Annotated in this window: 37 protein-coding genes, 2 pseudogenes and 1 riboswitch; of the genes and pseudogenes, 22 read left to right on the top strand and 17 right to left on the bottom strand. The window is 47.3% G+C overall.

Annotation, left to right across the window (positions count from 1 at the left end):
* Positions 1-206: pseudogene (locus tag Q0R17_RS12510) on the top strand (hypothetical protein); the annotation flags it as partial.
* The gene (locus Q0R17_RS12505; protein WP_293935633.1) at positions 185-838 is read left to right on the top strand and encodes a hypothetical protein; all 654 of its coding nucleotides are present in this window, start codon (positions 185-187) and stop codon (positions 836-838) included. The pseudogene Q0R17_RS12510 and the gene Q0R17_RS12505, both read left to right, overlap by 22 nt.
* A 71-nt stretch (positions 839-909) precedes the next feature.
* Here the strand turns inward: Q0R17_RS12505 and Q0R17_RS12500 are convergent, their stop codons facing one another.
* Positions 910-2,106 (bottom strand): DDE-type integrase/transposase/recombinase, encoded by a 1,197-nt coding sequence (locus tag Q0R17_RS12500; protein WP_293935632.1) that lies wholly within the window; start codon positions 2,104-2,106, stop codon positions 910-912.
* Between the two features lie 122 nt (positions 2,107-2,228).
* A complete protein-coding gene (locus tag Q0R17_RS12495; protein WP_293935631.1) occupies positions 2,229-2,447 on the bottom strand; it encodes a DUF1653 domain-containing protein in 219 nt (72 codons plus the stop codon).
* A gap of 232 nt (positions 2,448-2,679) precedes the next feature.
* On the opposite strand from Q0R17_RS12495, the gene leuB reads away from it, so the two are divergent.
* From leuB to Q0R17_RS12475, 4 genes are all read left to right on the top strand, one after another.
* Positions 2,680-3,744: a 3-isopropylmalate dehydrogenase gene (gene leuB / locus Q0R17_RS12490; protein ID WP_293935630.1), complete on the top strand. Its 1,065-nt coding sequence runs from the start codon at positions 2,680-2,682 to the stop codon at positions 3,742-3,744.
* Between the two features lie 114 nt (positions 3,745-3,858).
* On the top strand, positions 3,859-4,821 hold the full coding sequence (locus tag Q0R17_RS12485; protein WP_293935629.1) for an Asd/ArgC dimerization domain-containing protein: 963 nt from the start codon (positions 3,859-3,861) through the stop codon (positions 4,819-4,821).
* Between the two features lie 489 nt (positions 4,822-5,310).
* Entirely contained in the window at positions 5,311-5,973 is a 663-nt protein-coding gene (locus tag Q0R17_RS12480) for a DUF1345 domain-containing protein (RefSeq protein ID WP_293935628.1), read from the top strand.
* A 322-nt stretch (positions 5,974-6,295) separates the two neighbouring features.
* Complete coding sequence (locus tag Q0R17_RS12475; RefSeq protein ID WP_293935627.1) at positions 6,296-7,342, top strand: phospholipase A; 1,047 nt, start codon at positions 6,296-6,298, stop codon at positions 7,340-7,342.
* 130 nt (positions 7,343-7,472) lie between these two features.
* Here the strand turns inward: Q0R17_RS12475 and Q0R17_RS12470 are convergent, their stop codons facing one another.
* From Q0R17_RS12470 to Q0R17_RS12460, 3 genes are all read right to left on the bottom strand, one after another.
* Complete coding sequence (locus Q0R17_RS12470) at positions 7,473-7,967, bottom strand: hypothetical protein (RefSeq protein WP_293935626.1); 495 nt, start codon at positions 7,965-7,967, stop codon at positions 7,473-7,475.
* A 279-nt stretch (positions 7,968-8,246) separates the two neighbouring features.
* Positions 8,247-8,789: an NADPH-dependent FMN reductase gene (locus Q0R17_RS12465; RefSeq protein ID WP_293935625.1), complete on the bottom strand. Its 543-nt coding sequence runs from the start codon at positions 8,787-8,789 to the stop codon at positions 8,247-8,249.
* A gap of 184 nt (positions 8,790-8,973) precedes the next feature.
* On the bottom strand, positions 8,974-9,966 hold the full coding sequence (locus Q0R17_RS12460; protein WP_293935624.1) for a sodium:calcium antiporter: 993 nt from the start codon (positions 9,964-9,966) through the stop codon (positions 8,974-8,976).
* A gap of 2 nt (positions 9,967-9,968) precedes the next feature.
* A riboswitch (yybP-ykoY riboswitch) is annotated at positions 9,969-10,173 on the bottom strand.
* Positions 10,174-10,211: 38 nt separating this feature from the next.
* On the opposite strand from Q0R17_RS12460, the gene Q0R17_RS12455 reads away from it, so the two are divergent.
* The 8 genes from Q0R17_RS12455 (at position 10,212) to malG (ending at position 21,299) form a co-directional block, all read left to right on the top strand.
* Positions 10,212-10,736: an ATP-binding protein gene (locus tag Q0R17_RS12455; protein ID WP_293935623.1), complete on the top strand. Its 525-nt coding sequence runs from the start codon at positions 10,212-10,214 to the stop codon at positions 10,734-10,736.
* Between the two features lie 408 nt (positions 10,737-11,144).
* Positions 11,145-12,158, top strand: coding sequence for a substrate-binding domain-containing protein (locus tag Q0R17_RS12450; protein ID WP_293935622.1), 1,014 nt, complete (start codon positions 11,145-11,147; stop codon positions 12,156-12,158).
* Between the two features lie 493 nt (positions 12,159-12,651).
* The gene (locus Q0R17_RS12445) at positions 12,652-13,950 is read left to right on the top strand and encodes a carbohydrate porin (protein WP_293935621.1); all 1,299 of its coding nucleotides are present in this window, start codon (positions 12,652-12,654) and stop codon (positions 13,948-13,950) included.
* A 415-nt stretch (positions 13,951-14,365) separates the two neighbouring features.
* Positions 14,366-15,982, top strand: a complete 1,617-nt coding sequence (locus Q0R17_RS12440; protein ID WP_293935620.1) for an alpha-glucosidase family protein — start codon at positions 14,366-14,368, stop codon at positions 15,980-15,982.
* Positions 15,983-15,985: 3 nt separating this feature from the next.
* Positions 15,986-17,095, top strand: coding sequence for an ABC transporter ATP-binding protein (locus Q0R17_RS12435; RefSeq protein ID WP_293935619.1), 1,110 nt, complete (start codon positions 15,986-15,988; stop codon positions 17,093-17,095).
* Between the two features lie 267 nt (positions 17,096-17,362).
* Positions 17,363-18,562 (top strand): maltose/maltodextrin ABC transporter substrate-binding protein MalE, encoded by a 1,200-nt coding sequence (gene malE, locus Q0R17_RS12430; protein WP_293935618.1) that lies wholly within the window; start codon positions 17,363-17,365, stop codon positions 18,560-18,562.
* A 320-nt stretch (positions 18,563-18,882) separates the two neighbouring features.
* Positions 18,883-20,409, top strand: a complete 1,527-nt coding sequence (gene malF / locus Q0R17_RS12425; RefSeq protein ID WP_293935617.1) for a maltose ABC transporter permease MalF — start codon at positions 18,883-18,885, stop codon at positions 20,407-20,409.
* Positions 20,409-21,299, top strand: a complete 891-nt coding sequence (malG, locus tag Q0R17_RS12420) for a maltose ABC transporter permease MalG (RefSeq protein ID WP_293935616.1) — start codon at positions 20,409-20,411, stop codon at positions 21,297-21,299. The genes malF and malG overlap by 1 nt, the downstream gene beginning before the upstream one ends.
* A 186-nt stretch (positions 21,300-21,485) precedes the next feature.
* Here the strand turns inward: malG and Q0R17_RS12415 are convergent, their stop codons facing one another.
* Complete coding sequence (locus Q0R17_RS12415) at positions 21,486-22,043, bottom strand: hypothetical protein (protein WP_293935615.1); 558 nt, start codon at positions 22,041-22,043, stop codon at positions 21,486-21,488.
* Positions 22,044-22,475: 432 nt separating this feature from the next.
* On the opposite strand from Q0R17_RS12415, the gene Q0R17_RS12410 reads away from it, so the two are divergent.
* Positions 22,476-25,154, top strand: a complete 2,679-nt coding sequence (locus Q0R17_RS12410) for a hypothetical protein (protein WP_293935614.1) — start codon at positions 22,476-22,478, stop codon at positions 25,152-25,154.
* A 37-nt stretch (positions 25,155-25,191) separates the two neighbouring features.
* On the opposite strand, the gene Q0R17_RS12405 is transcribed toward Q0R17_RS12410, so the two are convergent.
* Positions 25,192-25,575, bottom strand: a complete 384-nt coding sequence (locus Q0R17_RS12405; protein ID WP_293935613.1) for a DUF2809 domain-containing protein — start codon at positions 25,573-25,575, stop codon at positions 25,192-25,194.
* 431 nt (positions 25,576-26,006) lie between these two features.
* Between Q0R17_RS12405 and Q0R17_RS12400 the strand changes: the two genes are divergently transcribed.
* Positions 26,007-26,924 carry a hypothetical protein gene (locus Q0R17_RS12400; protein WP_293935612.1) on the top strand — a complete coding sequence of 306 codons (918 nt, stop codon included), beginning with the start codon at positions 26,007-26,009 and terminating at the stop codon, positions 26,922-26,924.
* A 101-nt stretch (positions 26,925-27,025) separates the two neighbouring features.
* Here the strand turns inward: Q0R17_RS12400 and Q0R17_RS12395 are convergent, their stop codons facing one another.
* The 6 genes and pseudogenes from Q0R17_RS12395 to Q0R17_RS20100 form a co-directional block, all read right to left on the bottom strand.
* Positions 27,026-27,313 carry a hypothetical protein gene (locus Q0R17_RS12395; RefSeq protein ID WP_293935611.1) on the bottom strand — a complete coding sequence of 96 codons (288 nt, stop codon included), beginning with the start codon at positions 27,311-27,313 and terminating at the stop codon, positions 27,026-27,028.
* A gap of 341 nt (positions 27,314-27,654) precedes the next feature.
* Complete coding sequence (locus Q0R17_RS12390; protein WP_293935610.1) at positions 27,655-28,044, bottom strand: hypothetical protein; 390 nt, start codon at positions 28,042-28,044, stop codon at positions 27,655-27,657.
* A 359-nt stretch (positions 28,045-28,403) separates the two neighbouring features.
* A complete protein-coding gene (locus Q0R17_RS12385; RefSeq protein ID WP_293935609.1) occupies positions 28,404-29,756 on the bottom strand; it encodes a sigma 54-interacting transcriptional regulator in 1,353 nt (450 codons plus the stop codon).
* Positions 29,753-30,235 (bottom strand): hypothetical protein, encoded by a 483-nt coding sequence (locus Q0R17_RS12380; protein WP_293935608.1) that lies wholly within the window; start codon positions 30,233-30,235, stop codon positions 29,753-29,755. The genes Q0R17_RS12385 and Q0R17_RS12380 overlap by 4 nt, the downstream gene beginning before the upstream one ends.
* The gene (locus Q0R17_RS12375; protein WP_293935607.1) at positions 30,232-31,632 is read right to left on the bottom strand and encodes a sensor histidine kinase KdpD; all 1,401 of its coding nucleotides are present in this window, start codon (positions 31,630-31,632) and stop codon (positions 30,232-30,234) included. The genes Q0R17_RS12380 and Q0R17_RS12375 overlap by 4 nt, the downstream gene beginning before the upstream one ends.
* Positions 31,633-31,911: 279 nt before the next feature.
* Positions 31,912-32,136, bottom strand: a pseudogene (locus Q0R17_RS20100) (HD domain-containing protein); the annotation flags it as partial.
* 83 nt (positions 32,137-32,219) lie between these two features.
* Here Q0R17_RS20100 and Q0R17_RS12370 point away from each other — a divergent pair.
* Complete coding sequence (locus Q0R17_RS12370) at positions 32,220-33,512, top strand: glycosyltransferase family 4 protein (protein ID WP_293935606.1); 1,293 nt, start codon at positions 32,220-32,222, stop codon at positions 33,510-33,512.
* A gap of 246 nt (positions 33,513-33,758) precedes the next feature.
* Here Q0R17_RS12370 and Q0R17_RS12365 read toward each other — a convergent pair whose 3' ends face one another.
* Entirely contained in the window at positions 33,759-35,180 is a 1,422-nt protein-coding gene (locus Q0R17_RS12365; RefSeq protein WP_293935605.1) for an alpha/beta fold hydrolase, read from the bottom strand.
* A 627-nt stretch (positions 35,181-35,807) separates the two neighbouring features.
* Here Q0R17_RS12365 and Q0R17_RS12360 point away from each other — a divergent pair.
* Positions 35,808-36,260 (top strand): hypothetical protein, encoded by a 453-nt coding sequence (locus Q0R17_RS12360; protein WP_293935604.1) that lies wholly within the window; start codon positions 35,808-35,810, stop codon positions 36,258-36,260.
* A gap of 3 nt (positions 36,261-36,263) precedes the next feature.
* Positions 36,264-36,617, top strand: coding sequence for a hypothetical protein (locus Q0R17_RS12355; protein WP_293935603.1), 354 nt, complete (start codon positions 36,264-36,266; stop codon positions 36,615-36,617).
* A 211-nt stretch (positions 36,618-36,828) separates the two neighbouring features.
* Here Q0R17_RS12355 and Q0R17_RS12350 read toward each other — a convergent pair whose 3' ends face one another.
* Positions 36,829-38,241, bottom strand: a complete 1,413-nt coding sequence (locus Q0R17_RS12350; RefSeq protein WP_293935602.1) for a PLP-dependent aminotransferase family protein — start codon at positions 38,239-38,241, stop codon at positions 36,829-36,831.
* Between the two features lie 210 nt (positions 38,242-38,451).
* Between Q0R17_RS12350 and Q0R17_RS12345 the strand changes: the two genes are divergently transcribed.
* Genes Q0R17_RS12345 through Q0R17_RS12335 form a run of 3 tightly spaced genes read left to right on the top strand, consistent with a single transcriptional unit; the run spans position 38,452 to position 40,176 of the window.
* Positions 38,452-38,616 carry a rubredoxin gene (locus tag Q0R17_RS12345; RefSeq protein ID WP_293935601.1) on the top strand — a complete coding sequence of 55 codons (165 nt, stop codon included), beginning with the start codon at positions 38,452-38,454 and terminating at the stop codon, positions 38,614-38,616.
* A 19-nt stretch (positions 38,617-38,635) separates the two neighbouring features.
* Complete coding sequence (locus Q0R17_RS12340) at positions 38,636-39,493, top strand: sugar phosphate isomerase/epimerase family protein (protein ID WP_293935600.1); 858 nt, start codon at positions 38,636-38,638, stop codon at positions 39,491-39,493.
* A gap of 17 nt (positions 39,494-39,510) precedes the next feature.
* Complete coding sequence (locus Q0R17_RS12335; RefSeq protein WP_293935599.1) at positions 39,511-40,176, top strand: LysE family translocator; 666 nt, start codon at positions 39,511-39,513, stop codon at positions 40,174-40,176.
* 259 nt (positions 40,177-40,435) lie between these two features.
* Here Q0R17_RS12335 and Q0R17_RS20095 read toward each other — a convergent pair whose 3' ends face one another.
* Both Q0R17_RS20095 and Q0R17_RS12330 read right to left on the bottom strand, forming a co-directional pair.
* Entirely contained in the window at positions 40,436-40,690 is a 255-nt protein-coding gene (locus tag Q0R17_RS20095; protein WP_374759873.1) for a hypothetical protein, read from the bottom strand.
* A partial coding sequence (locus Q0R17_RS12330) for a transposase (RefSeq protein WP_293935598.1) occupies positions 40,687-40,971 on the bottom strand: 285 nt, incomplete at its 5' end. The genes Q0R17_RS12330 and Q0R17_RS20095, both read right to left, overlap by 4 nt.

Below are 40,971 nucleotides of genomic sequence, written 5' to 3'. Positions count from 1 at the left end.
TTGATATGCAGAAAATTGGCACGGCAGATAATAAATTTGTAGATGGCAATCCCGTTACCGGCACGCTGGGTACCGTGCTGCCTGCAGCATGGCTGAATTCTGTGCAAGATGAGATTGCGAATGCTATTACCGGCGAAGGGGGGGGGTACTGGATGCTGGGGATTCAGGCCAACTGGCCAAACGGTTGGGGCGACTGGCCCCGTTAAAAAGCCCTAACTTTACGGATAAGCCTACATTTCCAACCGCTTCGCGGGGTGATTCTTCTTTTTTGGGAGCAAATACCGCATTTGTGCAAGATGCCATAAACCAAAAGATCAGTAGTTTACCGTTTGCAACAACGATTATTGTTGGTGGGGATGTGAATACCTATTACCCCGTTCCTGTCCTCTTTTCACCAGAGCATAAATTGACGCGATTGATTGTGTATCGCTATTACAATTCGGCTCACCCTGCATCATTAGGAGCAGATCATGTAGCAGGTTTATTGCTAGAACTATGGGTGCGTGGTGTTGCATGGAGCGACTTTACTCTAACCAGATTGATGTATTACGGTTTTGCATATCACCAATCCGTCGCTGCCATTGAAAGTTCACTGATTGGACGAATTATTTACCTGCGTGGCGGGGGGATGGAATATACCATCAGTAGTGATTCTGATATGGGGGTAGGATCTATTCTTTTCGGTACTGAATTATTAAAGCCAATTATAGCTGCGAACACTTCCATTTGTCCCTTGCACCCTGCTTCTCCATATGCAGGAGGAGGGGTAAAAGTATCGCCTCGAACCACAACTGATCCAATGTGGAGCGCTGCCATTACCAACCCGGTAAATTTTTAAAAGGAGCTGGCTATGCTGCTGCAATCCGTTGAAACCCCACGTGTGTAAAGGTCAAGGACATAGGTAACACTTTAGTCCACAGACATAGGTGACACTTTTCGCGTTAAAGTTAAGTAATCATTTTTTGCACCTGTTACCTGTCGCTCATCAAACGAACCTAGTCGAATCGGCCCAAAGTAAACGTCCCACATCGCTTCACCCACCTGCTCCAAACCCACCCATTCACCACGCAATACATAGCCGATATAGATGCGCAAACTATGCCAATAAATCAGCCCGTTTTGACAGACACGTCCTCGCTCAAAATAGCTGGGGTAAACCAACTCAGGCAGCATTTCAGGGTAGCTGCGCGTCGAGGCTTGATAGACCGATTTCGGTACCTGTTGCCCTAATCCTTCGTGTAGACGATCGTCGTTATAGTGACGCTGAAATTCATCTAAAATCACCTGTTGCCGCGGTAAATCCTCTACACCAAGCGAGCCGATCCGTAGCTTTAACGTCCGATGCATCCGTTCATGCCGACCATTCTGCTGCGGCTTTCCGGGGGTAATTCGTTCCGGAATAATCCCTAAGCGAATCCACCAAATCGATAGCTTGGATAGCCCACCGACTCCCGTGCTGGCAAACGGTGCGCCGTTATCACTGCGAATTCGCTCCGGCAAGCCATATTGGCGAAACAATCGTTCAAACACGGCCTTGGCATCTGCGACTGAGGTGCTACTGAATCCTTGGCAACCCAGCAAGTAACGGCTGGCATGATCCATGATCGTCAAGGGATAACACCACTGGCCATTGGCGAGCTTGAATTGCCCTTTGTAGTCGACACTCCACAGTTGGTTCGCGCTTGTAGCCGCCTTGAGCGGTTGAATCGAGCGGGGTGTACGCTGAGCTCGACGACGTGTTTTGACGCAGCCCGCTATTTTCAAAATATTGTTAATCGTCGTCTTTGATGGAAGCAGTGATTCGTCGAAACGCGTCGCCAACAGCGGATGGATTTTCTTTGCACCAAGGATATCGCCCTTGTAATTGCGATACTCCAGCACCGCTTGACGCACCACATAGGGGGTGACAGCCGAGTGATGCGGGCGACGACTTTGCCATTGCAAGCCATTAATGCCTAAAGCGTGATAGCGCTGCACCCATTTGTAGCCCGTTTTACGACTGATCCCATACAGCAAACACAAGGCTTTAAAGGTTAAATCGGCCCGTAAATATTCGGCGATAAATTTCACTTTTTCATCCATCGGTTTCACCTCATTCCACGGCATAACGTGCTCCAGTTGTGCGTATCACAAACCAGAGAAGTGTTACCTATGTCCTTGGACGAATGTGTTACCTATGAGTGTGAACCTTACCGAAGGGGTGTTTGAAGCGGCTTAAGTCTTTGTATTTATTTAGAATGCCAGCGAAAGCGGGGAATACTTTCGCCATCAATTATCAGTATTTCAGTAAACATGGTTAAAGGCCGCACCCAAAGATCAAAGTCGCCATAAAGGCAGCGGTAAACCACCATTTCTTCCTCGGTTTCACTGTGTTTTGCAAGGCCAATCACTTGATAAAGTGGGCCTTTGTGGTGCTGGTAAATGCCGTTTTTTATGCTACTCATCATCTCTACTTTTGTATTGTGCATGTAAGGTGGCACGGCATGACTTCTTGGCGTGTCAGGGGATAGCAGGTAAGATCCAAGGCGAATCTTTACGCGTATTGTATTTCGCTTTGTTGCATTTGTAATTGGGCTTTATTTGCAGGATGCAGCAGTGGGGCAGGCGCTGGCCAGAAAATTGACGCGAATATTGGGTAGCGTTGATCATCCATTTAAATGATTAGCAGAGGTTGATTGTATGAAGATTGCAGTATTGCCAGGCGATGGCATTGGCCCAGAAATTGTTGCTCAGGCGAGAAAAGTGCTGAATGTTTTGCAGCAAGAAGGCCTTGTGATGGAGCTGACCGAAGCGCCACTGGGTGGTGCTGCTTACGATCAATACGGCTCGCCCTATCCTGAAGTCACCCAAAAGCTAGCGCGGGAAGCAGATGCGGTGTTGCTGGGTGCGGTGGGTGGCCCTGCTTACGATAATCTGGATCGGCCTTTGCGCCCAGAGCGCGGCCTGTTGGCGATTCGTAAAGACTTGCAATTATTCGCCAATTTACGCCCGGCTATTTTGTACCCAGAGCTGGCGAATGCCTCTACGCTTAAGCCTGAAGTGGTGAGCGGCCTAGATATTATGATTGTGCGCGAGCTGACTGGCGACATTTACTTTGGTCAGCCCCGTGGTATTCGCATTAATGAAGCCGGTGAGCGTGAGGGCTTTAATACCATGCTTTACGCCGAATCCGAAGTACGCCGTATCGCGCATGTGGCCTTTAATATTGCCATGAAGCGCAATAAAAAATTGTGTTCGGTGGATAAAGCCAACGTGCTGGAAACCACCGAATTCTGGAAAGAAATCATGATTGATGTGGCTAAGGAATACCCTGAGGTCACGTTGACGCATATGTATGTTGATAACGCCGCTATGCAGCTGGTGCGTAACCCTAAGCAGTTTGATGTGATGGTCACTGGCAATATCTTTGGCGATATCTTAAGTGATGAAGCCTCTATGCTGACTGGCTCGATTGGCATGCTGCCTTCGGCGTCGCTTGATAAAAATCACAAAGGCTTGTACGAACCTAGCCATGGCTCTGCACCGGATATCGCGGGTAAAAATATTGCTAATCCGCTGGCGACTATTTTATCGGTGGCCATGATGATGCGTTACAGCTTTAATCTGGAAGCAGTTGCGCTACGTATTGAAAACGCCGTGAAAAAAGTATTGGCCGATGGCCTACGCACGGCCGATATTTATGAAGAAGGCACTCGCAAAGTAAGCTGCTCAGAAATGGGCGATGCCGTGGTGGCGGCGCTTTAAGTATTTAGCACGCAGACGCGGCGGTATAAGGCTTGTAAAATAGACCGCTGGACGCATTTATAAGCAGGGCGCATATTGCGCCCTGTTTGTTTTAGTAAATTAAAGGACTGGATCATGGCAACAAAACCACTTTCTCTGGCGGTAATCGGCGCTAATAGCACTTCGGGCGAAACATTATTGGAGGTGTTGGGAGCAACGTCCCAGTCATTCTCTACTTTTTTCCCTTTAGCGCTTGAAGATGAAGGCGAGATGGTGGAGTTTCGCGGCCAAGATTTCCCAATTCTTGCCCTGGATGAATTTAACTGGCAAGTGCCCGATTTGGTGGTGTTTTGTGGCGAAGATACTGCCGCGGCAGCGCAATATGCCACGATAGCGGCTGAATCAGGTGCGGCAGTGGTAGATTTAAGCGGCGGTGCGGATGCGCCATTGGCAGAAGCAGATGCTCGGCTAAAGAAAGGTGGCGTGGCACGTTTGCCGCATCAAGTCACCACCATTTTGTTGCCTGTGCTCAAGGCCTTGGCTAAAGCAGCACCCTTCTCTGGCTTAACCGTTACGGCTATGTTGTCGGTATCGCAAGACGGTAAGGCGGCGATTGATGAGCTATCTGAGCAGACCCGCGCCCTGTTTGCCCAAAGTGAAGTACAAAGCCATGTTTATCCAAAGCGCATGGCGTTTAATTTGCACCCGGTGGCAGGCGCTGTGGATGAGTACGGTGCAAGCGTGGAAGAGCAGCGCATCATTGGCGAAGTGGCCAGCATATTTACTGACGTGCCAATGTCCTTAACGTGTGCCCGCGTGCCGATGTTTTTTGGCCACGGCATCAGCTTAAATGTGCGCTTTGCCGAAGATATCAGCTTAAACACATTAAAAGCGGCATTGAGCGATGCAGAAGGCGTGTACTTCTTAGAGGCGCAGGGTAGCGCTGGCTTAGCTACACCACAGGACGTAATTGGTGGCGATAAAGTTTGGGTAAGCCGCGTGCGTGCCAGTGGTCAAGGTGTATCTATGTGGTTGGCAGGAGATAACACCCGTCTTGGCGCTATGGCTGTATTGCGTTTATTAGGCGCAGCGGCCTGATAAAGGTAAAAGCTGTGTTTTATAGGTCACAGGCTTAGCTATTTTAATTGCAATTTAATTTAATCGTAGCGTCATAAATAGGACGCTACGATTTTTTGCGTGTTATTTAATATTGGCAAATATGCTTTGATATGTAGAATGTCAATTTAGCTAAATTAATGGCGCTCATGCACTTAACGCGTTTTAAATCTACTCTGCTTTGGTGTAAAAATAACGCCCTATTTAAGACCGGTATGTTGCTATTGATGGGGCATCAGTTCAGTAGAGGAAACCTCGGAAAATCCATCTTTGCTCATAATACTGCGTTGCACATTAAAAAATATTCTTACATATAATATATATGTGGCGTCTAGTTGTTAATACGCGTCTTGTCTTATTTAGGAGTATAGGTTTTTTGATACTTCCTAAAGTATATTTAAAAATGAGTAGATCAATGCACTTTTAAATATACTGATGTGTGTTGGTAGTTTAAGTGGGGTACTACTTTTTATGAATTTTAAAAATAATTTATTTGTGTTTACACAAACAAGGCCACGGCTTATTTTAGCTGTTCTGGCTGGGCTGATTTGTTTTGTTTTTTTGCCCAAAGAGTTGTCTGCATTGAGTCGGGGAATTGTCAGTTGGAATGTATTAGCGTGGTTTTATTTGATGACACTTTGGTGGCTTATGCTGCGGGCAGACCCTCAACATATTCGTAAAATTGCTCGACTTCAGGATGAAAGCGCTTTTTTGGTGCTGATTTTGGTTTGTGTCGGGAGTATAGTAAGCCTGTTGGCTATTTTATTAGAAATAAGCTCAGTTAATCAATTACGGGGCTTAGAGAAAACATTTAGCATTGCGCTGACTTTTTTTACCTTGGCGGCATCTTGGCTATTATTGCCCACCGCTTTTGCTCTGCATTATGCGCATATATTTTATTTGTCTGGGGTGGGGGCTAAGCCACTGTTGTTTCCTGATCATCCACCAGAGCCCTCTTATTGGGATTTCCTCTATTTTTCATTTACTATTGCGGTTGCTTCGCAAACGGCAGATGTTGCCATTGCTAGCCCTAAAGTGCGGCAAATTGCTTTGCTGCAGTCAGTATTATCTTTTTTGTTTAATATGAGTATATTGGGCTTGTCTATTAACGTTGGGGCAGGGTTATTAGGCTGATGCTAATTTTTAGTATGAGAAGAGCGATATTGAATGTACTGCCTATTGATGTATAAGTAGAGAATAACAAGTTTTTATGAATTTCAAGCAGATTAAAAAAGCGCCATCCCCGAGTGTTTTTGTCGGGAATCCAACTGCGTAGCTGGCTTCCGCTCCCGACTAAAGTATTCGAGGACAGGCTCTACGCGGGAATGGCGACACTGATTTTAGTTATTTTCGGAGTCTTATGAGCCGTGATCAGTGTGGGCGCTTACTGTGTTATTGATCTCTTGGTATTTAACGCAAGCTTGATTTTTAAATTGATTAATAAACTGGATTAAACATGAAATTGTCTCAGAATAGACTTTGCCTTAGTGCACTTTTTTTTACTATGGCGGCTTGTAGTAGCTTTGCTCAGGTTGAACCAACCACGGCAGTGGATTGCAGAAAGATCACTGCTAGAGTAGAGCGCTTGGCTTGCTACGATTTATTAGCCGAGCGTTTTGATAAGCCAGAGGCTACGGTAGCGGCTAGCCCAGTACCTGCCTTAAATGTGGCTGAAGCGCCGAAAGTTGAATCTGTGCGCGCGGATCCAAGCATTGTTTCAGTGATTGATGCTGCTTGGGGCTTTGATCCTTTATCTGACCCATACAAAATATCATTTTTTAGAGAAAATTACTTTTTGCTTGGGCGTTATTCAAATAATCCTAATAATGCCCCTTATCGCACCTCTGCTGATGAAAAATATAATTTAAATAAGGTTGAGGCAAAATTTCAACTGAGTTTTAAAAACCGTCTTTGGACGACGGATGATAGGCGCTGGGGTATATGGGCTGCGTATACTCAGCAAAGCCATTGGCAATTGTATAATAGTGAAGTTTCACGGCCATTTCGTGATAGCAATTATATGCCCGAATTAATTGTGAGCTATCGCCCAAATCTAGATTTAGGAGCTGGCGTTAAGTGGATGCTATTAAATGGAGGATTTATCCATGAATCTAATGGGCGTTCAGATTCTATTTCACGCAGTTGGAATCGGTTTTATTCTGAAGTGGGTGTAGAAAAAGGTAATCTTGCATTGTTTGGTACAGTTTGGTATCGGGTCAAAGAAAATGCCGATACAGATGATAACCCAGATATTGTTGATTATTTAGGGCATGGAAAACTAAGTGCGGTCTATCGCTGGCAAGGCAATAGCTTTACGGGTGAGCTGCGCGGTAACCTAAGTACCGGTAGGGGGGCAATCAAGGCGGGGTGGTTTACGCCGCCTGTGCTTGGGCCATTACGTGGTTACGTGCAGGTTTTTAGTGGCTATGGTGAAAGTATGATTGATTATAATTGGAAGCAAACCACGATTGGCGTTGGACTTGCCATTAATGATGGCTTTTAATTGTTAAATTAGCGTTATTTAAAGTAAATTAAATGAGATTTAGCCAAAAAACTAAAAATACATCAATAATTTTTTGATTAAATAGCGCCGCAAATAATGACTTATTTGCGGCGCTATTTTTTTGCCAAAATTAGTGATTGGCACAACTTGCTGTGGCAGCAAGGCCAAGGGCTTGGCAAAGCGCCATAAAACGCTCGAGCTTATTACTGCGCACCAGCAGAATTTGCATTTCGTTTGCAACGTTCTTGCTGAAATTAATCAGTGTAAAGGCAGGGGCAAGTTCGTTTTGAATGCGGCTAAGCGCACCGGCTGTGGTCAGTGCCGTAAGTGCATCGGCGCTGAGTTCTAGCTCGCCTTCGCCAAAGGCATCTTCAATTTGCTTGTATAGCTCTTCTGCTTGGGATGATTTAAAAATCAGGCCATCTTCAAGTTGCTCAAGCAATACCCATTCCCAGAGTGGAATAGCAAACTCTTCTTTGTAGCTACTTGCTGGATCATTGGCGAGGTAGGTCTGAGCATCGGCATGTGCTTTGATCACTTCAGCGCTCATTGCAGCGATGTCGTTTTCTTCTAGGCCGCCGTCGGCGATGATTTCGAATAATTCGGTGATTAGAGCGTGATTCATTGGGTAATCCTGATAAAAAAATGCGGTCAAACGCTAGCTTTAGTTGATGCTTACAACAGCTGCTTGAAATTAAGCCTAGGCACTGATTGGCCTTGGCGCTTTGTAGCCAAGAAAAGCAAGGCTGCTATATGCGCTGGTGGCAGATGATAAAGGGATTTACCCGCTAGCGTTATCACTTATGTGTTTATTAATGCCGCTTAACTGAGTTTTGTGGTGCTTTAATCGGCGCTAAAGGCGTTTGATCTGCCTCCTGAGCTATCTGCTTGACCATTTCACGGCTCAGTTCTTTAATCTTTCAATCTCATTTGTAAAGCATATTAGGGCCGAGCTAATTGCGCTATGGCATACCTTATTCGCCACAATATCTGCTGCCGTTTCAATTGCTCCAATAATGGGGAGGGTAATAGAGGCATCAGCTATCCAGTGTGCCGACATCATTTTGAGTATTTCTTGTAGTGAGTCAAAGGCGTGATGGGCGCGTGGCGCTGCGTTGAAGGTGACTACGGGTTTATTGACCAAAGCTGGTGTGCTCACTAGCCAATCTAAGGCGTTTTTGAGCACGCCGCTCACTCCGTGAGCATACTCTGGGCTAGCGACAATTAAGCCATCGGCTTGGATGATTTGATCTCTTAAATCGGCAATAACAGGAAAATCGTCGATATCTAAATCAGGGTTGAATGGGGGAATCAGCGCGAGCTGCTGATATAGCGTGATATTGATACTTGCGGGGGCAAGCTGCTGCATGGCTCTTAGCAAGGCAGTATTGCGCGAAGTGGCTCGCAGGCTGCCGGATAGGGCAAGAAGTTGTATTTTTTTGCACATTTATAATCCGAGTATCGAGGCTGTAAATTATGCCTAAGCAGTGGCTTTGCTTGTGTACTTTAATGCGCCAGTAGCAGGTGTAAACACAAATAAATAAGAGTGTGCGCTGTGATGGGCACACCCTCTTATCGTTGAATCCACTAACTGGCAAGGGGCTCTAAGCCTTTGATAAAGACCATTCCATCTATAAATATAGCCCCAAGCCAAGCGCAAATACGCCATAGAGTAGCCCTATGGCGCTGAGTTGTTTGCAGTTTACGTGCCCGCACCTAAACATCTGCCATAGCAGCACAATAGCAATTGTGGTGACAATACCAGAAGCCAGTAATGGGCCATCAAAGCGCCAAGGGGTGAAGAAAATACCCAGTGCGCTTGGAATAGTGGCCTGAATCATCATGGCGCCAGAGATATTAGCCAGTGCTAGCCGCTCCTTCCCTTGGCGTACCCAAATTAGGGTGTTCATGATTTCTGGTAGCTCGGTGGCAACGGGGCTGAGTAAGAGCGCTACTAAATGTGGGGACAAACCAAGTAGTGCGCCTAAACTTTCTAATTGGGCGACAAAAACATGCGAGGCAAAAGCGATAACGGCCAGCGCTAGCGTGACTTGTAAAGCGGCCCAGCGCCAGTTATTACTATTGGGGCGTAGCTTGAGCGGTTCTAGCTCTTCTTCCTCCGCTGCGGTTTCGGCGCTATTAATCTCTCGCCATACATACACGGCGTAGGCGAGTAAAAAGATCAGCCCTAGATAAGGTTTATAGGCAAACGCCACTAAACCAAGGGCTACTTTAAATATAAAAATAGCTAAAAAAGCCAGTTGATCTTGACTAAGGCGTACTTGATCAACTTGAACTAAATAATCTTTGCGCGCTAATCGCTGACGATTACGCCATAGCGCTAAGCCAACTACCGCATAGGCAATGGTTGCCAAAACCAAGGGACCACCCATGGCGGCACCAACCCCGATGTCTTTTTGTTCGGGTGTGCTACCCAATACTACGGCGGTAAAAGTGACGGCGCTTTCTGGTAAGGCGGTGCCAAAAGCAGCTAAGACCGAGCCCACGGCAGTTGCGCCTAACTTCATATGTCGCCCACACCATTCAATGGCGTTAACGAAATAATCACAGGCTAAATAGATGGCAATGGCGGAGCAAAAAAACAGCAGTAGGGTAAGTAACATGCAAAATCACAATGCCGGGCAAGCAAATAAACCAATGGCGCAACGATACGGCTTGCCCGGCAGGCAAACGCATCGAGGCCAAAGGTCTCGCTGGGTAATCCGCTATTCGCCGATTACTAATGACGCCATGCAGCAAGAGACTGCAAGTTTGTTGACGTCACCTCCCTCGCTTTGCGCGAAAGATAGCTACTCCCCAATGACAGGATGGCAAATTTTGGCAGAGATGGTGAGGCTGAGCAAGGTGCTTGTTTACACTTTATAGCCTTGTGTATTTTTACTATCGTGCAGAATCTGGCACTGTCACCGTAGAGGCTTATGAAAGCCGCCGCGAAAAAGACCACGCCATGCTGATGTTTAAAGTCTATGACTCGGGTATTGGCATTAGCCCAGAGCAGCAATTAGCGCTATTTCTGCCTTTTTCTCAGATTGATAATAACAATACACGTAAATATGGTGGCAGCGGGCTGGGGCTATCTATTGTGCGTGAATTGGCTAGGTTAATGGAGGGTGAGGTAGGGCTGGAAAGCGAGCTTGGCAAGGGCTCCTGCTTTTGGTTTTGTATCCGTATAGAGTTGGATTTTTCCGCGCCTAGCTACGTGCCCGCTAAGGCACTGTATGCAAGCCCCGCTGCAAAGTGTGCACTGCCTATTTTGGTGGTCGACGATAACCCGCTTAATTTAACCGTTATCAAAACAATTTTATCTAAGTTGGGCTTTGCGCTGAAGCTGGCAGAGGATGGGCGCGAAGCGATTGCGCTAAGCTTGCCCTGATTTTTGTGGATTGCCAGATGCCGGATATTGATGGTTTTGAAGCCACGCGGCAGATTCGCCAGCTAGGAATCACCATGCTGCGTCAAGGCACTGTTGGCGATCTTGCTCAAATACACCCGCGCTTAAGGCAATAATGGGAGTGCGGGGGCGCAGGTATGGATGATTTTCTCGCTAAACCCATTAATATCGAGGCACTGCAAGCCATGCTAAAAAAATGGTTGGCGGCATAATATCGCGCTATTTAAGGCCTGCATTGGTCTATGAATCCATTTTTGAATCAGTGCGGGCTAATTCAGTTTGCTTTTTTTAGGTGATATTCGCATTTGCACTCTTCAGAATTTTGAATTCTGGTGTAATCGACTGGCAGCGTGGTATAAGCTCAATGATCAAAATCTTACAGTACACATAATGAACTTGCGGGAATTGGCTCTGCTACTGAATTTATCGCCAACGACGGTAAGCCGCGCTTTAAATGGCTTTTCTGATGTCAGTGAAAAAACGCGGCTAAAAGTAGCTGCGGCGGCTGAGCGGCATGGGTATCGCCCCAATAGTACCGCCAGAAAACTGGCGCTGGGCCGCACCGATTGCGTTGGAATGATTTATCCACTGCAACCCAATGATTTAAATGACCCCGTTTTTCATGCCATTGTTGGCGGGATGACCGATCAGTTTAATGATGCGGGCATCGATCTGATGCTGATCTCAGCCGATAATCATAATGAGCTACAGACTTACCAGCGCATTACGGCAGGCCATAGGGTGGATGGGCTGATTGTGGCCCGCACTTGTGTATTTGATGAGCGATTACGCTATTTACAATCGTGCCAGTTTCCTTTTGTGGCGCATGGCCGTTCACAAATGGATACGCCTTATCCTTGGTTTGATTACGATAATGATGCGGGCACACGTGCTGCAGTAGCGCGCTTGCTGGCTCTGGGGCATAAGCGAATCGCCCTGATTTCTGCGCCCTTGGCGCTTAATTTTGCCATGCAGCGTAAGCAGGGATTTGTGGCTGCGATGCAGGCCGCGAATGTGACGATTGATCCGGCCTTACTACAAGAAGGCGCACTGACGGCGCAAATGGGTGAGGCACTAATGCATCGTCTACTTAAGCAAAGCCTGCGGCCAACTGCGGTGGTGGTGGATAATAATCTGGCGGCGATGGGGGTGTTAACGGCCTTGCGCCAAGCTGAATTAAGGGCTGGAACGGATATTTCATTGATTGTCTTTGGTGGCGTAGCTCCTGAGCTGGCTATGGGGCAAAACATTACCGCCATCCGCCAGCCTGAACCGCGTGAAGCGGGTGTAACGCTGGCAACGCTGATGTTGGCACGGCTAAGAGGGGAAGACCCTGCATCCCTGCAAGTGCTTTGGCCAACCGTATTGCAGCCAGGCACCAGTGATCAGGCTTGTTTGATTTAATTGAGCGGGGTGTTGGTTGGTCATATTGCTTGTTAATGAGAGTGATGCCGTCCATGGCCCGTTATGATAAAACGGGAATATCGCTGTGGTTTTTTGGTGAGTACTCGATTATTTACCCGTAGTTTTTAATGTAAATCGCATTTGATGGCTTGCCCGCTTCCCTTGTAAGGAAGCGGGCATTTTTATTGCCTTTTACAGTGGTATTGCTTAGAAAAAACGGCCACCTAAATGACATTAAAATAATGTAAATAGGGTTAATAATGTAGTTTACATCATGTAGTGCGCTGGATTAACTTACGAAAAATAAAATCCAAACCGCTTTGGAAATTGTGGTTGGGTTTGTTTTTATCGCTTTCAAACCGTTTAAAACAAATAAAACAATGGATTGAAAGCGCTTTTGATTAGGCTTGGCAATATGATTTGCTGTTTTGTAGCTATTTATTGATTTACTACAAGGTGGCTTAGTCGTTTGTCTATTCAGGGAAGAGATGAGATGAAGTTCAAATCAGTAAATCATTTATTTATACCGGCCCAGTTAGCGCTGGCCGTTTGTGGCTTAGGCTTGGCGAGCAGTGCCATGGCGATGCCGGTGGATTTTCATGGCTATGCACGCAGCGGTATTGGCTCTAATGCCACGGGTGGCGGATCGCAATCTTGTTTTCAGCTCGATGGTGCGGGCTCTAAGTATCGCTTGGGTAATGAATGTGAGACTTACGCTGAATTTGCAGTTGGCGGTAATGTGTTTGAGAAAAAAGAAACCGGCACGCGCTTTAGAGTTGAATCGCGCCTCGCTGTTTCTGCCAAGCAGTTTCAGGATTGGGAAAGTGATTCAGGTAAATCTGCCGAGTTTGCTTTCCGTGAAATGTATGTCACGGCCGAAGGCGTCGGTTTGGGCGACAGCAAACTGTGGGTAGGTAAGCGCTTTTATGATCGCCAAGATGTGCATATCAATGATTTTTACTTCTGGGATAACTCCGGCCCTGGCGCTGGGATTGAAAATGTAGACGTGGGTCTTGCTAAATTTGCCTACGCATGGCGTCAGAACACAGTTACTACATCTGACACCAGCATTGAAAATATAGATCGAAAAATTGGCGTATCCGGCCATGATTTCCGTTTGTCTGGCATTAAAGTTAATCCTAATGGCGAGCTAACGCTGGGTCTTGATTTGCGCTTTGCCAATAAAGCCGATAAAGACCAAGGTAAGGCCACTAATGGCTTTGGCTTGAATGTGATGCACACTCAAAACGGTGTATTCGGTGGCTTTAATAAGATTGCTCTGCAATACGCCAAGGGCAATATTTCTAGCTTTGCTGCGGGTTATCCCAATGTAAACGCGGATTCGGGCGATAAAGCTTACCGCGTGGTTGAGCAGCTAATGTGGCAGCCAGAAAACAGCCGCTACTCCGGCATGATGGCGGCGATTTGGCAAAAAACAGATCCGGTGGCGGCAGGCAAGGGCCAGACTTGGATGTCGTTCGGCGTGCGCCCAACCTATATGTTTACCGATAATCTGGGCGCGGCTATTGAAGTGGGTTACGACCGTGTGAAGCCAGAAGAAGGCGATGCTCGTAATCTGCTCAAAACCACGGCAGCATTTTTAGTGCAGCCGGAAAAAGGCTTTTGGAGCCGTCCGCAATTACGCTTTTTTGCTACCTACGCCAAGTGGGATCAAGCCGCACAAGATGCCGCTGGCCTAAAAGCGGTGAACAACCCGCTATCGGCCAATGGCCCGTTTGGCAATGATAAAAGCGGCTTCACCTTTGGCGCTCAGGCCGAAGTGTGGTGGTAAGTTGGGCTGGCTCAGTCTTAACTGATATTTAGACAACCCAAATCTTGAAACACGGAGGCCACAGAGAACACGGAGTTTCATGGAGAAAAGCGTTTATAAATCTGGCTATTTACTTTGAGTTTTTTCAATTTAAAAATATAGATTTTTACCGCTGTCTAATATTAGACAAGGCCTGCGTGTTCGGTCTCGAAATAACTTCCTGAAATGGCTCACATAGCATCATTCCCGAGTGCTTTTGTCGGGAATCCAGTGGCTCTACTGGATCCCAGATAAAACCATTCTGGGATGATGGGTGTGCTGTGGCAGGAAATGAACTAAGAGCTAAGTTGGCCCAAGTTGTTTAGATGATATTTAGGCTGATTTAGCGTGTTTAACCCCTTTGGGCCATGCCCAGAATTTTAAAATGGATTGAGTCATGCTCAAGACAGATCGTGAATGGTGGCGTGGTGCAGTCATCTATCAAGTTTATCCACGCAGCTTTGCAGATGCCAATGCCGATGGCGTGGGTGATTTGCAAGGCTTGCTCGGCAAATTGCCCTATATTGCCGCGCTGGGGGTGGATGCGGTCTGGATCAGTCCGTTTTTTAAATCGCCGATGAAAGATTTTGGCTACGATGTCAGCGATTATTGCCAGGTTGATCCGCTGTTTGGCACATTGGCCGATTTTGATGCCGTGCTAGCAAAAGCCCATGAGCTGGGCTTAAAAGTGATGATCGATCAGGTGCTCTCGCATACCTCGGATCAAAACACATGGTTTGCCAATAGCCGCTTAAGCCGCAAGGGCGACAAAGCCGATTGGTATGTGTGGGCCGATGCCAAGGCTGATGGCTCTGCGCCTAATAATTGGCTATCTGTATTTGGGGGCCCCGCGTGGACATGGGATACCCGCCGTTGCCAATATTATTTGCATAATTTTTTAAGTAGCCAGCCAGATTTAAATTTCCATTGCCCTGCCGTGCAGGATGCCATTTTAGATGCGATTCGTTTCTGGCTGGCGCGTGGCGTGGATGGTTTCCGTTTTGATGCGTGTAATTTCCATTTTCATGATCGCCAGCTGCGTAATAATCCGCCCGCTAAAAGTAAAGATACCAAAACGGTTAGTCCGGATAATCCTTACGGCTTTCAAGCGCATGTATATGATAAATCCCAGCCAGAAAACATCGCTTTCCTAAAGCGCGTGCGGCTCTTACTGGATGAGTACTGCGCAATGAGCGTGGGTGAAGTGGGGGATGACGATAGCCTGAAAGTGATGGCCGAGTACACCACCGGCGGCGATAAGCTGAATATGGCGTATAGCTTTAATTTGCTGACTAAAGACTTTAGCGCGGCGTATATCCGCAAGCAAATTGAAGACCTTGAAAAACGCATTGGCGATGGCTGGGGCTGCTGGTCTATCGGTAATCATGATGTGATGCGTGTGCTGAGCCGCTGGGGTAAGAACAGCCATAATCCACGCTTTTCGCGCAGCATGCTGGCGATGCTGCTGTGTTTCAGAGGCTCGGCCTGCCTGTGGCAAGGTGACGAGCTGGGCTTGCCCGAGGCCGATATTCCCTTTGAGCTATTGCAAGATCCTTATGGTATTGCCATGTGGCCAGAGTTTAAAGGCCGCGATGGTTGCCGCACCCCGATGCCTTGGCAGCATGATGCCGCCGCTGCTGGCTTTAGTACTGGCGCACCTTGGTTGCCGGTGCCTGAATCACATCAGCAGCTAGCCGTCAGCACGCAAGAGGGTGATCCTGAATCTACCTTAAACTTTTATCGCCATTTTATTACTTGGCGTAAGGCGCAGGCCGTGCTTTGGCAGGGTGACATTCAGTTTGTGGATGCACCTGAGCCGCTACTGGCTTTTAGCCGCAGCCTCAATGGTGAGCGCTGGCTGTGCGTGTTTAATTTATCTGAAAGTCATCAATCGCTGCCTTGTAAAGACAAGCTCACACTACTGGCCGATGCGGGCCTGAGTGGCGCAAGTATTAAATCAGGTGTGATTGAGTTTGATCATTGGGGCGCGCTGATTGCCCGTATAGAGGCGTAAGCAATGGCAACCGTTTCATTAAAAGGCATTAAAAAAGCGTTTTCATCGGTATACACCCTGCATGGCATTGATTTAGAAATCAAAGATGGCGAGTTTATTGTGTTTGTTGGCCCATCGGGCTGCGGCAAATCGACCTTGCTGCGCACTATTGCAGGCTTAGAAGACATCACCGATGGCGAAATGTGTATCGATGGCCTGCGCGTAAACGAGCTGCCGCCGGTAAAACGCGGCATTTCTATGGTGTTTCAAAGCTATGCGCTGTACCCGCATATGGATGTGTTTGAAAACCTCGCCTTTGGCCTGAAGCTGGCAGGCATGAAAAAAGCCGAATACACGCCGCTGGTAGAGCGGGTGGCCAAAGTGTTGCAAATCGAGCCTTTATTACACCGTAAGCCGCGCGATATGTCCGGCGGGCAGCGGCAGCGGGTGGCGATTGGCCGCGCCATTGTGCAAAAGCCCAAGGTGTTTTTGTTTGACGAGCCGCTGTCTAATCTGGATGCGTCGCTACGGGTGCAGATGCGGATCGAAATTGCCCGTTTGCACCGCGAGCTGGGTAGTACCATGATTTATGTTACCCACGATCAGACCGAAGCGATGACGCTGGCTGATCGCATTGTGGTGCTGCGTGCTGGGCAGGTAGAGCAGGTGGGTACGCCGATTGAGCTGTATTACCAGCCAGATAATCTGTTTGTAGCGGGTTTTATTGGCTCGCCAAAAATGAATACTTTAAGCGCCAAGATCGTCGCTATTGATGAAGGCCGCGTGACGGTCGCTTTAGCAGATGGCAGCCAGCTTGCGGTGACGGTGGATGCGGCAGGCGCAAACATTGGTGACGAAGTCACACTGGGTGTGCGCCCCGAGCATTTAAAAATCTCAGCGGCGGCAGGCAGTAATGCGTTGAGCGGCACCACGCTGGCGCTGGAGCAGCTGGGTGAAGCATCGATGTTGTATTTAGAAGTACCCGGTATGCGGGATACCTTTGTGGCCCGTATGCCTGCGCTATTTAGCTCAAAACAGGGTGAGCGCAGCGTGCTGCACTTTAAGCCAGAGCACGGGTTTTTGTTTAAAGCCGATGGCAGCGCAATGCGCCGTCTTCACCCACTGGCCGAATAATCATTCCTGATTAGCTGGATCGCTCAGCAGACATCATCTCAAATATTAAATACAAGAAAATCGTCATCCCCGAGTGTTTTTATCGGGGATCCAGAGAGGTTGAGCACGGCAGAGCTGGATTCCCGCCTTCGCGGGAATGACGATTCAACAAGCTGAGCTAAGTCGCTAATCAGGTAATCACTTGGCTGTTTTAACAATTGCAGGTTCTTTTCGCCTTCGCACGGTGTGATTGCGGCGGGGGCTTTGCTCGGTTTTTTTGGAGGGTTTATGAATACAACACGCCGTCAATTTGGCAAGTTTGCCGTTTCTTCCATCGCAGTAGCGATTGCGATTTCCTTTGCTGGCCCCGCGTTTGCTGCGGATAAGCTGGTGATTTGGGTGAATGGCGATAAAGGCTATAAGGGTATCGAGCAGGTGGGTGCAGCGTTTACCAAGGCCACTGGGGTAGAGGTGGTGGTGGAGCATCCGGAAGATGCACCTTCTAAATTTCAGCAAGCGGCCGCTGCAGGCAAAGGCCCGGATATCTGGATCTGGCCGCATGATCGCCTGGGGGAATGGATGACGGCAGGCTTGCTTAGCCCGATTACGCCATCCAAAAAAGTGCAGGCCGAGATCGATCCGCTGGCTTGGAAAGCCTTTACCGTAAATGGTAAGCAATGGGGCTATCCGATCGCGATTGAAGCGCTGGCGCTGATTTACAACAAAGACCTCGTGCCTGTGCCGCCTAAGAGTTTTGATGATGTGATGGCGCTGGATAAAAAACTGGCCGCGCAGGGCAAAAAAGCCATTCTGTGGGATTACGGCGAGCCTTATTTTAGCTGGCCCTTGCTGGCAGCAGGCGGTGCGTATGCCTTTAAGCCTAAGGGCGATGGGTCTTACGATGCGAAAGATGTGGGCGTCAACAATGCCGGTGCGATTGCGGGCTTAGAAACCATTAATAAAATGATTAAAACCGGCGTGATGCCAAAAAGCGCTACCTATGCCGATATGGAAGCCGGTGTGAATCAGGGCAAAATCGCCATGATGATCAATGGCCCATGGGCTTGGGATAATCTGAAAAAGAGCAAAATCAATTGGGCGGTTGCACCCATCCCCACCATTAACGGCAAGCCAGGCGCGCCATTTGTGGGCGTATTGGGCGCGATGTTGAATCGCTCATCCAAGAATAAAGAGCTGGCGGTAGAGTTTTTAGAAAACCATATGCTGTCCGTGCAAGGCCTTAAAACCATTAATGCCGATGTGCCCTTGGGTGTGCCTGCCAATAAAGTGTTCTTTAACGAGCTGAAATCTGATCCGGCCATTAAAGCCTCGATGGAATCCGCCAAAGCGGGCCAGCCTATGCCGAATATCCCAGAGATGGGCCGCTTCTGGGCTTCATTAAAATCAGCATTGCAAAATGTAACCCAAGGCCGCCAAACCCCTAAGCAGGGCTTGGATGCTGCGGCGGCACGGATTAGCAGTAAGTAGGGCAGTCGCAAGACGTTTTCCTTAGCTTTGATGAACCACAGAGGAGGACACAGAGCTCCACAGAGGAAACCTAAGACATGCCTTTGGATTTTTTCTGTGAAACTCTGTGCTCTCTGTGGTTCGAGATTTTGCGCTCTTGGTCGTTAATCCGATGGCATGAACTGCCTCTTGTGTAAGGTGGCTAAAACCCACCAGATTTTGGTATGCACCAGCATCTAGCAAAACGATAAAACACGGCGGGTATTACTCGCCCTAAGATGATTCGATGTTTGAAATGTTTAATAGCAAGGGCGTAGCGGGGTTTTGCGCCGAAGGAAGAAATGATGGGCGGATTGAATATGCGCTGGCTGTTGGCTTCGCTAGGTGCGGTGCTGTTTTTGGCGGGTTTGTGGCTGCTATTGGGCGTTTATCAAGCTGGCCATCCGCTCAGTGCCGTGGGTGGATTGGTGGTGATGGCAGCGAGCGCTTGGGTGTTTTTGTCGCCCAAAGCTTACGCTTACCGTTATCTCTATCCGGGCGTGGCGGCCGTGCTGGTGTTTATTGTTTTCCCCGCTGTGTATACCGCGGGCATTGGCTTTACTAATTACAGCTCGACCAATCTGCTGAGTTTTGATCGCGTAACGGCTTATATGCTGAGCGAAACCACTACCGCAGATGGCGCTGGTATGGCGTTTTCCCTGCATCAGGCTGGCGGGCAATACCAGATTAAATTGAGCGATGAAGCAGGGCAGAGCTGGGTTTCTCCACCCGTTAAGTTAGAAGACAACAAGCCACAGCAGCTGCAATTGCAAGCGGTTGGCAATGAAGTTTTGCCGGAGAAAGAGTCCTTAAAAACGGTGATTGCCAAGCAGCCAGCATTAAAAGCGTTGCGTGTTTCATTGCCCGCAGAGACCAAACAATGGCGCTTAAGCAGCCTCAGCCAGTTTTCGCCCACTCAGCTTTTATATCAAAAAAATGCCGATGGCAGTTTGCGTAATACCCAAGATAACTCCTTGATTAAGCCTAACTTTAAAACCGGCTTTTACGAAACAGCCTCAGGTGAAAGTCTTGCCCCGGGCTTTAAAGTGAATGTGGGTTTTAGTAATTTCACGCGGATTTTTGCCAGCGACGATTTCCAGGGGCCAATGTTTAAAATCTTTGGCTGGACGGTGTTGTTTGCCTTTTTAACCGTGGTGTTTACCTTTGTGGTGGGCATGGCTTTGGCGGTGGTGCTGAATTGGGAAGCGCTGCGTTTTCGCGGGGTGTACCGCACCTTACTGTTTTTGCCTTACGCCGTGCCGGGGTTTATTTCTATTTTGGTATTTCGTGGCTTATTTAATGAGAGCTTTGGTGAAATCAATATGGTGCTTAACGGTCTGTTTGGCTTGCGGCCCGCTTGGTTTTCCAACCCGTTTAATGCCAAGGCAATGATTTTAATTGTAAACACTTGGCTGGGTTATCCTTACATTATGCTGCTGTGCTCTGGGCTGATTAAATCCATCCCCAGCGATTTATACGAAGCATCGGCCATCAATGGTGCAGGTCCGCTGACTAATCTATTTAAAATTACCCTGCCGCTGATTTTAAAACCCATGATGCCGCTGTTGATTGCTTCTTTTGCGTTTAACTTTAATAACTTTGTGCTGATTAGCTTGCTCACCGATGGCCGCCCAGATTTTATCGATAGCAAAGTGCCCGCTGGCACTACGGATATCTTGGTTTCTTATACCTATCGCTTGGCATTTCAGGATTCGGGGCAGAATTTTGGCCTAGCTGCGGCCATTTCTACGGTGATTTTTGCGCTGGTGGCGGTGTTGTCCTTGATTAACTTAAAGCTGACCCGTGTTAATCAAGAGGAGAAACGATAATGGCTATGGTGCTGGATCGTTCACATAAATGGCGAGTACTGGGCGCGCATCTTGCGCTGATCGCCTTTTTACTGCTGATTTTATTTCCGTTTTTTATGATTATTTCTATCTCGCTGCGGCCAGGAAATTTTGCGGCCGGTAGCTTAATCCCAGACGCCATTAGCTTAGAGCACTGGAAGCTGGCGCTGGGCTTTAGCTATTTAGATGGCGATGGTGTGCTGGTTAAGCCGCAATTTCCTGTGCTGCTGTGGTTGTTTAACTCGGTGAAGGTGGCGTTTATTAGCGCGGGGGTGATCTTGCTGCTGTCTACCAGCTGCGCCTATGCTTTTGCTCGGCTTAAATTCCGTGGCCGCGTATTTGGCATGAATGCCTTGCTGCTCTTACAGATGTTCCCCGCCGTGCTGTCGTTGGTGGCGATTTATGCCATCTTTGATCAAATTGGCAATTATGTGCCGTGGCTGGGGATTGATACTCACGGCAGCTTAGTGCTGGCTTATGCGGGGGGTATTGCCCTGCATATTTGGACGATTAAAGGCTATTTCGACACCATTCCGGTAGAGATTGAAGAAGCCGCCAGAGTGGATGGTGCTACTGCGTTTCAATCCTTCCGCTACGTGCTGTTGCCGATGGCCGTGCCGATTTTATTTGTGGTGTTTTTGCTGGCCTTTATCAGCGGCATTATCGAATACCCCGTGGCATCTGTGCTGCTGCACGAGCAAAACAATATGACGCTGGCGGTTGGCTCCAAACTCTATCTCTACACCCAGAATTACTTATGGGGCGATTTTGCCGCCGCCGCCATTTTATCTGGCCTGCCGATCAGCCTGCTTTTTCTCTTTGCTCAACGCTGGATGGTGTCTGGTTTGACTTCGGGTGGGGTAAAAGGGTAGCGGTGGTGCGCGCCAGCTTTTCTTGCTGCGGCTTTGTTGCCAGCTCAACAATGGCACTAAGCTGAGCCCAAGGCGCGCTTGAGGCGGAAAATCTTTGCTGGCAATCAGCATGTCGGTGCTTATAGATGGCTCTGGGTATAGTTTGGAGTGGATGGGTGAAATAGAGTTACTTCACCCCTCTATTGCTTAGGCTTGGCTTACGGCATTGCCCGATACTTTCATCTGCACCGTTGCTCCGCCTTTGCGGCTGGCAACTTTAATGCTTTCGGTGCGAATTGCCGGTTTCATCTGGCCATCCATATGGCCATTAACAACGCCAAGGATGGTGGCGCTGGCTAAATCAAAGAGCAAATTAAGCTGTGCATTGCCGCCTACATGGATATGGTTAATGCCGCTTGTGCCTGGGGCCGAGCGGCCATCTGCTGTTTTATTAAAAACCATGCGAACAGCTTGGGCCATTTGAGCGTCGCTGCCTTCAATTTCGGCCACCGCTTGCTGATGCACCTGCCCTAAATATTGCTCAATGGGGCGATGCGGACTTCCCCAGGGTGTATCTACTTTTTGGGCTACCCAGCGGATATTGTCTTCGGTGGCGCGATCTGGGTAGGCAGATCGAATGGCCTCTTCAATTTTTGCTCTGATGGTGTTCTGATGAATTGCACGGCTGGATGCGGCATTTCGACGTAGCCATTCCAGATTGGGGTGATCCTTAAATCTATTATATTGAATCGAAGTAAATGCCATATGGGTAGCTCCAGTAGGTATTTCAATTAAATATAGGGGCAAGCAAGAATGTATTGTTATAAAAGCATATTACTGGAGTGTCTGTCAGGTAATTTATTTATTTATTTTGAAAATAAGGAGGGATTGGCCAGGTGATTTAATTGGCATATTTTTAGTTAACTAAAATAGAGTAGAAAAAAAACAACATTATTGAGTGTATTCATATTTATTAGGATATGCCGCCTTGCTATTTTAAAAACTTACAAATTGGATTGAATCACTGCGTAATTTATCTCCTGAAAGGCGAAGCCTGAATTTATAGAGATCTAAAGGGGTAAGGGCTTTAAGTTATTTAAGTGGGCTGATGTTTTTATGCCATATTGTGTAAATTTCTCTCCATTCATCTTTATTATTGCCTAGGCTGGATGCTATAGCCTGATTGGGATTTATTGCATGGATCAGCTTCACTTTTCGCACGCTAAAGCTTGTCAGCTTTTATATCTGCACCATTTGCAAACTCGGCGTGAGGCTTGGCATGCATTTAGTCAATCGGGAATCGCTTGGTTTATGTATAGGTACGATGGCGAAGGGGTGATTCTTAATCCGCAAACCGGCTTAATTTGGCAAGAACTACACACGCCAAGTGCGTTAGATTTAACACGGGCGCATAGCAAGGTGCGCCAGCTAGAGTGGGCTGGTCTGGCCAATTGGCGCTTACCTACACGCACGGAGCTGATCGATATTGTCTACGCGCCAGGCTTTCCGCTACGCGAAGAATACAATTGGTTTGATTGTCCGCTTTGGTTGCACGATAAGGGCTGCTTGTATCTGGATCAGCCTGATGAATTTATGGGCCCAGATGGCGTGGCCAATATGATTGCCGTGGACGATACGCTTTGCGCTGATTGGCCGAGCAGCTATCCGCAAGGCTTGTTTGAGCTGGGCTGGAGCTGGCTGGGGGCGTGGACCAGCAATGCGCGCTTTCCTAAATCTAGCAAGTTTGATGCGGCGCTTACGGCGTGGAAAAGATGGCGCTCGCTTGCCTCGGCAGAAAACGATGGTTTTCATGCCCTAGATATTAATGCGACAGATTGGCCAGCGTTATTGCGCAAGCTAGATTACATCAGCACCCGCTTGCCTGATATTGATAGCAGCACTTTTTCTGACGCGGCCAAAGGCTTGTGGGAGCTATGGCCCGTGCCCAATATGGCCAGTCATAAAAAAATTGCCCTGATCAATGATGGGCTGATCCGCTCGCGTAACCCAGAGCTGGATATTCGCGACGCCAATGTGGCGATTGATTTTGGTACCAGCAGCACCGTGGTGGCGTTTCGGGAAGGGGCGCAAGACCGTTTGCTACGCATTGGCGAAAGCAATTTATGGGAGCAGCCGCAGGCCAGTGATTATGAAAACCCCACGGTGTTAGAAATCATGGATTGGCAGGCGCTGATGGCGGCGTGGACCTCCGAGGTGTACCGCCCTTTGGTGGATTGGCGAGATATTCATTGCGCCCATGAAGCCCGTGATCATCTGCGCGAAAACCATAGCGATCCTAAACGTATCGCCAGTATTTTTAGCCGTATGAAGCAATGGGCACTGGATGATTTTCCTACGCGGATTAGCGATCAAATCCACCAAGAAGAGCGTATTTTGCCGCCTTTTAATCGCTATCCAGCCAAAAAAGTGGAGGATGTTTATGCGGATTTTAATCCAATAGAGCTGTACGCTTGGTTTTTGGGTATGTTTATTAATTGGCGACAACGTGGGGTTTTTCTGCGCTATTACATGACTTTTCCGGTGAGTTTTCCGCATAGCACTAAGGAAAACATCTTAAATGCCTTCCGGCATGGTTTGCAGCGCAGCCTACCAGAGTGTCTGGTGCATGGCCCGCATATGGCGCAATTTAGAGTAGAAGAGCGTGGCTCCGAGCCCGCCGCCTACGCCGCCTGTGCTCTGAAAGCACTGCAATTGTCACCAGTTGCGCATGGAATGGGGCGGGCGTTTGCGGTATTTGATTTTGGTGGAGGCACCACCGATTTTGATTTTGGCTATTACCGCCTGCCGGATGCCAGCGAGCAGGAAGCAGGTTGGGAAGAGGTGATCGAGCACTTTGGCGCATCGGGGGATAGGATGTTGGGGGGTGAGCAATTGCTGGAAAACCTTGCCTACCTTACTTTTCGGCATAATCTGCCGCAGTGCCGTGCGCATAAAATTGCTTTTTTATTGCCGCAGGATGCAGAAGACTTTGCCGGATCGGATATGTTTTTGGAGAAAACCCGCTCTGCGCTGACCAATAGCATTGTACTGATGGGGCGTTTGCGCTCTTTTTGCGAAACGGGCAATTTAGAAGGCTTGGAGCAGGGCGATGTATGCAAAATGCCGCTGCTGGATCGGGATGGGCAAAAAGTAGAGGTGGCGTTTCAGATTCCGCAGCATGCATTACGGGATTATCTACGTAGCCGGATTGAGCGCGGTGCGATTGCTTTTTTTGCCGCCATGCAAGACGCATTTAAAAGCCACGGCGGCTTGCCCAAGGCGGTGGATGTGTTATTAGCGGGCAATGCCTGCCGCTCGCCTTGGGTGCTAGAGTTGTTTGGCTTGGAGGGCTCACTGATTGGCGCGATTATGGCGTTTGAGCAGCTAGAAATCTCCGTTCACCCGCCATTACTGGCCGACCCAAGCAACCCATGGCGGCCTACCGCCAAAACAGGCGTGGCATTGGGGTTGCTGCGGCTATGCCCTGGAGAAACCCTAAAGGTGATTAATCGTTCTTTATTAAAAGACGACGCGCCATTTTTATTCTCTGTAGGCAAGCTACTGAATGGTGAGTTCGATCCCTGCCTGCCCGCGCATGGCCCTTATGGCCGGTGGCACGAAGTAGGGCGGCCACTAGATGGGGTCTTTAATTTGGCCTATACCCATTCCCCCCGTGCTCGCACCGATCAGCGCATGGACAGGAGCGACCCCGATTTACGCTATAAACGTATCGATTTTCCTGAAAGCAGTGAAGGGCAAAAAGTCTACTCCCGCGCCATTGCCCCCAACCTCATCGAAATTTGCCTCGCGCATGATTTAAGCCATGCTGGCGAGCCAGAGCCAGCTTGTCATTTTTTACAGCTGGCCTTGGCTTAGGATGATTGAGTTGATGCGCAACTTACTCTGTTGTGCATTAGCTAGGTTGAACGCGTGAAATAATCAGTCCTTGATCAAGACTAAAAGCCAGTATTCCGCCAATACAATACATCAGCAAATCACTTGGGCTAAAAGTATTGCCAATCGCAATAGCGAGTACGCTGCCTTTTTGTAGGCCAAGTAAATCCACTAAATGAATATATTGCAGGCTTTCTACAATAAAGCCGATCAAGCACGCTAATACCATGCTAATTTTAGGCTGGATGCTATTGGCACGCATTAGGGCATAAATCAGCACAATCACCAACATATCCCCCACGCTGCCACGGATAAACGTATTGCCAACGATGCCTTTGGCGATAGCTATTTCTGTGAATAAAATAAGTAGGGCAATCAAGTAATAGAGCGGGCGGCTGCGCATGGATTTCTCTTGTTTATGCAATAGCGGGAGGCCGCCAGTATTCATTAATTGTTTGGGCTTGTCTGCCTTTTAGCGTTGTGGATTGCCTTAAATACGCATATTTTATTCTTGACTGTGAATTAAATGTTAATAGCCGGTGCAAGTACGGGCATTTCAGGTGCTTAGACTTTCTCTCTGATGAAAAGCTTGCTATTTGCCTGCCGCAGTTACTGGCCGCTATCTCGTCAATCACGATATAACTGGCGGTGGCGATGAGGCTTAAGAATGTCTCTAAAGCTTCAAAGGAGCTGGCCTTATAGGGTGGCTCATTATTTATACAAAGCTGTTGTTTTTTGAAGTGTATTTACCTTCGTGGCATGGGTATTTAACTTGTTTATTACTTTTTATAACTAAGATGAGCGCAATTAAGTTTTATTCTGCGGGGTTTGAATATGGCTGTTTTTGCTCATGTAGTGACGTTTATGCAATTTGTACGCGCTGTAAACACCAGCTATTCACGGTTTCGCACTAGCTCGCTTGCGCCCTTGGTGGCTGTGTTAAATGATCCGGCAGGCACTACCTTACAGGTGGTAGCCGAAATCGTACGCATCAGAGGTCTACCCGATGCTGTGTATGTTAATAAAGCGAATAAGTATAAAAAAGCCCTGCATTACTTACAGCGAATGTACCCAGTGCCACGGGCCCAATGGGTGCCGCTGTATGCGCAAAGAGCAAGAGCGGTGCGTTATACCCAAGCGGCCATGCCTGTGGCATTTAATCCATTAGGGCCAGGGATGTATAACCAGACCCATCGCATCCACCCAGTGTGCCAGTGGGAAGGGGCGCCCAATCCTTTGAGTGTTGAGGATTTTATTTACACCACGGCAGGGGCTGTGGGCGTGGTGATGATTCATTTAACCGGTACGCCAAATGGTATTTATGAGCGAGTAGATGGAATGCGGGTGGTCGATCATATGAAATCAGTTTTGACGGCTATCGAGTATCGCAATGGGGGCGTTTGTGCGCTGAATATTGGTGCTGCGCCGCTGTGCCCAGATTTACAGGCAGAATTTAATCTTTGCGCCAATATGCTGGTAATTGAGCTTGGGGCTAGGCATATGGGGGGTGTGCATGCGGCGTTTAATACCTTTGTTACGGGCTTTGCCACCATTGTGGTGATGGGCTTTGATGCAGATATTTGTGTGCGGGCTAATTTATTTGGTACGGCGGAGCATGTTGCGGGCTCTGCTGTGGGGGCATCGTCTGTGGCGCCTTTAACAACTCAGGCGGATGTGATTACCTCCCGCGCTATGCTGGTGACGGTGGGGCAGATCAGTGGCGTGGAGTATGGTTTAATTCAGGGGCTTTAGCTGCTTCTGCTAGAGATAAAAGCAGCTAAACGATTTATGCTCATTTTTTTAACCTAAAAAAACCACGAAAGATTCGTGGTTTTTTAGGTTTAGTGATGGGTTTAATATTGCATGCCATCTTCGGGTGATGTGTCAGGTGTTTCGTTGGGTGATCCATTTTGCGCTGTATCAGGAGGCGGCATTCTGCGGCTAGGAGCAGATGCTTGATCAGGGTTTGGATATTCTGGGGAGTCGATTCTCATATCTGAGGCTGGCGGGGTACGCGCATCAGCGTGCATTTCTGAGGTTTTGTTAAACGCGCTGTAATCAGCCCACTTGGAGATATCTGCCCAAGCAGCAGTAGCTGCAAAGCTGGCAATCATGGATGCAATCAATAGATATTTTTTCATAGAGCACTTCCTTCTGAGTAGAAAACCAATCAATGATTTCTCACTGATACTTCATTAGTAGCAAGTGCTGTGCCAGTTTGATATTATCAATGTATTCAATGACTTATGATTTAATGGTGCTCCGCACTAGAATTGCTTTGTCTGGGCTGCACGACAGAAAAACACTGTTTTATATAAGCCATTGATTTCTTTGAAAATAATTTGTAGTTAATGAGCGACGATGATCAAAAGGAAATAAAGCACTATTAATAGAGTCGTCACCGTCTTTTATCTATTTGCTGAGTTTCACCCATAAAAAAACCACGAACGCATTCGTGGTTTTTTTATGGGCAGTGAAGCGATTAAACAATACGAGCGCTCGCTGGTGCAGAGGCATCCGTTGTTGCATCGGCACGCAGGCTAGATGGTGCAGAGGCATCCGTGGTTGCATCAGCACGCAGGCTAGATGGTGCAGAGGCATCCGTTGTTGCATCAGCACGCAGGCTAGTTGGCACCGACGCATCGTTGGCATCGGCACGCAGGCTAGTTGGAACTGAAGCATCGTTGGCATCGGCACGTAGGCTGGTTGGAACTGAAGCATCATTTGCATCGGCACGTAAACCAGCTGGCTCAGAAGCATCGGCTGGGGTAGCACGTAAACCAGCAGGCGCAGAAGCGTCTGTTGAATTAGCCCAAACAGCAGTAGCGGCGCAAGTAGCAAATAGGGCGGCGATGAGAAGATTCTTTTTCATGGTGTGTTTCCTTTGGAGGGTAAGTCTAGATTTAACGATTTCTCGTTGGGCTTGACTACCATGTAGCAAACACCGTGCCAGTTCGTTTATTTGTTTATATTCAATAAGTTAGCGTTTTTGTGCTTCAGTGTGGGCGTGATGGATGTCGCTAATTAGCGACGTTAATACTGTGGCTTTTGTAAGTGATTGATTTATATGGATATATATTGTTGCTAAAACACGACGATTTGGCTTGAGGGCAGCGTATCGTTGGTAATTCAAGGCTTTAAGGGTTAATCCACTAGCAAAAAGCCCATCTAAGGCGGGCTTAGTTGGGCTTTAGGAATTCAGCTGCAGCAGGATTTAGAGCCAAGCTTTGTTTATGGTGCAAGACCCGCCTTAAAGGCGGCAGGGGCAAGATCGTGTTTTTGTAGGAGGCGATAAAATTCGGTGCGGTTGCGATCGGCAAGGCGGGCGCAATCACTGACATTGCCTCCGGTAAGGCGTAATAAGCGCTCTAGATAATCACGCTCAAAGAGCCGTTTGGCTTCTGCCAGCGGCTGGATGGCGGCAGCGTCGTTAAGCATGGCTTTTTGTACTTGGGCTAGCGTAATCATGGGGCCGGTAGCTAGCACGCAGCATTGCTCAACCAGATTAGATAGCTGGCGAATATTGCCCGGCCAGTTTGCGGTGCTTAAAAAACTAAGCGCATCGGCGGCAAAGTGGCAATCGGTTTTGGCGTAACGCTCTACTACTTGGGCTAAAAAGTGGCGGGCGAGCAGTGGGATATCTTCGCGCCGCTCGATCAGTGCGGGCAGGGCGAGCGACACCACATTCAGTCGGTAAAATAGATCTTCTCTAAACGAGCCATCTTGCAGTAAGGAGGGTAAATCGCGGTGGGTGGCGGAAAGCACCCGCACATTCACAGGGATGGCACGCCCTGCGCCAACGGGGCGAATTTCGCGCTCTTGCAGCACCCGCAGTAATTTAACTTGTAATGGCAAGGGCATATCGCCAATTTCATCTAAAAAAATTGTCCCGCCATCGGCCTCTACAAATAAGCCATTTTGCTTTTGGCTGGCACCAGTAAATGCGCCTTTTTCATGGCCGAATAATTCGCTTTCTAATAAATTATCGGGAATCGCCCCGCAATTTACGGCGATAAAAGGCTTGGCCGCGCGTAAGCTGGCGCGGTGAATGGCTTGGGCCAATACCTCTTTACCGGTGCCACTTTCGCCGCGAATCAGCACGCTGGCATCGGTTACCGCCACTAAGCGCGCTTCGGCGAGTAGCTCGTCCATTACGGGGCTGCAGCTGATAAAGCCTGAGCGCCAATCGTCGACATCGTGCTTTAGCGGATTGGGTGGGCTACTTAATAGCAGCGCCTGGTTTACTTTATCCAGCAGGGCTTTGCCGTCAAAAGGCTTGATTAAGTAAGCAAACATGCCGTGGCTGATGGCCTCAATCGCATCGGGAACAGTGCCGTGAGCCGTCAGCATAATTACCGGTAAGGCAGGGTAGCGGCGGCGGGCTTCTTCAAACAAGGCCATGCCATCCATGCCGGGCAGCTTCCAATCGCTCAGCATTAAATCGGCGCGTTGTACGGCCAGCGCATTTAAGGCTTCTTCGGCGCTCTCTACCGCGATCACTTCAAAGCCTGCGGCAATCAGCCGGATGGAGACGAGCCGCAAGAGATCTGGATCATCGTCTACCAGTAAGATTTTAGCGCTCATGGTTTTTTACCTCTCGCTAATAGTTCTTTTTCCATTTCTTTTAAAGCATCTAGCTTGGCGGCCAAATCATTGGCGCGCTTTTGCTGCTCTTTGGTGGCGGCGATTTGCTTATCTAGCAAGCCATTTAGCCGTTTTCGCTCGTTTAATTGGCTGGCTAAAATAAGGGCAAAGCTGCGGTTGGCGGAATCCAGATCTTGCGCAAGCAGGGCATCGAGCTGGCCTTGTACGCGGTTGATATCACTATGGTTATTCATCATTTGCTGCGCTAGATTGAGCAAGCGATCGCTAGCGCAGGTGCTGCCGGTATTTGGGGCGCTGAATTGGCTGAGGCCCGCTGCCAAGCTGCATGCAGGAATATCAGGGCTTGGTGTAGTAGGGGGAGCAGCAGCAGGTACAGGTATTGGGGCGGGTGGTGGGAGGCTGACGCAGGCGCTCAACATAAGCGCTGCAAGAGCCAACGGTTTTAGAGTGAATTTCATGGTTTGCCTTGTGCTAACTGCCAGTGCAAGCGAAAGCATGCACCGCTTGGGCAGGGTATAAGTTCAACATCACCTTGCATTAATTGGGCAAAGCTTCTGGCCATGGTAAGGCCAATGCCCGATCCGGCGCTCTCGCCAGCTGGCGCTGCGCCACAGTGAAAGGGCTCAAAAATAGCTTCTGCATCTTGCTTGGCCACGCCTGGGCCTTGGTCTTCAATTTCTAGCCAGCTTAGTGAGTGATCCCGGCCGTAGCGAATCAGTAGCTCACCCTGTGGCGGGCTAAAGCGGATGGCATTCAGTAGTAGGTTGTCGAGGATAATCCCTAGCTTGGCGTGATCAGCATAGCCAAACGGCTCTTGGCCGGATTGCTTAACGCTTAGCGATTTTTTTTCGAGTAATAAGCGCCACTGCTGTAGGCGCTGGGCTAAAAACGCTTTAAGTACTAAGGGGCGGATTTCTAGCTCGGCAGAGAGCCAACGCCCTGCATCGTGGGCCAAGAGTGCATCCACACGCTGGCGTAAGGTGTGAACATTGCTTTGTACCATGCTACTGATTTCTTTTTGCTGGCTATTTAAGCTACCTAACACTTCCTCTTGTAATAAAGAGGAGGCCTCATGAATTACCGCAAGTGGGGTTTTTAATTCATGAGATACATGGCGAAAAAACTGCGCTTTTTGCGCCTCTAGCTGTACCAAGCGTAAATCCAGCTCAGCTAACGATTTGGCTAAGCCTTGCAAATCTGCTGGGCCAGCCATATGCCAGCTTTGGCCACGTTGCCCCTGTGCCAGCAGAGTAATCTGCCGTTTAAGCTGCACGATTGGCCAACTAAACAGTACCGCCATCAAGAGCGCCAAGGTAAGCGCGGCAATCGGCGATAGAACTGCTAGTAGATCGGCCTGCTTTTGCTTACGGCCAACCTGCTCTAGCCACTGCTGGCTTTGCTGGGCTAATTGCTGCTCAATTAAGCGCTTCTGCTCTTTTAACTCTTTATCTAGCTGTGAAAAAAGTTGGTTGAGCTGGGGCTTTTTTAAGCGCGGGCCTGGCTGGTTAAGTAGTTGGTGGATGTTTTCGCTACTTTGCCCGATTAAAGGGTTTTTGCTCTGCTGCAACACCTCTTGCGCCATAAGCAGCTGGACCTTGGCGCTACGAGCGGCATTTAAAAATGTGTCTTCGGGCAAAATTAATAATTGCCGGCTAGCACGCTCTAAATATAAAGCTTGCTCTTGGCTATGCTGTGCTGCATTCGACCAATCTTTGGCTAAAACCTGCTGCTGTTGCGCCTTAATGGTGAGCTCGGCCAAATCATAGCGAAGCTGCACCAAAGCCGCCGAAGGCATCAACGCCACTAAGGCAAAGCCAATCATCAGCAGGGTACGGAAGGAAAAATAGCGCAGCATGGGTCAGCAATAGAGCAAGAAAGAAGGGCTATCCTCCTTGGTAAAGCACGCCAAATCAAAGTAATAAATTGGCGGGCTTAGTTTGGCAACAATACTCAGCGCAAACTGATCTTGAATTCACCAAGGGACGGGGGCTCAGCAATATGCATAAATGTGGTGGCTATTAGCATGGGAGAGCAGCTTATTTCCACATAAAATAAGTCACTAAGGTGGCGAGTGGTTTTGCGTTTTAGGTTAAAAAAAGGGAAAGAGATTATTGATCTAAAAAGAGGCCTTTTGCTACCGATTCATCGATGAGCTGCAAGGCCAGTTCCCCAAGCTCGGGGGCGATTTGCATAATAAACTCTTTTTTTGCAATGACTTGGCTTTTGCTGATTGGGGTTTGCTGCAGATTGCCAATAAATGGTTGAGTATGGGCTGTAAATTATCCAAGGCAGCAGCATAGTTTGCTTCTGCCGTGGTTCTGGTCTCAAACTCATGCCATAGGCAAAGAAACTTTTGATTTTGCGCGGCAGGCTATACACCCAATACTTTCTATCTAAAGCAGAATCATTCTCCTTGATGTTAAATTGATTGGACTTTATCGAATGACTTGTGCCGCATTGCCTCGCAATATTGCCTTGATTTTAACTGAGTTTCCGCCCAGCTTTGGTGGGATGCAAACGCATGCCGAATTTTTGGCGAGTGCTTTGCAGGCCGCAGGCTATCGCATTTGTGTTTACACCTATCGCTGTGATGATCCTGCTTTGAGTTATGCTGCGGCGGATTTTGACCGTGATTGTGGCTATCCAGTGCGCCGCGTATTAAGCCGTATTGGTTTTTGGGCTAATTTGGATTTGCTCTCCAAGCGCATTGCACAGGATCATGCCGAATTGATCTACGCCTCGAATGTGTATTACGGCGGCTTGGGCGCAATGCTAAAGTTGCCCGTGATTTGCCGCTCGGTTGGCAATGATGTGCAGCGCCCTTGGATTGCGTATCCGTTTCGATTTGCTAGCCGTTGGCTTAGCCATCCTAGCCTAGAAAAATCTCTACATCGTTGGTATCGGCGTTGGAATTCACCGGAGTGGTTGGAGGCGCTGCTAAGGCGGCAACGGCTCAAGCTGATGCAACACAGCGCCTGTGCACATCAACGAATTCTGGCCAATAGCGCATACACCCGTGATTTATTGCAAGCAAGCGGCGTGAAAGCCCAGCGAGTGCAAATTTTAAGTGGTGGCGTCGATAGCCAGCGATTTCAGCCAAACTTAACCCTCAGGTTGAGCACACGTGCTGAATTGGGGCTAAGCGCTGAGGTGCCGATCTTGCTTACTGCCTGCCGTTTGGTAGCGAAGAAAGGCCTTGATTTTTTGCTGGGGCAAGTCTTGGCGCTGCGCCAGATTGCGCCCGGATTGCAGTTATTGATCGTTGGCGATGGGCGGGAGCTACGCCGCTGTAAGGCCCAACTTAGTGCATTGGGCTGCGCGAAGGCGGTGATCTTTTTAGGCCGCGTGCCACAGGCAGAGATTCAGCGCTATTACGCGGCGGCAGATTATTTTGTGCTGGCCAGCCGAGTCACCACCCAGCAAATCAGCGGCTTTCAGGACGCCGAAACAATGGGGCGCGTCTTGTGCGAAGCCAACGCTGCTGGTATTCCACTGATCGCCAGCCGCTCGGGTGGAATCCCTAGCGTGGTGCGCCATGAAGATAATGGCTTATTATTTGAAAGTGATAATGCGGCTGATTTTTTGCAGCAATTTCAGCGCATTTACCATGATCCCGTATTACGCCAGCGTCTCATTGAAAGCGGCCTTGCACGCGCCAAACAGGAGTTTGACTGGTCGGTATTGATTCCGGCGCATGAGGCCTGCTTTGCTGAGGTGTTAAGTGCTTCGCAATAAATTGCCAATATTATGCCCATCTTGCTCGGCATTTCCTTGCAGGCGGTAATCCAGTGGTACTACTGGATCGCTGGTAAAAATTCTCAGGGATGACACTTGGTTAGCCAATCTAGAATGCAAGAAAACTTATGTTGAGAAATAAGCGAGCAAAGAAGTGATGATTTAATTTAATGGCAAATGGTGATTTGCCAGCGTTGTTATTTTTAAGTCATATCTATAGAAAAGCGTTTTTCCTTGAAATGGATTTCATTTCAGTAGCTCTTGATAGTCCTTTGCGCTGATTGTTATTCTTTGGTGTAGCAATCGCTGAACATTACCTTTGCTTTGATCGCTTACAGAAAAATAAAACTTACTACGCCCGCGTGTCTGGATAGGAATGCTTGAGCTGTTGATAGATACGCCAGCAAAATCCACTTGGCTAGAATCGATAGAAAGCGCGGGCTGGCCCTTTATATAGCTATTGGTGGCAGTAATACTGGAGCGATTACTAATCATAGCGGCCTCTGGATTGCTAATCTGTACATTATCCATCCAGACGCTAGAATCGTTTATTTCTAAATATTTAGCATTGATATTAATGAGCTGCATCTGCTTACAGTCATTTAAAATAATCCTATCGTAATCTCCGCTTAAACGTAGATTATTTGTTTTATTACACAAATGGACGCGGCGGCTATTAATGGGCACAGTAGTGATTTTAGTAGGGATAGGCGTGGTGAGTATTTGCTGTAATCGTTCAGCAAATTCTTCTGGCCGCTCTACCATCGGCACATGGCCTGTATCAAATAGGGTGAGACGTGTTTCGGGCATGCGCCCAGCCAATAGATAGGCTGTGCGTAAGGGGGCTACAAGATCGTTTTTCCCCCAAAAAATATCAGTAGGTGTGTAGGTTTGACTGATGGTTTGGTTAAAGTCTTCATCCAGCAAAGACAATGCAGCATTAAAGGTGTGCAAATCTTTAAAAAGTTGCTCTCTTACTGAGGGGATTTTTAATAGGGGAGTGGGATCGGGCAAAACATCGTCTGCAGTTTCGATAAGGCTAGAGCGCAGCTGATTTACTTTTCGGGTGGCAAAATTAATTAGCATATTGGGTAAATTACTTTCAGCCAGCTCAAAATTGAGTTTGCTGAGGTAATCAAGATAAACCGTTCTTTGCAAAATGCCCGCAGCATCAACCAGCACTAATCGTCTGACTTTATCAGGGTAATCATGGGCATAGCGCAAGCTAATGGCCCCACCTAAAGAATGGCCGATTAAAATCACCGGCCCATTTTGGGTGTATTGCTCAATCAATGCGTTAATCAGCTGACCATAATGAGCGGGGGATAAGCGCTCTACATTGTTCCCCGATAGGCCAAAGCCAGGTAAATCAAAAGCCAATACATGGTAATCACGGGCGAGCCTTGGGATTTGTGTGAGCCAATCGCGGCTGGCGCGGCTACCCAGCCCGTGCACAAGAACAACGCTTGGCTGCTGTGCTTGCCCCGCTTGTAGCACAAATACTTTGCCATTAAAAAACGGCGAATCTTGCATATGGTAGCGCCAATCTGGCGGATATCCCGCAGGGGCTGAAATCTCTGTCGGTTCGCCTGAAAGAAACGCGGTTTCAGCATGTAATGGTTTAATGATTACACAAACAAATAAAAAGTAGGCCGCGTATTTCAGCATAGGTTTGCTTTGATCTCAGGGCGAGATGATTGTAAGGATGTGTGCGCATGCTTAACGCTTTCAAAGCAAAAACAATGGATAGTTATTATTTTACTTACAAAGAACATAAGGTGTGTAATTTATTTACCTGCATCAGCACGCCGTCTTGAGATGAAAGACTAAGGTAAGAGTAAATTTAAATCGCAATAGGGGGAAAGTCGCTAGAAAAACCAAAATTGTTAAATACGGCAGGACGCAGCTTAAAAGATGAATGCTGCATCTATATGATATTTATGGATAATTATTCATATGCAACGTAGTTAGATGGCGAAATGTAGGCGTTGCAATATGCTTTAATGCGGTAATTCCCCCTCAAAGAAAACGCCGCTAGAAAATAAATGAGTGATGTTTTTTTGGTAAAAAGTCATATGGTTTAAACTTCAATTTTTTATAAACATCCAATTCTTTTTGCCAATGTGTATTTGATTGGGCTTATACCCGCATCGCTTCATGCATAAAAAAATACATTTGCATATGGCGTTATTTTATTAAGCCACGCGATGCTTGATGGAGTAGAAATGTTTTTCTACTCCCTATGCTGGGTACGCTTAGGCAGCACAACAAATTATTTAAAAGGTAATAAAGATCATGGCCATTTCTTTTTCTAAAGCGGCAGCGGTTACAAGTGCTGCTTTACTAACCGCTTGCGGGGGAGGTGGCCTATTTGATGATTCAACTACGCCTACTCCTGAACCTTGGAATGGGCCAAGTAAATACCAAGCCTATAAGCCCGATACCAGAAGTAATGCGACACCTATTTCAGTGAAAAGCAGCAATGGAGAAGTTGTCCTAGACGGGCAAAAACGCTATTTCCAAGCCAAGCAAGGCAGCTTGGGCTTTATCTTTACCGCAGGCCGCCCGTGGAATTTGGATGGGGAAAACTTTACCGGCGGTTCTGAGCAAATCAGTGGCAATCGTATGAATTATTTGCTCTATGCCGATCAAAAATCACGCGCAAATATTGGCAACGGGCCCGCAAATATAGCCAATCCGGCAATGGATTTTATTTCTTTATGTGCCCCTATCAGCAGCATTTCTTGATTAATGCCGCCGCCAACCGCCAACCGCCAATACAACAGTAGTATGTTTGTGGGCAAAAAATTACTGAGTAAGCGTTACGAGCGGGGCACTTGCTCGGAAGAGGGCAGCAGAAGAGTGTTGGAATTTGATACAAATGGTGGGGCGCGGATTAGAAACGGCAATACAACTGAAGAAACCTTATCATCTAACGATATCAATCAATTAGCCTCGGGGCAAAGCCTGCCAACCGTGGATAAGACGGCGACTCGAGAAATGCAGTTTTATTGGTTTAGGGATTCAAATGGCGAGCGCCTTGCCATTCAGGAAATTGTATATGATGCAAGTAACACTAAAAATTATATCCGTATTTGGTATTGATAATAATCTGAGCGGTTTATTTCATAAATAGTGAAGAAGAAAGAGATGGGGGACTCGATTGATTTTATTAACTAAAATCAATCGAGCCTAACTCTGTTGAATAATCACGCATAATTAAAATTAAGTACGGAGCCAATTTTAAGAAATGTAGCTCATTTCTCCCGTTCTGTGACCGACATCGCCGTTGCATTTACTCGTTAAATCCGCCTCCCTATACACTCAATAAACATGGCTTTAACAAAGCACTAAACGCGTGCTCAACAAATTCATCGTCACTAAATGCAACATTAAATCGCATATATTGCTCTGTCTGCGGCTGACGACTAAACAGCCCCCCTGGAGCGAGCAATAAGCCTTGCTTCATTCCTTCCCTCGCCAGCATTTCACTATTCACACCTGCAGGTAACTTCGCCCAAATAAACATCCCTCCGGTAAAAGGAAAGGGCAGGGTGCATCCCGCTCGCTTTAACCACGCAGAGACTCGCCCGCCGGACTCAAGTAAACGATCAGCAATCCTTTTGCGATGTTTGCCATAGCTGCCTTCATTAAGCATACGGCACAGCAATTGCTCTAATAACTCTGAAGTGCCACCACCGCTCATTAACTTAAGGTGGCTTAATTTTGCAGCTAATTGCGGTGCAGCAATCACATAACTCACTCGTGTATTGGCACTTAAAATCTTAGAAAATCCCGACAAATAACTCACATGCTCTGCTCCTGCCAATGCGGCCAGTCTGGGGGGAGGATTGCTGTGCAAGTCTCCATATAAATCATCTTCAATAATATGGCAGCCATACTCTTTGCATAATTGTAAAAGTCGGAAAGCCTGGGCAGGCGTAAATGAATGCCCAGTTGGGTTATGCAGCAATCCACAGCTTAAATAAACGCTGGGCCTGTGCTTGGCCAGCACAGCTTGAAAACGCTCAAAATCAGGCCCCTCTGCTCCCCGCTCCACTGTCACGACCTGAGCGCCATGCAAAGCTAAATTGGCATGAAAATTAAAATAGCAGGGATCATCAAGCAGCACCGTATCCCCCTGGCGGAGCAATAAGCGCAGCAGCATATCAATGCCCTGCACCGTATTTGATGTGGTCACAATCTGCTCCAAATGCACCGGCATTCCTTGCTCAGAGAGTTTTTTTTGCAATGCTTTGCGCAAAGGCGAATATCCGGCGGGGCTGCCGTAAGCAGAGACACGTAGCAATGGGGAGCGAACAGTGGCGCGCATCGCTTGGCGAAACGCATTGGTATCCAGCCATGATTCAGGTAAATGGCCGCAGCCGGGGCGCAGCTCACCGTTATCCACCAATAAGGAACGGCGTAGCACGCTAATCAAATCTTGGGGCAATAAATCAGCCTGCGGCGGATAAATCGCCTGAGGGCTTTGCGCTACCACAAAATATCCCTTGCCTTGCCTGGATATCAGTAAATTTCGCGCACGTAAGCGATCTAGAGCATCAATGACCGTAAATTTACCCACGCCCAAGAGCAAAGTTAATTCTCTGACTGAGGGTAATTTGCTACCCGCAGGCAACACGCCGCTCTCTATTGACGCAGATAAAACCTCAATAATTTGCCGGACTTTAGAAGTCCCTTTTTGAAAATGAATAGCAGGAAATGTCATGGAACTCTCTTTGTTTGCCGCTTATTTTACCGGTAAAGCAAGGTCGGTTAAATCATTACTTAAGCTGTATGGCCCTTGTTATTCAAACTACACTGGCTAAATCACACGTCAGGAAGAAGTATCAGTTAGTACTCAGTAAAAAAACACCGCGTAAACACCATTTCCCATTTATTTTCTAAAACGAAAGTTAAGGAAACTCCGCAATAAAAAATGAAAACATATATGTGCATTATCTGTGGATTTATATATTCCGAAAAAGAAGGCATCCCAGACGAAGGAATAGAGCCAGGCACATCATGGCAAGAGATTCCTGAATCATGGACATGCCCTGACTGCGGAATGGGAAAATCAGACTTCATACTTACTGAAATATAAATAAAGAACAAAACACCATATGAACAAAATTAATAAAGAACTACCATTTTGCAATGGCATTGCACACCAAAAATATTTAACTGCAGAGAAAGGAATAAAAACAGCCTATGAAACGGGATGCAGCCACTGGTATATTGATGGAAGTCTTATTGGAGAAATGGTCAGCGACTGGAATGAAACACGTATTTCAATTTTAAAAGAACTTATCCTCTCAACAAGAATTCAGCCACTATTTCATGGAAACTTCAAAGCACCACTCGCCAGCGATGTTGAAGATTTTCGCGCAGCAGCAGTGGCTTATACAAAAAAAGAAATTGATATTGCAAGCCAATTAAATGCACCGTTAATTATTCACGGCGGCTGTATTGTTGAACCAAAAACAGTTATTCAGGCAAAAAAAATTGCATTAGAAAACTACCTTAAATCAATTATTGAGCTTGCTGACTACGCAAAGACAAAAAACGTAGATATTTATTTAGAAAATCTTTCGAACTACAAAAACTACCGGCCTTTCCACTACATATTCACTTGCGCTGAAGAGTATGACTTTGTTCTTAGAAATCTGAATAACTATACAAACGTATATCTTTTTTTAGATATTGGACATGCTCACATCGGAGAAGGGAAACCAGCAGATGTGATTATAAAATATCACAAAAGGTTAAAAGGGATTTCTTTTAGTAATAACAATGGCATACAAGACCAGCATTTAGGAATTAGTGATGGATCTATTGATTATGCTGAGCTAATTTTAGCTATACACCAGACCCAATGGAGTGGCCTTGTTGCATTTGAAACAAGGAATCAATCTACAGAACAAGGCCTACAAGAATTAATAAACTTACATCAAGCTATTCAGGATGTAGCGCTAGCATAAGGAAAGAGGCAGTATTTTTGCCTCGCAAATACACACACTCGGAACAAAAGACAATGACAACAGGATTAACCCTAGAGAATTTTAGCTATTTTGTTATTTTTTGTCTTACGATGACATTCAGCCCGGGGCCAATGACCATTTTCTTGCTTAGCCTTGGTCTAAAAAGTGGCTTGAGAAGTGCGTTCCCAGCGCAAATGGGTGCAAGTCTTGCTTATTTAATTTCAATCATTATTTTTGCTGTAGGCCTTTCAGAAATAATTAAAGATTACCCGCTGCTAACTCACACCATTCAACTCACAGGCATCAGCTATATTATTTATCTGGCTTACAAGCAATGGACCAGCAAAGAAATACAAATAAATATCCATATTGATCTTAAAAACTTCAAAGATTTATTTAGCAAAGGGATGCTGACAGGAATGTCTAATCCCAAAACAATCCTGATGTTTACGGCTGTTTTCCCTCAATTTTCAGCACAAAAAGAACACCAAATGATAGATATTTCTATTTTAGGAATCACATTTCTTATTCTTCAATTTGCCAGTGGTTGCAGCTATTGTTATTTTGGTCAGCGGATTAAGCCACTACTTGATCAGCCTTCTAGGCAATCTCTATTGCATAAAACCAGTGCCGTTTTACTCCTTGCCGTAGCGGTAATGCTCTCTCGTAGCTTTCTGGCATAAAATCCCAATCCACCCTCCAGCTCATATAGGCTGTCAATTCGCATATCATGGTGGGAATCTTGTTTACCCTTTGCTCGCTTGCTGCCGATTCTTTATTCCTGCCGCCTTGCTCTTATGTCATGGGTGCTAGGTTAATCCCCAGTCCTGTCAACTTAAGGTTTGCCTTGAAATAGCCGCCCTATGGAATCTCTGAGAAATCAAGAGTGCCGGGTTTGTAGGTAATAAAATCAATAGGGGAGCTTTCCTATAGGGCTAAGCGTCATCCCCGAATGTTTTTATCGGGGAGCAATTGGTAAAGCTGGCCGTTGGGCAAATAAGCCAGTTTTTTTGTGCCACCTTTGGCGTCTTTAATCGCGGTAGGCAGGCCTTGCGCGTTGTAGCTGTAACGGGTGACGTATTGCTTAGGATCGATTTCTTTAAGTAGATTGCCTTTATCGTCGTATTCGCGCAGCCAGATATTGCCCAGCGGATCGGTAATGCTAATCAGCTGGTCTTTATCATCGTAAGTAGCTATGCAAAAATTATCTTATATTTTGTACCAAATAAACTGATAATGTTTTTTACAGATAATGTCAATGAGCTATACGTTTTGTAAGCAGACATGGGCATCCATTCATACTTTATTTTTCTCCATAAAATTTCAATTAGGTTCAATTCTGGACTGTACGTTGGCAGGTAATGCAAGCATATTCCCTGAGCCATCCAGCCATCAATTTGAGCTTTGAATTCAGCACTGTGATGAATCGATGCATTATCCAAAACAACAAGGCATGGGACTTTGGTTTTGGCGTACTC

The sequence above is a fragment of the Iodobacter sp. genome, from assembly GCF_025352645.1.
Lineage (GTDB): Bacteria > Pseudomonadota > Gammaproteobacteria > Burkholderiales > Chitinibacteraceae > Iodobacter.
The sequence above is the reverse complement of the archived record's forward strand: the minus strand, read 5'-3'. Positions and strand labels throughout refer to the sequence as shown.

Coding starts and splice junctions, on each gene's coding strand:
- Q0R17_RS12350 (WP_293935602.1), bottom strand. CDS start 38,241: ATGACATTTCCTGCTATTCATTTTCAAAAAGGGACTTCTAAAGTCCGG.
- Q0R17_RS12365 (WP_293935605.1), bottom strand. CDS start 35,180: ATGCTGAAATACGCGGCCTACTTTTTATTTGTTTGTGTAATCATTAAA.
- Q0R17_RS12495 (WP_293935631.1), bottom strand. CDS start 2,447: ATGATGAGTAGCATAAAAAACGGCATTTACCAGCACCACAAAGGCCCA.
- Q0R17_RS12405 (WP_293935613.1), bottom strand. CDS start 25,575: ATGCGCAGCCGCCCGCTCTATTACTTGATTGCCCTACTTATTTTATTC.
- Q0R17_RS12340 (WP_293935600.1), top strand. CDS start 38,636: ATGAACAAAATTAATAAAGAACTACCATTTTGCAATGGCATTGCACAC.
- Q0R17_RS12410 (WP_293935614.1), top strand. CDS start 22,476: ATGGATCAGCTTCACTTTTCGCACGCTAAAGCTTGTCAGCTTTTATAT.
- malF (WP_293935617.1), top strand. CDS start 18,883: ATGATGGGCGGATTGAATATGCGCTGGCTGTTGGCTTCGCTAGGTGCG.
- Q0R17_RS12395 (WP_293935611.1), bottom strand. CDS start 27,313: ATGAAAAAATATCTATTGATTGCATCCATGATTGCCAGCTTTGCAGCT.
- Q0R17_RS12440 (WP_293935620.1), top strand. CDS start 14,366: ATGCTCAAGACAGATCGTGAATGGTGGCGTGGTGCAGTCATCTATCAA.
- leuB (WP_293935630.1), top strand. CDS start 2,680: ATGAAGATTGCAGTATTGCCAGGCGATGGCATTGGCCCAGAAATTGTT.
- Q0R17_RS12345 (WP_293935601.1), top strand. CDS start 38,452: ATGAAAACATATATGTGCATTATCTGTGGATTTATATATTCCGAAAAA.
- Q0R17_RS12435 (WP_293935619.1), top strand. CDS start 15,986: ATGGCAACCGTTTCATTAAAAGGCATTAAAAAAGCGTTTTCATCGGTA.
- Q0R17_RS12355 (WP_293935603.1), top strand. CDS start 36,264: ATGCCGCCGCCAACCGCCAACCGCCAATACAACAGTAGTATGTTTGTG.
- Q0R17_RS12375 (WP_293935607.1), bottom strand. CDS start 31,632: ATGCTGCGCTATTTTTCCTTCCGTACCCTGCTGATGATTGGCTTTGCC.
- Q0R17_RS12485 (WP_293935629.1), top strand. CDS start 3,859: ATGGCAACAAAACCACTTTCTCTGGCGGTAATCGGCGCTAATAGCACT.
- Q0R17_RS12445 (WP_293935621.1), top strand. CDS start 12,652: ATGAAGTTCAAATCAGTAAATCATTTATTTATACCGGCCCAGTTAGCG.
- Q0R17_RS12360 (WP_293935604.1), top strand. CDS start 35,808: ATGGCCATTTCTTTTTCTAAAGCGGCAGCGGTTACAAGTGCTGCTTTA.
- Q0R17_RS12390 (WP_293935610.1), bottom strand. CDS start 28,044: ATGAAAAAGAATCTTCTCATCGCCGCCCTATTTGCTACTTGCGCCGCT.
- Q0R17_RS12415 (WP_293935615.1), bottom strand. CDS start 22,043: ATGGCATTTACTTCGATTCAATATAATAGATTTAAGGATCACCCCAAT.
- Q0R17_RS12470 (WP_293935626.1), bottom strand. CDS start 7,967: ATGAATCACGCTCTAATCACCGAATTATTCGAAATCATCGCCGACGGC.
- Q0R17_RS12370 (WP_293935606.1), top strand. CDS start 32,220: ATGACTTGTGCCGCATTGCCTCGCAATATTGCCTTGATTTTAACTGAG.
- Q0R17_RS12450 (WP_293935622.1), top strand. CDS start 11,145: ATGAACTTGCGGGAATTGGCTCTGCTACTGAATTTATCGCCAACGACG.
- Q0R17_RS12380 (WP_293935608.1), bottom strand. CDS start 30,235: ATGAAATTCACTCTAAAACCGTTGGCTCTTGCAGCGCTTATGTTGAGC.
- Q0R17_RS12500 (WP_293935632.1), bottom strand. CDS start 2,106: ATGCCGTGGAATGAGGTGAAACCGATGGATGAAAAAGTGAAATTTATC.
- Q0R17_RS12475 (WP_293935627.1), top strand. CDS start 6,296: ATGAAATTGTCTCAGAATAGACTTTGCCTTAGTGCACTTTTTTTTACT.
- Q0R17_RS12400 (WP_293935612.1), top strand. CDS start 26,007: ATGGCTGTTTTTGCTCATGTAGTGACGTTTATGCAATTTGTACGCGCT.
- Q0R17_RS12465 (WP_293935625.1), bottom strand. CDS start 8,789: ATGTGCAAAAAAATACAACTTCTTGCCCTATCCGGCAGCCTGCGAGCC.
- Q0R17_RS12480 (WP_293935628.1), top strand. CDS start 5,311: ATGAATTTTAAAAATAATTTATTTGTGTTTACACAAACAAGGCCACGG.
- malE (WP_293935618.1), top strand. CDS start 17,363: ATGAATACAACACGCCGTCAATTTGGCAAGTTTGCCGTTTCTTCCATC.
- malG (WP_293935616.1), top strand. CDS start 20,409: ATGGCTATGGTGCTGGATCGTTCACATAAATGGCGAGTACTGGGCGCG.
- Q0R17_RS12385 (WP_293935609.1), bottom strand. CDS start 29,756: ATGAGCGCTAAAATCTTACTGGTAGACGATGATCCAGATCTCTTGCGG.
- Q0R17_RS12460 (WP_293935624.1), bottom strand. CDS start 9,966: ATGTTACTTACCCTACTGCTGTTTTTTTGCTCCGCCATTGCCATCTAT.